The sequence below is a fragment of the Luteibacter sp. 22Crub2.1 genome, from assembly GCF_900167995.1.
Classification (GTDB): Bacteria; Pseudomonadota; Gammaproteobacteria; order Xanthomonadales; family Rhodanobacteraceae; genus Luteibacter; species Luteibacter mycovicinus.
On sequence record NZ_FUYT01000006.1, the window covers coordinates 171503 to 229173 of the forward strand.

Genomic DNA, 57671 nt, shown 5'->3' on the forward strand with positions numbered 1-57671 from the left:
CTGGCTTGCCGATGCCACGCACAAGCATGCCGACATCGGCGTTCCCGGCCGCGGGTATGGCTACCAGTGGTGGACCTATGACGACGGCGACTTCGCCGGCATCGGCATCTTCGGCCAGCTGCTCTACGTCGATCCGGCGCGCGAGCTGGTGATCGTCCAGCTGGCCGCGTGGCCCGTCGCCACCAATGACGCCCAGGCCACGGCCCGTGCGGCGTTCGTCAGAGCCGTCATCGCCGGTGCGGAGGACTGATCGGCCCGGGGGAGGGTAAACTGCGGCATCCCCAACGATCTGAAAGGCCCATCCCCATGGCCCTCGCCTGGAACGACCTCATCTGTACCCCGGACAAGGAAGCGATCGAAGCGCTCGCCGAATCCTGGGCCTGGCGCATCGGCGACGGCTACACGCCGCTGCTGTTCACGGCGCTCGGCGACATGTTCTACGAGGCCGACGAAGGCGGCATCTTCTGGCTCAATACGGGCACTGCGGAAGTGGAGCGCGTGGCCGAGAGCGTGCCCGGCTTCAATCAGCTGCTACGCGAAGAGATCGCCGACGACTGGCTCCTGCCGCCGTTGATCGAAGCGCTGCTTGAGGCGGGCAAGACGCGGGCGGAAGGGGAGTGCTACACCTACGTCACGCTGCCGATCTTCGCCGAAGGCGAGTACACCGTCGAGAATCTGAATCCGGTGCCGGCGATCGAGCATTTCGAACTGACGGGTTCGGTGCTGCAGCAGATGCAGGATCTGCCGGATGGGACGGATGTGAAGATCGACATTACTCACTGATCATCAGGAGTAGTTCGAGATCTCGATCAGATTCCGGTCGGGGTCGCGGATGTACACCGACTGGATCGGGCCCATGGCGCCGGTTCGCGCAACAGGGCCCTCCTCTATCAGAACGCCCGCCTGGGCTAGTTCCTCGACGATTTGCAGTAGGGGCGTGCTTGATATCAGGCAAAGATCGATCGCACCGGGCGTCGGCAGGGCGGCCTTTGGCTCGAACTCCTTACCCCGCTGGTGAAGGTTGAATTTCTGGATACCGAAAACGAGGGCCTTGCGGCCTTCGCCGAACGTCGCGAGATCGAACCCGAGAACGCTCGTATAGAAGTCGACAGTTGCTTCGATGTCGGCGACTGTGAGAACTAGATGGTCTAAATGTTCGATCTTCATGGTTTCAACGATGCCTCACTGAACGAAAGAATGCACCATCCAGCGTAAGTGGTGCCGCCACCAACTGTTCGCTTCGAGGACTGGGGGCGTGTATTGATAGTCACGCGCACTGTTGCAGTCATGGCGCCGTCAATGCTTTTTGTATGTCGACGGGGATTTCCCCTTCGCGACTTATGCGCATAGATACAACACCTTTCTTTATCGCTGCCGATTCGATGTCCTGTAGCAGATCCTCGTTTTGATTCTGTGGCAAAGAAATGAATTCAGTCGGCGCGTCATGGTCAAACAGCTTTTGGACAAAAGCCCTCTTGCCCTGAACGACAAGAACAAGGTCGTTTTCAAGGTCCTCGGAGATGACGACGGAGTAGGGTCCCGACTGACCTCTACCTGCGCGGTAGTAATAGGCGATGCTACACGCAGTGCCGCAAGGTGACTTTGCGACGTAGGTGTTCTCAGTGAATGAAAGCGAGCTAGGTGCAATCGCCAGCCGCATGATTACGTCCCGCTTCGAATCGGTGGCCAGCTCCACTGTGCAGTCGTGCGCATCGGAATTGCCGTCGACACAGCTTGTGAATAGCTTCCCCGGAGCGTCCTCGGCGTCAACGGTGACCCAGTTGACTACCGTTCGATCCGGTACCTTGCTATGCGCGATAGAAGGCAAAATCGTCGTCACTAATATCAGAAGGGTCTGGAATTTTTTAAGGGTCGGCAAAATCAGGTGCCTGTTGTCATTGCATACAGCCAAAGAGTGGATCGTCAGAGCAACCTATATCAGTGGTTTCCCGAAAATGACTGTCCTCGACATCCGAGGTGCAAGTCATTCTCATAGGTTTGCGTGATTCAGAAGGAAATTGAACAATCACCCCGCTTTCCGGTTCAGGGCTATCTTCGCTCCACTCATGAAAAACAGTGTATTCGTGGGCCTTTCTTGTGAACGACACGTCAAAGTAGTCCCGCTGATAGCGGGAGTATTGCTCGTATCTGAAGTTACTTGATCGCCCGACGGAATCGGTAAATTCCATCTCGGATTTGCCGTTCCGCCCGAACCGATACGTCAGTTTATCAACTGCTTCGTGCCTCCGGCATAATGAGACAAATTTCTCATTGCTCAGCTTGCATGAGAATGCGATCGATTCGTCACTCTTACAGAGTGATGCGCTATTGGACGCAGCCGTCAAAGGAAAACTCAGGACGCTACAAAGAACCATCACCCGTCCTTCGCGCCTTTTCTTCTTGATAATTTGAAGCCATCCTCTCATCGTAATGACTCTTCGCTTGATTTCTGCCGTTGTAAGCAAGTGCGAACTCCTTCCAGTCCTTTCTGCGTAGTGATTTTTGAAGTCTTTGATCGTTAAGGATGAATGCGACAAGCGACTTGAGCTGACTGAGCTCGTTCTCGGATTGCGCGCACACAAATTCGGTAACAGTTGCGAATCCACACGCACCGAAATTCTTCCCCAATATCTGGAATTTTCCCCATGACGCAGCCTTCAATGCGGCGTCAGGATGGAGCTCGTATGCCTTGAGCAACTTTGCATATTGCGATGAAAATGGACCGTAGGGAATGTCGTCGTTGCTGTATGGGTGAGGACTGCTGATGTCGCTTTGTGTGTCGTATGCTCCATTCGAGCAAGAATGGAAGATGTGCCTTTCAAAAAGAATTGAAGGAACGGGGTCGTCGCCGTCGGGATGAACGTCGCCCGGTACGAAGTAGGCGCCAACTTTCTTGGATTCCGTCTTTGCTATCGCGACCAGAGCTTCAGGCTCACATTGAAGGCTCTCAGCGGCGCTTTCATAGTTCGCATAAGTTAGGCGTGACGAATCGGGAATCCATAGGAACGGGATTTCGATGTGTCGCCCGGCCACGGTGATTGTGGGGTGTTGCCTAGTCTTGATGAAGAAGTTGTCCACCCACCCGAACGGATGGATGAAATACACATTCGGATCCAGCGGAAACCCATCCAGATGGGTCGCGACTTTCTTCCACCAGCCGCGTTTTCTCTGACGTTTCATTTCCGCCTGCCAGTCGCTGGTCGCGATCGAGGTGAGCTTCTCCCACCGTTCCATGTCATGACTCCACTGGCTATGCAGACGGACAATCAACCGGCTCAGCGGTCGCGCCAGCCAGTGCGTTTTCCGGGCATGCGCGATGTCATCCGCCGTGACCTTGCCATCGAGCGTGCCAGAGTGATCGATGGCTTGTTCGAGCTTGACCACCAGATCGCTGGCGCCCAGCGCGGTGGCGACAGGCTGAAAACTTTCCTCGTGCGAGGGATGGACCATGCCGTTGATGCAGACGATGCGCTGTAACGCTTCCATCGGCTCGAACATCGAGCCATTGGCGAGCTGAAAGCCGGGCCAGGCGTGCGGACTTTCCCAGCGGGTGCCGGCATGGTTCCGGTTGCAGACCCAGCCAACGAGCGGCTCATTGTTCTCGCCGCCCACCGCGACCCGCCACCAGATCGTCCCGTCGCTGTCGGCGAAGTGCTGATCCTCGCCCAGGGCATCCAGCTCGGCACGGGACATCGATGACGCGAAGCCGACGACCGCCTCCGCCGCGTCGACCTCGAACGGCGGGCTTGTCCAAATGGCGATGCAGGCGTTCGGGGTCGGCTTACGCAACGTCCAGTACACGGTCTCGCCGAGGGGTACGAAGATGTCACGCTGCTGGAAGCGGATGCGTCGGGAGGCTTTCAGCTGGTGATAGGCGGTGGCGTCGATGCGCTCGCCTTTGGCGGGATCGACGTAGTCCCCGGCCTGTTCGCCGGGCTGCAACGGCGACTTCGCCGACCGGGTCTCGGTGCGATAGGCGCGGCCGGAGACGAACCGTCCGCTGCATGGCTTGCCGGGTTCCGGGAGGATGCGCGCCCCCGGCATGAGGCTGCAGTCGGGCATACGGGCGAGCTTGCACAGCCGGGCGCCGCGCTCGATGACGAGGATCGGCTTTTCGCTGTCCGGTAAAGCCGCCGCCCGTCGGCGGGCTTCCGTAAGGTAGGCGGGGAAATCATCGCCAGCGAAGACCTCGATCGCGACGCGGGGCCGGTCGGGCTGGACCCCGCTGGGCGGCTGGGCCAGGTCCTTGCCCGGGTTTTCGCCAAGGAAGCCGAGCCGTTCTCCGGCCTTGACCCGGTAGGGCTCGTCCAGCACCACCACGCTGTCCATCGGACTGGGGCTTGGGCTGTGATCCAGTTCGTCGAGATAGACCCAGCCGGTGGCGACCTCCGGGCTGACCGGCAGGCCGGCGGCGTACGCCAGGGGCTCGCCGCGCTCGATCGAGGCGATCTGGGCCCAGCCGTGGGTTGCGTTGCCCTGCGCGGTGAGGATGCAACCGCGCGGCAGGAGGCCGATGATCGTCGCGCCGCTTTTGCCCTGCGCGCGCACCCGAAGTCCGGTGGCGAGGTCGGGCCCTGGCTCGGGGGCCAGGCCGGGATCCGGGACGGGCACGACGGCGCCGAACGACAACGCCATCGCCCGTTGCGCGAGCGCCTCGGCAAGCGGGTCGATCGGCACGATCTGTCGGTCTTTGGCGCGTGCGCCGACCCGGTATTTGCGCGGGCCTTGCCAGAAGGGCAGCGCGTCGATCAGGAAACCGTCTTTATCGCTCCGATAGCCCACCAGCGGGCGGTTATACGAATACAGGCTGTAGATGTGGATGCCGTCGGCTGACTCGTCCGGCGCTTTGGGCTGAGGTGCGGACGCGGCTGTCGATGTCTCGGCCGATGCGGGCGGCGGGACCGGTGGCAAGACCAGACGGTGGCGTACCAACACGAAGCCGAGCGAGTAGCGAAGCTTGGTGTCGTCCTCGTAGTGCAGGATGTGCCGCTTGCTGTCGAGCTGGTAGGCGACGACCTCGCCATCGGCCAGGCAATGGAAGCCGTCGTCGATGGCCAGGTCGGTGCATTCCTTGCCGAAGAAGATGCTGCCGTTGGGCATGCCGGAGGTGGCCAGGGGAAAGAAGCCGACCGGCATGGCGGAAAGTGCGTCGAAATGGCGTCGCATGTCGTTCGGGGCATTCTTGTCGAGCAACGCGAACGGGTAGCTCCAGCGCTCGGCGGCTGGCTGTGCGCTGGGCGTCTTTGACCCTTCAGCGGGTGTGCGTGGCGTATGAGCGAGCGGGGACATGCGATGCGCCTCCTGCGACATGGGAGACGGACCATAGCGTCCGGTGGTACGCCCTGGCTCTAGGACAATTCTGAAAAATGCGACTAATTTTGGGGGCTGAGGTAACCCCGTGTCGCGAGCAGGCTCGCTCCTACAACCGCGGCCAAGGTTTCAGTTCGAGGGTGTGCATGCCTCGGCATGCACAGCGCGCGCATGACGCGCAATGATGGCCTCAGTCCGGGGACTTCTCACCAGCGTTGACCATCCAGGGCACGCCGAACTTGTCGGTCAACATGCCGAAGCCGTCGCCCCAGAAGGCCGGCCCGAAGGGCATGTCCACGTTGGCGCCGTCAGACAGGGCGTCGAACACCTTCTGGCCCGTGGCGAAATCGGGAACGGATATCGCCACCGAACACCCGTGGATGCCGTGGTATGGATGCAGAGGATGGCAGTCCGATCCCATCAGCAACTGCTCACCCACCTGCAGACGCGTGTGCATGATTTTCTCGCCGACGGCGCGCATGGCTTCGGCCGCGCCCGGTTCGGGTCCCGCGCCACCTTCCGGCAGATCCTTGAATCGGCTGGTCATCAGGATCTTGCCGCCAAGCGCCTTTTCATAGAAAACGAAGGCTTCTTCGCAGTTCCCGTTGAAGTGCAGGTAGGGCTGGATCTTCATGGTCGTCGTCCTTCGCGGATAGCGGGAGGGTTCAGCGGCGGGCGTCGATCTCGGCGCGCAGGCGTTCATTCACTAGGAATCGCATTGTCGTTCTCCCGTGCCATCGATAGGCCTGAGGAAAAAACATCTGCCGCCATTTTGCGCCAGTGGCCGGGAACGCGAAAACCGCGATGGCAGCTATCGGCCCGGCACAAGGTCGCCGGGAATCAGGCGACCTGGGTGCGATGGGCAGACGTCGCCGGAAGTTCGGTTTCCAGGATCCAGCGCACGCCGTCGGGTTCGAAAAGCAGACTCGAACCACCGCCCTGCCGGCACCCGACACCTCGCTCGATGAAACGTGTGCCGAAGCCGCGCTCCAGCGGAGTGGACACGGTCGGGCCACCCTGTTCCTTCCATTCCAGCCGGAACCTGCCACAGGTGGGACCGCCGCAAGACCAGGTGATCGTGACGGTGCCGCTGTCATTGGACAGCGCGCCATACTTGACCGCATTGGTCAGCAACTCATGCAGCGCCATGGTCAGGCTGACCGCGGTCTCGGCGCTGAGAATCAGTGGCGGGCCCTCCCGGCGAATGCGTGCTCCGCCGCAGTCGAAGGGCAGGACGGTGGCCTCGACCACGTCGCTCAACGGCACATCCTCCCATGCCGTGGCGATCAGCCTGTCCTGTGCGGCGGCGAGCGCGCGCAGGCGGCCACCGAAACACGTCACCGCGGCATCCATCGGTCGCCCTTCGCGAAAGGTCTGCTCCGCCATCGCCTGGACGACCGCCAGCGTGTTCTTGAGGCGATGGCTGAGCTCGTTGATCAGCACCCGCTGGCTGCGCTGCGCCACCCGATGATCGGTGATGTCGGTGCAACTGCCCCAGTAGCCCGCAAACGCGCCACCCCGCTCGAACGGGGTGCCGGTTTCGACGATCCATCGATAGACGCCATCGTGTCGGCGCAGCCGGTACTCCAGCGAGTAGGGCTCTCGTGCGTCGAACGCGTGGAAAAACACCGACGAACACCGGTCGAGGTCATCCGGATGGATGCCGTCGGCCCAGCCTTCGCCGACTTCCTGGGCCAACGACCGGCCGGTGAAGGCCAGCCACGGTTTGTTGAACCAGTCGCCCTGGCGATCGGTGCCGGTACGCCAGATCATCACCGGCGCGAAGTCCGCCAGTTCGCGGAACTCCCGTTCGCCCGCGGCGACGGCGCGGTCGATGGGAAGGGTGGCGTGATCGCTCATGGTGTTCACCGTCTCTGTCCGCACGTCGCCCTGCTTCCCCCGGTGCGGATAATTCATGTCAGCCCGGCCGACATCCTTGCCCGTCGCGCCGCCCGCTAGTCGGTAAGCGGGCGCCCGCACCATAACGTAAGTTCCCCGACGGCGACACGACGACAACCCACGCCCGTGACATCAGTCACGGGGTGGCGCATGCGGCCGATTTTTCAGAATTTTCCTATTGCCAGCGCGCCCGAAAAAGCCCGAAGAGGGGCGCGGGTATGCCAGAATCCCGTCGCCGCCGTGACATCGATCGCGTGCAGCATGTCACTGGGGATCACGAACGACCGCTGGTTCGCCGCTTGTGCGGCGGACGGACGTGCTCGTCAACTTTTGAATGGATCGGAAGGGAAACATGGATCTGCTTCGTTTCATCCTGATGCTGCCCGTACGCCTGCTGCGCGGACTGGGTTGGTTGCTCGGTCGCGTGCTGCGGCCTGTCTTCGGCAACATGGCCTGGTCGGCACCCGCCTGGGTCCCCGCGACCGGCCGCGCCGCCCGCAGCCATCCCCTGAAGTTCACGGCCACGGTCGCCGGTGCGATCCTGATCGCCGCCGCCGGCTGGTTCGGCTGGCACTGGTGGGAAAACCGACCGAAGCCGGTCGAGCCCAACCGCATCACGTTTGAAGCCCCCGCGCCCGACATCAGCGACTACGAGCATGTCCCGGTGACGATCCATCCGCTCACGGTGACCTTCTCGGGGTCGGCAGCGAAGATCGAGTCGCTCGGCAAGCCGGTGACCGACGGCATCGCCATGGATCCGAAACTGCCCGGCCAGTGGAAGTGGGAGAGCGATCGCGTACTCACCTTCTTGCCGTCCGCGGACTGGCCGGTGGGCCGGAAGATCGAGGTCAGTTTCGACAAGGCGAAGGTGTTCGCGCCGCAGGCGGTGCTGGCCGACGACCACTTCACCGTGTCGACCGCCCCCTTCACCGCGCGCGTCGTCAATGGCGAGTTCTACCAGGACCCGCAGGATCCGACCAAGAAAAAGACCATCGTCCAGCTGGGCTTCAATTACCCGGTCGATGCGGCGCAGCTCGAGAAGCGCCTGAAGCTCGACCTGCGCAACGGGAACGAAAAGCGCGGCAGCGAGCTGAAGTTCTCCGTCACCTATGACGATCGTCGCCTCAACGCGTTCGTCCACTCGCAGCCCCTGCAGCTGCCGCGCGACGACGGTTCGGTCGGCCTCAGACTGGACGATGGCGCGGTGAGCAGCCGTGGCGGCGACGGCACGGAGAAGGCGCTGGAAACCGCGGTGCGCGTACCCGGCCTGTATAGCCTGAAGGTCGACGAGATCTCGGCCACGCTCGTGGACAACGCCCGCTTCGAGCCGGAGCAGGTCGTGGTCATGAACTTCGGCGGCCCGGTCAGCGATACCGAACTGGCGAAGCGGCTGCACGTCTGGGTGGTGCCCCGCAGCGATAAGGGCTACGGCGTTTCCACCATCGGCGAGAGCGACCTGCGCTCGTTCACGGCGATCAAGCCCGACGTGGTGCCGACCGAAAACGACTGGTCGGCCACGCAGAGCTTCAAATACCACGCCCAGCCGGGCCAGCAGATTTATGTCCGTGTGGACAAGGGCCTGACCTCGTTCGGCGGCTACATCATGGCGAAGTCGCGCGCCGAGCTGCTCACGGTGCCCGACTACCCGCGCCTGCTCCGCTTCATGGCCGACGGCTCACTGCTGTCGCTCAGCGGTGACAAGCGCATCTCCGTGGTCTCGCGCAATATCCCCGGCATGCGGGTGGAGATCGGCCGCGTGCTGCCGGACCAGCTGCAGCACCTGGTCTCGCTCAACGAGGGTAGCTACGCGAAGCCGGAAATGTACGGCTTCACCTCGGACCACATCGTCGACCGCTTCGTAAAGAAGGTTTCGTTCCCGGACGAAGGCCCGGGCAAGGCGCATTACGAAGGCTTCGATCTTGGCCAGTACCTCGCGTCCGGCAAGAAGGGCGTGTTCCTGCTCAAACTGTCCGGCTATGACGAGAACGCCGAGAAGGAAGCACGCGACCGGCGCGTCAAGGCAGCCCGCGAAGCCGCGGCCCGCGACGCGGGCGCCGATGCGGACGCCGCCGCGGCCGAAGCGGCGAAGGACGATGACGATAGCGGTCATGCACCTTACGACTGGCCGAAGGACGAGCGCCTGGTCGTCATCACCGACCTCGGCGTCATCGCCAAGAAGTCGATGGACGGAAGCCAGGACATCTTCGTGCAGTCCATCCGCAATGGCTCGCCGGTAAGTGGCGCCTCGGTCGCCGTGATCGCCAAAAACGGCAGCACGCTGTTCACACAGACCACGGGCGCCGACGGCCTGGCTCACTTCGCCAGCCTGAAGGGCTTCACCCAGGAAAAAGCGCCGGCGATGTACGTGGTACGCCAGGGCGAGGATCTGTCGTTCCTGCCCGTGACCTCGTACGACCGTACGCTGGACTTCTCGCGCTTCGACATCGGCGGTGAGCCCAACGCGCATAGCCAGGGCCAGCTCTCGGGCTACCTGTTCTCGGATCGCGGCATCTACCGTCCGGGCGACCTGTTCCATATCGGCATGATCGTGCGCGCCAACAGCTGGACGCGCAGCGTGGCGGGTATGCCCCTGATCGCCGAGGTGGTCGACCCGCGCGGCACCACCGTGCGCCAGCAGACCGTGTCCATGGACGCCGCCGGTTTCGCCGAGCTCGACCACACGACGTCCGAGACGTCGCCCACCGGCAACTGGACGGTGAACCTTTACATCGCCAAGGACGGCAAGCCGTACTCGCAGATCGGCAGCACGACCGTGCAGGTCAAGGAGTTTCAGCCGGACCGCATGAAGGTCGCGGCCAGATTGTCGACCGCCGTGACCGAAGGCTGGGTGAAGCCCGCGCAGCTGAAGGCACTGGTCGACGTGCAGAACCTGTTCGGGACCCCGGCGGCGGATCGCCGCGTCGAAGGGTCGCTGACGTTGCGCCCTGCGTACCCGTCATTCCCGAGCTACAAGGACTACCACTTCTACGACATCCGTCGTGCGAAGGAAGGCTTCGAAGAAAAGCTCGCCGATGCGAAGACCGACGACAAGGGTCATGCGGAGTTCGCGCTGGACCTGTCGAAGTATGCCGACGCGACCTACCAGCTCTACTTCCTCGCCAAGGCGTATGAAGCCGAGGGTGGCCGCAGCGTGGCCGCCGCGACCCAGGGTATGGTTTCGTCGAACGACTGGCTGGTTGGCTACAAGGCCGTCGACAACCTCGACTACGTGAGCCGCGACGCGAAGCGCACGGTCAACCTCGTCGCCATCGATCCGTCGGCGAAGCGCATCGACCTCAACGGCCTCAAGCAGGACATCGTCGAAACGCGCTTCGTTTCCGTGCTGACCAGGCAGGACTCCGGCGTCTTCAAGTACGAGTCGAAGGCACGCGAGACGGTGGTCTCCGAAACCCCGCTGACGATTCCCGCCGCCGGCCTCGACGTGGGGTTGCCCACGGACAAGCCGGGCAACTTCGCCCTGGTGGTGAAGGACGCGCAGGGCAAGGAGGTCAACCGTGTGGCCTGGTCGGTCGCCGGTGAGGGCAACGTGTCGCGCTCGCTCGAGCGCAACGCCGAGCTGCAGCTCACGCTGTCGAAGAAAGACTATGCGCCGGGTGAGGCGGTCGATATCGCGATCCGCGCACCGTACGCGGGTAGCGGCCTGATCACCATCGAACGCGACAAGGTCTATGCGCACGCCTGGTTCCATGCCGACACCACCAGCAGCGTCCAGCACATCACCGTGCCGGCGGATTTTGAAGGTAACGGCTACATCAACGTGCAGTACGTGCGCGATCCGTCGTCCGACGAGATCTTCATGAGCCCGTTGTCGTTCGGTGTCGTGCCGTTCTCGGTGAACATGGACGCGCGTCGCAACGTGCTCGCCGTGGAGTCGCCGTCGCTGGTGAAGCCCGGCGACACCGTGACCTTCCACGTCACCTCGACCACGCCGACGCGTGCGGTGGTCTTCGCGGTGGACGAGGGCATCCTGCAGGTCGCGCACTACAAGCTCGGCGATCCGCTGCAGTACTTCTTCCGCAAGCGCATGCTCGAAGTGTCGACCTCGCAGATCCTGGATCTGATCATCCCGGACTTCCAGAAGCTGATGACGATGGCGGCACCCGGCGGTGACGCGGACGGTGCCATCGGCCGCCAGCTCAACCCGTTCAAGCGCAAGCGTGACAAGCCGGTGGCCTACTGGTCCGGCATCGTCGATGTCGACGGCTCGAAGGACCTGACGTACAAGGTGCCCGACTACTTCAACGGCAAGCTGCGCGTCATGGCGGTGAGTGTGTCGCCGGAGAAGATCGGTACGTTCGAAGGCGCGACCACCGTGCGCGGCGATTTCGTGCTGTCGCCGAACGTGCCCACGACGCTTGCCCCGGGTGACGAAGCCGAAATCAGTGTCGGCGTCGCCAACAACCTGACCGGACTCGGCGGAAAAGAAATCCCGGTGGCGGTGAGCCTCAGGCTCGGTCCGCAACTGCAGCTGGTCGGGGACGCGTCCAGGACGCTGAACCTCGGCGAGATGCGCGAAGGCGTGGCGATCTTCCGCGTACGGGCGACGAACAAGCTCGGTTCGGGCAATCTCACCTTCACCGCGGGCGCGAACGGCAAGTCGGCGAAACAGTCGGTGGATCTTTCGGTCCGTCCCGCCTCGCCGATGCGCACCGACCTGGCTTTCGGCCGCGTCGATGCCCACGGCCGTGCGGACGTGACCTCGTTGCGCGACATGCATGACGAATACGCCAAGCGCGACGCGGCGTTCTCGTCGGTGCCGGTGGTGCTGGCGCGTGGCCTTGCCGCGTACCTCGTCGACTTCCCGCACTACTGCACGGAGCAGGTCATCAGCGCGGCGATGCCGGCGCTGATCCTCGGCAACCGTCCGGAGTTCGGCGACGTGAAGAAAGCTCGCATGCTCGGTGACGATACGCCTCCCGCCGATCCGGTGGCCGCGTTGTTCGACGTGCTGCGCGCGCGCCAGAACGGGCAGGGCGGTTTCGGCCTGTGGACGGCGACGCCGGATACGCACACCTTCGCCACCGACTACGCCGTGCATTACATGATCGAAGCGACCGATCACGGCGTGGCCGTGCCGCGCGACATGCTGGCCTCGGCCGATGAAGCGCTTCGCCAGATTGCCGCCGACGATAGTGGCGACACGCTGGTGCAGATGCGGCAGCGCGCCTATGCGATCTACCTGCTGACCCGTCAGGGTAACGTCACGACCAACGATCTGGCTTCGGTGCAGGGACGTCTGCAGGACGTTTTCCCGAAGGACTGGAAGAACGACCTCGCCGCCGCGTGGATCGCGGCGTCGTACCAGCTGTTGCATCAGGACAAGCTGGCGAACGACCTGATGGCGCAGCCGCGCAAGCTGCTCGGTCGCAAGCCGGCGGATGAGTCGTACGCGTACTTCGATTACTACGATGCGCCGATCCGCGATGCCACCGTGCTGTATCTGCTGGCGAAGCACTTCCCCGCACAGGCGAAGGCACTGCCGCCCGAGACCATCGACAACCTCGTGCGTCCGCTTGGGCAGGGCCACTACAACACCCTGTCCTCCGGCATGATCATCCTCGCGCTGGACGCATGGGCGACGGAGACCGGTGGCGATGTGAGCAAGCTGTCGATCGGTTCGGTCGCGGCCGATGGCACCGTTACGCCGATCGGCGCGCCGAAGGGCGTGCTGGTCGACGCGCACTGGGCGGCGGGTACGCAGCGGCTGCGTCTGGTCAACGATGCCGACGCCCCGGCGTGGTATGGCGTGGCGCAGACCGGTTTCGATCGCAAGCCGTCGGCCGAAACGCGCAAGGACGGTCTGGAAATCACCCGTACGTACACCGATACCAAGGGCAAGTCGATCGACAGCGTCGCCACGGGCGACGAGATCGACGTTCACGTGCGTATCCGCGCGACGAAGAGCGACGCCGTGGACGACATCGCTATCGTCGACCTGTTGCCAGGTGGTTTCGAACCGGTGCTGCAGACGGCGCCGGCTGCGGATGCCGATGCGCCCTCGTCGGACGAAGCCACGTCGGATAGCGATGCGAACGGCGGTGCCGACGAGCAAGCGAGCGACGACGGCGAAGGTGACGGCGAAGGCGACAACACCCCGGCATGGCATTCGCCGATCGGCAATCCGGAATCCACGTGGAAGCCCGACTACGCGGACGTTCGCGAGGACCGCGTGGTGGTCTATGGCATGGCCAGCACCGACGTGCAGGAGTTCGTCTACCGGATCAAGGCGACGAATGCGGGTAAGTTCGTCATTCCGCCCGTGTTCGCCGAGTCGCTGTATGACCGGGGTACGCAGGCGCGGGCGCCAGGTGGCGGGAGCATGACCGTGACGGCCAAGCCGTGATCTGTCGGGGGTAACGGGAACACCGGGTCGCCAGCCCTGCTGGCGATAACGGGCCCCGTCGCCCTCCCGTCGTTCCCACGTCCTGATGAACCCTCTCAAGCGCCTCGCCCGGATCCCATGGCACAACGCCCTCGTGGCGTTGCTGCTCATCGCGATCGTCCCCGTGGCGTGTCGCCTCTGGCCCCACGAGCCCCTGCGCGCCTGGCTCCCCTCGTCGACCGCCGTCTACGACGCCGACGGCCGGCTGCTCCGGCTCACCCTCGCCAGCGACGACCGTTACCGGCTCTGGGTTCCCTTGCAGGACATCTCGCCGCAACTCGTCGACGGCGTCCTGCTGCACGAAGACCGCTGGTTCCGCTGGCATCCGGGCGTCAGCGCCTGGGGCCTCGCACGCGGCGCATGGGTCACTTACGTACGTCACGGCAGCCCCCAGGGTGGTTCCACCATCACCATGCAGCTGGCGCGGCTGATCTGGCATCTGGATACGCGCAGCCCCGGCGGCAAACTGGTGCAGGCCGCGCGGGCGATGCAGCTGGAACTGCGGTACTCCAAACACGACATTCTCGAGGCATACCTCAATGCCGCGCCTTACGGCCGCAATGTAGAAGGCGTCGGCGCGGCCAGTCTCGCGTACTTCGGCAAGCCACCCGCACGACTCACCTTGCCCGAAGCGTTGACCCTCGCGGTCATTCCGCAGGAACCGTCGCGCGGTGTGCCCGGCACGGTCGGCGGGGCCACGGTGATCGACAGGGCGCTGAAGCAGTCGCGCGACCGGCTGTTCGCGCGCTGGGTGGCGAAATATCCGAAGGACGTCTCCGCGCGACCGCTCTTCGCCCTGCCGCTGAGCCTTCGCCCGCTGTCCCGGCTGCCGTTTGAAGCACCGCATTTTGTCGAGCAGGTACTCGCCGATCGCCGCCTCGATGGTGGCGACGACATGCGCGTGGTCACCACGCTGGATCTCGGCCTTCAGCATAGCCTCGAGCGTCAGGTTCGCCAGTACGTCGAGCACGGTGGCGATCGCGGTATAAAAAATGCCGCGGCGATTCTGATCGACACGCGCGACATGGGGATCAAGGCGATGGTCGGCTCCGCCGACTATTTCGATTCGTCCATCCAGGGCCAGGTCAACGGCACGCAGGCAAAACGCTCGCCCGGATCCACCCTGAAGCCTTTCATCTATGCACTGGGTTTCGATCAGGGCCTGCTGCATCCGGAAACGGTGCTACGCGACGTGCCGTCCGCGTTCGGCCCCTATACACCGGAGAACTTCGACGGTCGCTTTCTGGGCCCGGTGACCGCCACCCAGGCGCTGATCCGAAGCCGCAACATTCCCGCCGTGCAGATCGCCGCGAAGCTGGCCAGCCCCAACCTCTATCAGTTTCTGCACGATGCCGGCATCTCGCGCATGGCCAGCGAGAAACATTACGGCCTCGCTCTGGTCCTCGGTGGCGGTGAAGTCACCATGCAGGAACTGGGCGGTCTCTACGCCATGCTGGCCAACCGCGGCGAACTGCGGCCACTGCGCACGCTCGCCACCCAGCCACGTACGCAAGGCTCACGTGTGCTGAGCGAAGAGGCCAGCTTCATGGTCATGGACATGCTGCGACAGAACCCGCGTCCTGACGACGCGGTCGCCGCGCAACCCTCGCGTCTGCCCATCTACTGGAAGACCGGTACGTCGTGGAGCTTCCGCGACGCATGGACCGCGGGCAGCTTCGGGCCCTACGTGCTGGTCGTCTGGATCGGCAATTTCGACGGGGCGGGCAATCCGGCCTTCGTCGGTGTGGACGCCGCGGCACCGCTGTTCTTCCGCATCGCCGATGCCCTGCGCGCGGAACGGCCACGCCTCGCCGAGCCCGTCCGGCGCAACCCGCCAAACCTGCGCCGCGTGCCGATCTGCCTGGCCAGCGGCGACCTGCCCAACGCCTGGTGCCCACAGGTGGGCAGCACCTGGTTCATTCCCGGCAAGTCGCCGATCCGCGTGAGTACCGTGCACCGTCCGGTGGTCATCGACACGGCGACGGGACAGCCGGCGTGTCCGCCGTACGACCCGCAAAGCACGCACACCGAGGTGTATGAGTACTGGCCGTCGGATCTGGCTCGCGTCTTCGCCCAGGCGGGTCTGGCGCGGCGGACACCGCCCGCGCTGCCGGACTGCCAGGGCGGCGGCCAGCTGGTTGGCGATCCGCCCAGAATCACCTCGCCCCTGAAGGGCAGCACCTACCAGATCCGGGTCTCCCGCCTGGGTACGGAGCGCGTGGCGTTCACCGCGACGGCGGACGGCGCGTCGCGCATGCTGTACTGGTTCGTCGACGACGCCTACCTGGGCAGCGTCCCGAGCGGCCAGAGTCTGATGTGGGCCCCCGATCGCACCGGGCGATTCCTTGTCCGCGTGGTCGACGACCGGGGTCGTACGGACGCCCGCGAGCTGGGCATCGGCGCCGTGGAATAGGCGACCTCGGCGAATCGCTGCGCGTTTCCGGCAGCGGGCGTTCAGGGCACCCCCCGGATCGTCGATAACGACGGTCTGAAGCTCAACAGGGGAGAACCGTCATCATGGCCATCGGAATGTTTTCCGGCGTTCGCCGGATGTTCGTGAAAACGGATGCGTGCGCGCATGCCAAGCTGGAGGCGCTCGACCGGACTCAGGCGGTTATCGAGTTCGCCCTGGATGGCACGATTCTCAAGGCGAACCGCAACTTTCTGGACGCCATGGGGTACGCCCAGGCCACGGAGATCGTGGGTCGCCACCACCGCATCTTCGTGGACCCGGAAGACGCCGCCTCACAGGAATACGCCGCGTTCTGGAAGCGCCTCGGCGGCGGCGAGCCCGACATGGGCCTTTACCGACGTCGCGGCAAGGACGGTCGGGAGGTCTGGATCCAGGCGAGCTACAACCCGGTACTCAACGCCTTCGGCCGACCGGTAAAAGTCGTCAAGTTCGCCACCGATGTCACCGAGCAACGCCTGCGTGCCGCCGACATGGAAGGCCGGCTGGCAGCCATCGACAAGGCGCAGGCGGTGATCAGCTTCTCCCTGGACGGCATCATCCTCGAGGCGAACGATAATTTCCTCGCCACCATGGGCTACGAGCGTGCCGACGTCATCGGCAGGCACCACCGCATGTTCGTCGACGAGGCCGACCGAGAAGGTCGCGAGTACTGCGCTTTCTGGCAGAAGCTGGGGCGCGGCGAGTACGACTCGGGGTTATATCGCCGGGTCGACCGGCGCGGTTGCGAAGTGTGGATCCAGGGCAGCTACAACCCGATCTTCGACATGGCGGGCCGCCCGTTCAAGGTGGTCAAGTACGCCACCGACGTCACGGCGCAGACGCGTGCCGCGCGCACCCTGCACGCGTCGCTCTCCGAACTGGCCGACACCGTGCCGGCGATCGCGGAGCAAGCCCGGGTCACCAATACCCTGGCCAATGCGGCCAGCCGCTCGGCGCTCGACGGGGGAGCGATGGTCGACGCCGTGATCTCCACCATGTCCGCGATTCAGAGTGGCGCACGTGACATCTCCGACATCGTCGCGATGATCGATTCCATCGCCTTCCAGACCAACATTCTGGCGCTCAACGCATCCATCGAAGCGGCGCGCTCAGGGGTCCACGGCCGTGGCTTCGCGGTCGTGGCCAACGAAGTACGCATGCTGTCCCAGCAGAGCGCCGAGTCGGCCCGCGACATTCGTGCGCTCATCGACGGGACGCTCGAGCGCGTCCGCGAAGGCAGCGAGCGCAGCGGGGAGGCCGGTGCGGCGATGCGCGACATCCTCAGCAACGTCGGGACCTTGCTCGAGCGCGTCTCCGATGTGGCGGTGGCGACGACCCAGCAGGCGGGCGGTATCGACAACGTCCGTCGCGCGGTGGCCGAACTGGCGTGAACCAAGGCGCGGCCTGGTCAGCCCACGCCGCCGAAGGTCATCTCTCGTACGTCGGCGGTTACGACCCCTGGGTGTCGCCCGGGGGCTGATGCCAGCGCCTGCCGTGCTCGATCATGTGCAGGCGGATTTCATCTTCCGCGATGGCGGCCAGTGCACGAAGGCCGTTGGCTTCGAGCTCGCTGAGGCCACGGGGTACGTCGCCGAAGACACACAGGGTGCCCAGCACCTGGCCATCCGGCCCGTGCAGCGGATGACCGGCGTAAAAGCGGATATGCGGATCGCCCGTGACCAGCGGGTTGCGCTGGAAACGCTCGTCGCTACGGGCGTCCTCGATCACCAGGATGTCCTCGCCCAGGATCGCATGACTACAGATCGCCCAGCCGCGGGGCGTCTCTTCCGGGGCGAGACCCTGCCGGGACTTGAACCACTGGCGCCGCGAGGTAAGCAGGGCAATCGCGGCCGTGGGCGCACCGGTCATCTGGCAGGCCAGCCAGGTGATGCGGTCGAAGACCGGATCCTGCGCGGTGTCGAGCAACCCGCTGCGCGCGACCGAGCGCAGACGTCGTGCCTCGTCCGCGGGGACCGGATAATCGGGATGACGCGCCGGGCGGAGCTCTTCCGGCAGGGTCGACGGTGACTCTCCCGGAGGCGCCATGCGCTCTTCGAGCAGGGCCAGCACGGCGCTGCGCCGCATGCGCCGATGACCGCCGGGGGTCTTCCACGAGGTCAGTGCGCCCCCTTCGATCCACTTCTGAGCGGTGCTCACGGAAATGCCAAGCAGCTCCGCGGCGTCGCGCGTCGTGACGGTGGGATCATCGGGCGAATCGGGAGGAATGCGGTCGTTCAAGGCAGCCACGTACGTAGTTCATTCAACTGTTTGAAACTACCACAGGCGATGCCCCGACTCGCTTGGCGAAAACACCGCGTTTGAGTGGCGTTTTGTTGCGTGAGCAAAGACATACACGACATCGGCGTGAACTCTGGTATAGCGGCGGATCGATTTTCGCCCATGGAGCCAGCGCATGACCTCGTTCGCCACGTATCCCAGCCTCGTCGATCGTACCGTCGTCATTACCGGAGGTGCCAGCGGCATCGGTGCCTCGTTCGTCGAGCACTTTGCGACCCAGGGTGCGAAAACCGCCTTCCTCGACGTGGCGGCCGATGCTGGCGAAGCGCTCGCGGAGCGACTCGGCGGTGCGCGCCACCGGCCCCGTTTCCTGCGTTGCGACCTGTCGGACGTCGAGGCGCTCCGCCGAGCGATCGCCACGGTCCGCGCGGACCTCGGTCCGGTCGGCGCGCTGGTCAACAACGCGGCAAACGACGTGCGCCATGACATCGCGGACACCACGCCCGAGGAATTCGACCGCAATATGGCCACGAACCTGCGCCACCAGTACTTCGCCACGCAGGCGATCTTGCCGGATATGCGTAGTCTGGGCGGTGGCTCGGTGATCTGCCTCGGGTCGACCGGCTGGATGAAGAAGAACGCCGGCTACCCCATGTACGCGACCGCCAAGGCGGCCATCGAAGGTTTTGTCTATGGCATGGCCCGGGAACTTGGTCGCGACCGTATTCGGATCAACTGTCTGGTGCCCGGCTGGGTCATCACGGACAAGCAGCGCGAGATGTGGCTCGACGAGGAGGGGGAGGAGGAGATTCGCCGTGTGCAATGTCTGCCAGGCCACCTGATGCCCGAGGATCTGGCGCGGGCGGCACTTTTTCTTGCGGCCGACGACAGCCGCATGTGTACCGGACAGAACTTCATCGTGGACGGCGGATGGGTCTGAAGCGCGGCATAACGTCTCACCCGGAGGCGACGCGACGCATACAGGTCGAACACATGTCGAGGCATCCAATTCAGGTTTCACATACCTGAAGGAACGACCCCATGGACGCCCCCATTCAGCAAGAGGTGGCCGCCGCGCATCCCAAGGCGGCGATCGTCACGACCTGTATCCTCGCGGCGCTCGCCGGCCTCATGTTCGGCCTCGACATCGGCGTGATCTCCGGCGCCACGCAGTTCATCCAGGCGGAGTTCAAGGTCAGCGATCACATGATCGAGTGGATAGTCAGCTCCATGATGGCTGGCGCGGCGATCGGCGCGCTGGGTGCCGGCTGGATGTCGGCATCCCTGGGGCGCAAGCGCTCGCTGATCTTCGCGGGCATCGTTTTCATCGCCGGGTCGCTCTTCTGCGCCGTCGCATGGTCGCCCGCGATCCTGATCGTGGCTCGCCTGGTCCTGGGCGTCGCGATCGGTGTCGCCACCTTCACCGCGCCGCTCTATCTCGCGGAAGTGGCGCCGGAAAAGATTCGCGGCGCGATGATCTCCACCTACCAGCTGATGATCACCACGGGCATCCTGCTGGCCTTCCTTTCCGACACGGCCTTCAGCGCCAGCGGTAACTGGCGCTGGATGCTCGGCATCATCGCCGCGCCTGGCGTGCTCTTTCTCATCGGCCTGTTCTTCCTGCCGGACAGCCCGCGCTGGTTGCTGATGCGCGGTCGCCGTGAGGACGCGCAGATCGTCCTCGCGAAACTTCGCGGCGATGAGGCGGTGGTCAAAAAGGAAATCGCGGCGATCGACGAGCAGCTCAAGACGAAGCAGCACGGCTGGAGCATGTTCAAGGAGAACGCCAATTTCCGTCGCTCCGTCGGCCTGGGCGTGCTCCTGCAGGCGGTCCAGCAGTTCACCGGTATGAACGTGGTGATGTACTACGCGCCGCGCATCTTCAAGGACATGGGTTACGACACGCACGCGCAGATGTGGTTCACCGCGGCGGTCGGTCTGACCAATGTCCTCGCTACGCTGATCGCCTTCGCCTTCGTCGACCGGCTGGGCCGCAAGCCCATCCTGTATGCCGGCTTCACCATCATGGCCGTGGGCCTGGGCGTGGTGGGAACCATGATGGGTCTGGGCATCAACTCGCGCGGCGAGCAGTTCTTCACCGTGGGCATGCTTCTGGTCTTCATCGTCGGCTTCGCGATGTCCGCCGGCCCGCTGATCTGGACGCTGTGTTCGGAAGTCCAGCCCCTGAAGGGACGTGACTTCGGTATCGCCGCGTCGACGTTCACCAACTGGGTCACCAACATGATCGTCGGTGCCACGTTCCTGAGCCTGCTCAGCGGTATCGGCAACGCCCAGACCTTCTGGCTGTACGCGGCGCTCAATGCGCTCTTCATTTTCGTCACCTTCTTCCTGGTGCCGGAGACCAAGGGCGTCACCCTCGAGCAGATCGAACGCAACCTGATGAGCGGCAAGCCATTGCGCAAGATCGGTCAATAAACAACGTCATCCGGTAGGAGCGCGCCTTGCGCGCGAAAAGCCAACGAAGCGGTGAAGGTGTACCGCGTCTGCGCTTCGTTGGCTTTTCGCGCGCAGGGCGCGCTCCTACATGGCGTCGTGCGCCTAGCACGTCGTGAGATGTCGTGTCATGAGAATCGCGCCCATTCCCGACCGGCGGCGTACGATAGATCCGAAAAAAAACGGATTTTTGAGTTTTATTCCATATGCCATGTCGGAGATATCCGACAGACTTCTCAGAGCGCTCGCGTAGTCGAGCTCGGCTGCGTGATGCGCGGGGTGACCCCGTGTCTCCCCAGGCCGGCGGTCCCGCAGGGACCGCTTCTCAAGATCTGAAAAGGGTTAATTGGATGAACCTCAAAGCAATCACTTCCGCGCTGCTCATCGCGGGTCTCGCCGCTCCGTCGGCGTTCGCCTCGACGGGCACCATCACGTTCACCGGCTCCATCACGAACGTCACCTGCACGGTCGACGGCGGTGCGCCGGGCAATGGCCCGGACTTCACCGTCAACATCGGCGCGGTCAACGCGGCCGACTTCACCAACGTCGGCGATACCTCGGGCAACACGGGCTACCGCATCTACATCGGTAAAGCCGGCGAAACCACCTGCGCGGACGGAACTAAGGTGTGGGCGAGCTACGACACCGGCTCGACGGTGGATCCGGCCACGGGCGCGCTGAAGACCGTCGGCGCCGCGACGGGTGTGCAGATTCGTCTGTTCGACAAGAACGGTCAGCCGATCGACATCTGGAACGACAAGCAGGATAGCGTCAAGGAAGTCGTCGTCGGCAACCAGGCCCTGCTGGCCTATTCGGCTTCGTACCAGCGCACGGGAAACATCACGGCGGGTGACGCCAACAGCTCGGTGACCTACACCGTCCGCTTCGAGAACTAAGGAAGGAAGTCGACCGCCGGCCTGGCCGGCGGTCGCACTGTTTACGTGAAGGAACGACTCCGGATGCACGCAATGAAATGGAATCCCGGCCTGCCAGCGTGTGTGCTTGCCGCGCTGCTGCTGCTTGCCCCCGCGCCTGCCGGGGCGGGCGTGGTCATGAATGCGACACGCTATGTCTATCAGGCTGGCGAGAGGGAGATCGCCGTCAAACTGACCAACAAGGGTACGCTGCCCGTGCTTGCCCAGGCATGGATCGACGATGGTGACGCGCGCTCCACGCCCGAGCATGTCGACGTTCCGTTCAACCTGACTCCGCCGATCTCGCGCGTCGAGTCGGGCAAATCGCAAACCCTCCGTATCTCGTTCACCGAAGGGACGGTGCCGGGCGATCGTGAATCGCAGTTCTGGCTCAACGTCCTCGAAGTGCCACCCAAGGCCGAGAGCGCCGGCGACGCCAATACGATCCAGCTCGCTTTCCGTTACCGCCTCAAACTGTTTTATCGACCCAAGGGCCTGAAGGGCTCGGCCGCCGCGGCCGCGGAAGACCTGTCGTGGGGCTTGTCGCGCGACGGGGTGTTGTCGGTCACCAACCACAGTGACTATCACGTCAGCCTCAACGAGCTTCGCCTCGTTTCCGAGGGCGAGACCATCGAAGCCGAGCCCTTGTCGATCGCCCCGCACGCGTCGCTTTCGCCGCCGCTGCCGAAGCCGCTGAAAGCGCCTCGTGTCGACGTGCGTTACCAGAGCATCAACGACTATGGCGGCTTCGTGCCGCACAGCACGACGATCGACGCACGATGATCACCGCTGTCCGTCGCCCACGGCTGCCCCGGCGGCCGCTTGCTGTCGCCTTCGCGCTGGCCGGTTGCGCCTCGGCGGACGCGGCCGCCCTCGATCCGGGTGCGCCGCAGGCCGCGTTCAATCCCGACTTCATCCACTCCACCGGTGGTGCGATCGACCTGTCCCGCTTCGAGCGGGGCAATGTGACGCTGCCCGGCGTCTATCAGCCTCACATCCTGCTCAACGGCGAGCCGGTGCCTGGCACCTACGACATCGTCTTCCGTGAGATCGCGGGGAGCGAGAGCGCCAGGCCGTGCTTCGACCGGCCGACGCTTCTGCGTCTCGGGCTCGATACGGAAAAACTCGAAGCGCGCCGTGTCGGCGACATACCCGCACACGATGCGACCTGCGGAACGCTGGACACGATCGTGCCGGGCGCGACGGTCGACTTCGACGAATCCGAACAGATCCTGCGCGTGACCTTGCCGCAGGCCTTCCTCGCCTCACGGCCGCGTGGCTATGTCGCGCCCGAACTCTGGGACGCCGGCGAAAACGCCGCGATGCTCAACTACAACGCCAACACCTATCGGATACGCACGCAGGGGCGCCAGTCGACGGCCAGCTACGTCGGCGTGAATGCGGGCGTCAATCTCGGTGGCTGGCGTATCCGGCACAACGGCGGCCTGGCGGTATCCGCCGGCCGACGTCAATGGCGCAACACGCTGGTGCATGCGCAACACGACCTCACCGATCTGCGCGCCCAGCTCACCGTCGGCGAGACCTATACCGCGGGTGACATTCTCGACAGCGTGCGCATCCGCGGGCTTGGCATCGCCAGCGATCAACGCATGCTGCCCGCATCGCAGCGCGGCTATGCGCCGGTCATTCGCGGCGTGGCCGAGGGCAATGCGCAGGTCACCGTTCGCCAGAACGGCTACGTCATCCACAGCAGCACGGTGGCACCCGGTCCGTTCGAGATCGACGACCTCTATCCCACGGGCTACGGCAGCGACCTCGAAGTCACCGTGACCGAAGCGGATGGCCGCACGAAGACGTCGCTGGTGCCCTATACGGCCGTACCCCAGATGCTGCGCGAGGGCACATCGCGCTTTGCCTTCTGGGCGGGGCAGGTGGACGAGGCGTCCGTCCCGGAAACACCGTTCATCGCCCAGGCGACGATGCAGTACGGCGCGACCGTCAACAGCACGCTGTACGCGGGAGGTACGTTGTCGAACAGTTACGCCGCCGGCCTGATCGGCGCGGCGATGAATCTTCCCTTCGGCGCCGTGGCGCTGGATGTGACCGGCTCGCGCGCGGCGACCCGCTCCGGCCGCGTCCATCGCGGGCTGAGCACACGGCTGCGCTACAGCCGCACGCTGGCCGCGACGGGTACGAGCTTCGGTGTCGCCGCGTATCGATTCTCCACCCGCGACTATCTGGGCGTGACGGACGCGGCCCGCCTGCGCTCGCGTCTCCGACGTGGCATCACGGGCGACCCCGTGGGCGGCGAGCGCAGCCGCTTCGACGCCAACCTCGGCCAGACCGTCGGAACGGGGCGGCTCTCCCTCACCGGCTCCGTCGTCGACTACTGGGGGAGTCGGTCTCGGGGGCTCGATTACACCCTGGGCTATGCGGGCTCACTGCGTTCGGCTTTCTACAACGTGTCATTGCAACGCTCGCGTGTCGGCAGCGCGCTGGGCGGCGTTTTCGGCGGCCGCCCGCGCGGTGGCACGGACACCATGCTCTACGTGTCGTTCAACGTGCCGCTGGGTCGTGCGGCAGCGGCACCGAACCTCGGGCTGTCGTACAACCGGAGCAACGCAGGCGATGGCGCGCTGACGGCGAACATCAACGGCAGGATCGCCGGCGACGACGACCTGACCTATGCGCTGGCGGCGAGCCGTATCGAAACGCCCCGGCGGGCCGCGCGCAACACCGGTTCGGCCAACCTTGCCTATCGTGGCTACGCCGGTGTCTACCGCGCCGGCGTCAGTCGCTCCGGCGCTGGCTCGAGCCAGTATGCGCTGGGCGCGACGGGCGCCGTGCTGGCCCACCGCGACGGCATCACGTTCACCCAGGAACTGGGCGAAACCAATGCCATCGTTCACGCGCCGGGAGCCGTGGGCGCGCGCATCGAGAGCCACACCGGCGTGCGTCTCGATCGCCACGGCAACGCGGTGATCCGGGGGCTGCAGCCGTACCAGCTGAATCACGTCGCGATCGACCCGCGCGGGGCGTCGCACGACGTTCATCTGCGCAGCACGAGTGAGGCGGTGGCGCCACGCGCGGGAGCGATCGCGCGGCTGGACTACGAGACCGAGCAGGCGAAGGCGGTGCTCATCCACGCCACCCAACCCGGGGGCGACCCATTGCCCTTCGGTGCGTCCGTCTTCGACGAAGGCGGAAAGACGGTGGGCGTCGTGGGTCAGGGCAGCAAGATCTTCACGCGCGGTGCGCCGGCAGGAGCACGCCTGCGCGTCAGCTGGCCGGGCGGCAGCTGCCGTATCGCCTTGCCACCGTCGCTCGAAAGCCTGCCCTTGCACGGCCTGCATCGTGCGGTGAGATCGCCCTGCGAAGAGGAGGCAGAGATCGCAAGCCGCGATGACGCGTCCTGACGAAACGAACTGAGGTACGGGCAGGGAACGCGCCCGTGACAGAACCGCGTCGCGGTGCGACCACGAAGGTCGCCCCGACGCCACCAGCGACACCATCACCATGGAACAGGGACATGCCGGCGGTCACTCCGCCGTGTTGCGCGAACGGGCGCGCGAAAAACTGATGCGGGATCTCGGCGACTCCTTTCTCAGCGCGTTCGCCGACCCGAAGACCATTGAAATCATGCTCAACGCCGATCACCGCCTGTGGCAGGAGCGCCTCGGTGAGGGCATGCGTTGTATCGGCACGATGCGCCCCAGTCAGTCGGAGGCGATCATCAAGACCACGGCCGGGTATTACGGTAAGGAGATCACGCGCGCACAGCCGGTGCTGGAGTCCGAATTCCCGCTGGACGGTTCGCGCTTCGCCGCGCAATTGCCGCCCATCGTGGCGGCGCCGACCTTCGCACTGCGTAAGAAGGCGGTGTCGATCTTCAGTCTGGCGCAGTACGTTGCCGACGGCGCGATGTCAGCGGCGCACCGCGAGGTGCTGCTCGACGCCATCCGCCTGCACCGGAACATTCTCGTCATCGGCGGCACCGGTTCGGGCAAGACGACGCTGATCAACGCCATCATCCGCGAGATGGTCGAGCTCGATAAGCGCGAGCGCGTCTTCATCATCGAGGACACCGGCGAGATCCAGTGCGCCGCCGAGAACTTCGTGCAGTACCGCACCTCGTACGAAGTCGGCATGACCCAGTTGCTTCGCACCTCGTTACGCATGCGCCCGGATCGCATCCTGGTCGGCGAGGTGCGTGGGCCGGAGGCGCTCGATCTGCTGATGGCGTGGAACACCGGCCACGAAGGCGGCGCCGCCACGCTGCACGCCAACGATGCACGAGCCGGGCTGTCGCGGCTGGCGATGCTCATCAGCATGCATCGGGATGCACCACGCCCGATCGAGCCGCTAATCGGCGAATCGGTCCATTTGCTCGTTCACATCACGCGCACCCCGAGCGGCCGTCGCGTCCAGGAAATCGTTGCCGTGGATGGCTACGAGGATGGGCGATATGTGCTGCGTCATCTTTAAATCGAATATGGAGGAAACAATGTCGAATCAAGTCCGGTCGCCTATGCGCGACAAGTTGTACGCAATCGTCGCGATATCGCTCGCAATGTGTCTCTACGCGATACCTTGCTTTGCCGCTGGCGAAACGGATGTGCTTCCGTACGAGAAAGGTATGGAGGTCTTCTATGATTCGATGACCGGTCCGGTGCCGTTCGTGATCTCTCTGGTCGGCATCATCGGTTGCGGAGCCATGCTTATCTTCGGAGGCGAGATCAGTGGCTTCCTCCGGACGATGGTTTTCATCATTCTGGTAGTGGCGGTCATCGTCCAGGCGGGCTCGGTCGTCACGATGCTGGGCGGCAAGTGGGCAACCAAAGCGCAGGGCGTAGGGCGGGTTGGTCCGTACCAAAGAGGCGTCGACGTAGCCGTGGGAACTTACCTCCGCGAAACGGTGGCGTAATGGCGATCCGCACCGTCCCGATTCGTCGCGCAGGAAACCGTGACAACCTGGTGCTGGGAGGAGACCGCGAACTGGTCATGTTCAGCGGCCTTACCGCCGCTGCACTCATTTTTTCGGCGCAGGAGATGAAAGCGGGCGTCTTCGGTACGTTGTTGTGGTTCGGGGCCTTGTACGCCTTCCGCCTGATGGCCAAAGCCGACCCGAAGATGCGGAAGGTCTACCTGCGGCAACGCCGCTATCGGGAGTACTACCCCCCGCGTTCGACGCCGTTCCGTACGAACGGACCGGCCGAGGAGGCGCAGTACCGATGATGGTGTGGATCATCGCGGGGATGGCGATCGTGGTCGCCATCCTCGTCACCCTGCTGTTGCTGCGCATCCGGCGTCTGGATGCGGAGCCCAGGCTCAACCATTACCGCCCGCACGGGCAGGCCGTGTCGGACCTGCTGAACTACGCGGCCTTGGTCGACGATGGCGTCATCGTGTGCAAGAACGGTGCGCTGATGGCGGCGTGGGTCTTCACGGGCGACGACGCGGCCAGCAGCACCGACGAGCAGCGTGAAACGGTTTCCATGCGGGTCAACCAGGCACTGTCACGTCTGGGCAACGGCTGGATGTTGCACGTGGACGCCGTCCGGCGCCCCGCGCAGGACTATGCGGACGCCGGACGTTCGGCGTTCCCGGACCCGGTATCCGCAGCCATCGACGAAGAACGGCGGCGTCTGTTCCGCAGCCTGGGAACCACGTACGAGGGCTATCTGGTGATGACCCTCACCTGGTTCCCGCCGCAGGTGGCGCAGCGGAAGTTCGTCGAGATGATGTTCGACGACGACACCGAAGTGGCGGGAAAGGCGGAGCGTACCTATAGCCTCATCGCCGATTTCCAGCGGGAGTGCCGCAGCTTCGAGAGCCGACTGTCCGGCGTCTTCCGCATGGATCGGCTCAAGGGCAACCGGCATACCACCGAGGAAGGGCGCGAGGAAGTCCATGACGACTTCCTGCGCTGGCTGCAGTACTGCGTGACGGGTCTGGATCATCCGATCGCGCTGCCGGCCAATCCGGTCTACGTGGACGCGCTGGTCGGCGGTCAGGAAATCTGGGCGGGTGTGGCGCCGCGTATCGGCCGGCGGTTCGTGCAGGTGGTGGCGATCGAGGGATTTCCGCTGGAGTCCTATCCCGGGATCCTGGCGTCGCTGGCCGAACTGCCGAGTGCCTACCGCTGGTCCAACCGCTTCATATTCATGGACCCGCACGAAGCCCTTCGCGAAATGGAGAAGTTCCGCAAGAAGTGGCGGCAGAAGGTGCGTGGCTTCTTCGACCAGATCTTTCAGACCAGCACCGGCTCCGTGAACTACGACGCGCTGTCCATGATGCACGACGCCGAGGCGGCGATCGCGGAGATCAACAGCGGGCTCGTCGCGCAGGGCTACTACACCAGCGTGGTCGTCGTGTCCGACGACGACCGGTCCAGACTGGAGCGCTCGGTGCGCCAGGTCGAGAAGGCGATCAATGCGCGCGGTTTCGCGGCGCGGGTCGAGACCGTCAACACGATGGATGCCTTGCTCGGCAGCATGCCGGGACACGGCGTGGAGAACGTACGCCGGCCGCAGATCAATACGCTGAACCTCGCCGACCTGTTGCCGTCGTCCACGATCTGGACGGGGCAGGCGGAAGCCCCGTGCCCGATGTACCCACCCTCGTCGCCACCGCTGATGCAATGCGTGACGCAGGGGGCGACGCCGTTTCGCCTCAATCTGCATGTCAACGATCTGGGCCATACGTTTCTCTTCGGTCCGACGGGTTCCGGTAAGTCGACTCACCTCGGCCTTATCGCGGCACAGCTGCGCCGTTATCGCGGCATGTCGCTCTACTGCTTCGACAAGGGCCTGTCACTGTATCCCTTGGTCAGGGCATGCCGCGGGCTGCACTTCGATGTGGGTGGTGACGACGAGACGCTGGCCTTCTGTCCGCTGCAGTTCCTGACGACCAAGTCGGACCGGGCGTGGGCCATGGAATGGATCGACAGCATGCTGGCCTTGAACGGCGTTCAGACCACGCCGGCACAGAGAAACGAGATCGGCAACGCGCTCACCGCCATGCACCGCTCGGGTGCGACCACGCTGTCGGAGTTCGTGCTGATGATTCAGGACGAAGCCATTCGTGAAGCCCTGAGGATATATACGGCGGACGGCGCCATGGGGCACCTGCTCGATGCCGCCCAGGACGGCCTCCGCCTGTCCGATTTCGCGGTGTTCGAGATCGAGGACCTGCTCAACCTCGGCGACAAGTTCGTGCTGCCGGTGCTGCTTTATCTGTTCCGGCGCATCGAGACATCGCTGACCGGGCAGCCGGCGGCGATCATTCTCGACGAGGCATGGCTGATGCTTGGGCATCCGGTATTCAGGGCCAAGATCCGCGAGTGGCTCAAGGTGCTGCGCAAGTCCAACTGCATCGTGATCATGGCGACGCAGAGCCTGTCCGACGCCGCGAACTCCGGGATCCTCGACGTCATCGTCGAATCGACGGCGACCAGAATCTTCCTGCCCAATCCCTTCGCCCGCGACGATGACGCGACGGCACTCTACCGCCGCATGGGTCTGAACACCCGGCAGATCGAGATTCTCGCGACCGCCGTACAGAAGCGGCATTACTACTACATGTCGGACAAGGGGCGTCGTCTCTACGACCTCGCGCTCGGTCCGCTCGCGCTGGCCTTCATCGGCCACACCGACCGCGAATCGATCGCGACCATCCGCACGCTGGAAAGTCGTCACGGCGATGCCTGGGTGCACCCGTGGCTGGAGCTCAAAGGTCTGCGTCTCGAGGACTACGGAGTCATCTCATGAAACAGGGAAAAAGAGCGGGCAGCCTCCGCCCCACGACGGCCACGGGGCTTGCCCATCCGTATCTCAACGCGCGCCGTACCTGGAATTCCCACGTCGGCAGCCTGATCGCGTCGCGCACGCTGTGGCAGGCGGTGGCGCTGATCAGCCTGCTGATCGTCCTCGCCGCCGTCGGCGGGGTGGTCTATATCGGCAGCCAGTCGAAGTTCGTGCCGTACGTGATCGAAGTGAACAAGCTGGGCGAAGCGATGTCCGTGGCGCCGGCCGACAAGGCCGCGAAGATCGATCAGCGCGTGATTCGCGCCTCGGTCGCCGAATTCATCGTCAACGCGCGCACGGTGACGCCGGATATCGCGATGCAGCGCCGGGCCATTTTCAAGGTGTATGCGCTGATGAATGCCGGAAGCGCGTCGACGCGGAAAATGACGGCGTGGCTCAACGGCAATCCGGAAACCAACCCGTTCAAGCGAGCGGAAAAGCAGACCGTGAACGTCGAGATCGTCTCCGCGATCCCCCAGACCGCGACGACCTGGCAGGTGGACTGGATCGAAACGCAGCGCTCACGCAGGGGCGAGGTACAGGGCAAACCGTATCGCATGCGTGCGCTGCTCAACGTCGAGACGCGGCCGATCGCAAGCGACATCAACGAGGAGCAACTGCGCCTCAATCCGCTGGGTATTTATATCTCGGACTACTCCTGGTCCAAGCAGTTCTGACGGGCACGACATGAAAACAGCAGCTACCCTCGCCGCGCTGGCGTGGCTCGTACCGAGCCTTGCCATGGCCACCACCGAGACGGATCTCGCCAACCAGTTCTTTTCCGCGGACAACCCGAAGCTGACCGCGCAGGAGAAGGCCGGGCTCGACATCTCCCGAAAGTGGATCGCTAGCACGTCCGCCTCCGTCAAGCCGGTGGCGGGACCCGACGGGAGTGTCCGCTTCCTGTTCGGCCAGTCGCAGCCGAGCATCGTCTGCGCGGTCATGCAGGTCTGCGACGTCGAACTCGAGCCGGGCGAGCAGGTGAGTTCGGTGAACCTCGGCGACGCGGTGCGCTGGCTGGTCGAACCTGCGTTGTCGGGCGCGGGCGCGACCTCCGTCCAGCACCTCGTGATCAAACCGCTGGACGTCGGGCTGGAGACATCGCTCATGGTGACGACCGACCGGCGCACGTACCACCTGCGTCTGCGCTCGCACCGCACGGAATACATGCCACGTGTGGCGTTCTCCTATCCGGCTTCGGTGGACGCCAAGTGGGCGGCGATGAAGCGTCAGGCCGCGGCCACGCAGGCCGTGAAGCCGACGGTCGTGCAAAAGAAGGAATACCTGGGCGACCTGGACTTCGGCTACCGGATCAGTGGCAATGCGCCGTTCAAGCCGGCGCGTGTGTACAACGACGGCGTGAAGACGATCATCGAGATGCCTTCGACGTTCTCGCAAGGGGAGGCGCCCACGCTCCTTGTCGTGCGCGAGAGCGGCAGCCTGTTCCGGAAGGATGAAGAGGTGATGGTCAATTACCGCCTGCAGGACGGGCGTTACATCGTCGATACGCTGTTCAAGAAGGCGGTTCTGGTGGCGGGCGTCGGCATGGCGCAACGCAAGATCGTCATCGAGCGGCGTGGGTGAGCCAGCGGATGGAGACTCCCATGCCCGAACCCGGTGATGCGGACGGCGAGGCGTCGTCACCGCCGGCCGCGTCCGGTAAGCCTGCGGGCGTCCGGCGCGTGAATAACGTACCGCTGCTGATCATTGGCGGCGTCATGGTCGTGTTCGTCATTCTCGTCACTCTGGTCGCGGCCCAGCGCGGGCAGAAGAAGGAGGAGGATCCTCCGCCCGCGGCGGGTGCGCTTCCCGAGAACAGCCAGCTTCTCGAGCAGATGCTGGCGGGTGGAGCGACGGGCGGACTGGTGCCGGGCGCCGACGAGCAAACCGTGTCGTTTCCCGTCGCGCGGGTCGCGGACCCGGATGCACCGCCGGTGCCTGACCGGAGTGCCGGCAACGGTGTGCCCGACGACACGATGGCCAAAGAGCGCATGAAACTGTTCCAGAGCGCCATGCATGCACGTACCGGCCTGACCAAGCCCGCGTCGCCCGATGTCGCGCCGGTCAAGGAAAACGAAGCCGACAAAGCGCGTGAGGCGGAAGCGCAGGAAGCCCGCGAGCGGGACACGCGCATCCCGGTGCATGCGGAGGGCGACTACAGCGCGTTTGACGGGTCGAGCGCGCGTGCGGCCGGTGCGGATCGCTGGCTGCTCGATTCGGGCATGGAAGCGCCGCGTACGGCGTTCGAACTGCGTGCCGGATCGGTCATTCCGGCGACGATGATCTCGGGCATCAACTCCGAACTTCCGGGCCAGATCATTGCCCAGGTCAGCCAGGACGTGTTCGACACGCCCACCGGCCGCCATCGTCTGGTGCCGCAGGGGTCGCGCCTGGTCGGACGCTACAACCATAAGGTCATCGAGGGTCAGTCGCGGGTGCTGGTGGCCTGGCAGCGAATCGTGTTCCCGGACGGCAAGGCGTTGGATATCGGTGCGATGGAAGGTGTCGACTCGGCGGGATACGCCGGCTTCAGCGACAAGGTGGACCGCCACTACGCACGCATGTTCGCCTCCGCCATCCTGATGTCGGGCATCGCGACAGGGCTCACATCGTCGAGTATCAGGCCCGGGGATGACCCGTTCGGCTCCTCCAGCGCCGTGATGATGCGCGAGAGCCTGGCCCGCCAGGTGGGTGAGGTGGCTTCGAAGATGATCGACAAGAACATGAGTTACGCGCCGGAGCTGAAGATTCGGCCGGGCTACCGGTTCAACGTGATGGCGGTGAAGGACCTGACCTTCAGGCAGGCGTACAAACCGTTCGATTACTGAGCGTCAACCCAACCCAAAGGAGAGGAAGTCCAATGAGAGGACACAGAAAGCTTGCGATCGCCGTCGTCATGGTGGCGGCTGTGGGATGCACAGGTACCGCCTCGGCCGGCGTGCCAGTCATCGACGTGGCGAACCTTGTGATGAATGCCATGCAGAGCCTTCAGCTCAAGAAGATTCAGAAGACGTTGACGAGGAACGATAGCGGGACGATCAATTACTACACGAACAACATCGATAAATCGACGACGAAGATCGACAAATCGACACATAACATCGATAACTCGACCGCGATTACATCGAACAACTCGATCATCAACACCGAGATCGACGCGGATCTGGACTTCACCCTGATCATAAACAAGGGTGGAAACGGGGAGATCATTCCCGTACCCCGGCCGATACAGGAGCTTTTGAAGGAAATTCACGAGCACGGAAAAAGCGATGCTTACGCAGCCCATTTCGGCGATGCGGCCAGTTATTACGGTCGGTCGGGCGACAAAGAGGCGGTGGACGCCGGCTTCGAAGGATCGCGTGCACGCAAGGCGGCCAACAACGCGCTGGTGAAGAGCCTCGATCTGGAGCAGGACCGCATTGCGGACGACGCGCAAGCGCTCAAGGAACTTGCAGGCATGAATAAAGAAGTCAAAGGTCACGCCCGCCAGCTTCAGGTCGCCAACGCCATCGCCGGTTCACAGGCCAACCAGATGCTCGAGATCCGTTCGATGATGCTGGCCTCGGAATCCGCGCGCGCGGCCGAATCCCAGGCTGCCGCCGACAAGGAGGCTCGTGCCATCGCCACGGGCAAACACCTGCGCGAAGGCCTCGACAAGGCGGCGAGCGCGGCGAGCCGTCCGCTTCCCATGCTCTGACCACGACGCGGCGCCATGGCGCCGCTCACCCCTCGATCCTTCAGGTACACCATGTCGTCTCCGCGCCGCATTCCCGTCCTTCTGGGTGTTCTTCTCCTGTTCGCATCCGCCGTGGCCGCTGGCCAGGACATCGAGCCGGGCAAGCTGGTCACGTCCGCGGAGGGCGCGATCGCGAAGGCCTTCGACATAACGCAGGTCCTCGACGCCGCGAAGACGCTATTCTGGTCGCTCGCGGTGATGAGCCTGGTCTGGACCATGGGGATGCTGATTCTCCGGCAGGATCTCGGCGAAGTGCTGATCGAACTCATCCGCTTCATGATCGTGACCGGCACGTTCTACTGGTTGCTCATCAACGCGAGTGACGGGCAGGGTGACGGCGGATTTATCGCCGACATCGTCGATTCCTTCTTCGAGATGGAGAATGACCTGGGGCGAGTTACCTTCGGGCGCCATGCCGACGGCTTCGTCGCGCGTGGGCTGGCGACTTATTTCAGCACCCTCGACGCTACCCGGACCGGCAGCGACCCCGACCAGATTCTCGCAGGCGGTATCGCGGTGCTGATTCTCGTCCTGCTCACCATCGTCGGCGCGCAGTTCCTGGTGGCGCTGGTCATGGCATGGCTGCTTGGCTACGCGGGCATCTTCCTGCTCGGGTTCGGCGGGGCGCGGTGGACCTCGCAGCTTGCCGTGAGCTATTACAAACATGCACTGGCCGTCGGCATCACTGTCCTGGTGCTCGGCCTGCTCGGCGCAGGTGGTCATCGCGTCATCGACCGGATCTCGACGGTCAGCATGAATTCCGCGGATCCGCAGTTCTTTTTCCTCGGGATGATGCTTGCCGTATCGGTCCTGGTACTCGTGCTTGCCGTTCGCATCCCGCAGTTCTTCTACACGATGGTGACCGGGTCGCAGCTCGGTGTGCTCGCGGGTTCCGCGAGCGTGATCGGCAGCGCGATCGCCACCGGCGGCGGCGCGGCCATCGCGGCGGCGACCGGGCGCGTGCCCGGCGCCAGCCCGGCTGGCGGTATGGGCGCCGCATCGAGCGCTCGCACGGGGTCCGTGATGGATGCGGTGCACCGCTCGGCCGCGTCCGGCAGCAGTATGGGCGATCCTTTCCACGTCGCCCCGGGTTCCGATCCGTTCGGCGTGTCACGCGGTGCGGACGCGGTGCGTCGCGGTGGCAGCGTTTTCGGACCGGCCGGTGAAACACGTCCGGGCACGGATGTGGCGGAACGCCGCGAAGGAAACCCGTCGTGATCGATACGCTGCCCGACATCCCGCCGCAACGCCAGGAGATGGTGGCGTGCTCGCTCGCCGCTTCGCTGGCGTACGACGTTCCGACCAACCTGCTCCTCGCCGTTGCCGAGAAAGAGGCAGGCAAACCCGGACAATGGGTCCGCAACGAAAACGGCACCTACGATGTCGGCTCACTGCAGTTCAATACCGCCTACCTGCGCGAGCTGTCGCGCTTCGGCATTTCGGCGCGCGACGTCGCCGCACCCGGATGCTATCCCTACCTCCTGGCGGCCTGGCGTATCCGCGCACATCTTCGCAACGACGCGGGCGACCTTTGGACGCGCGCGGCGAACTACCACTCCCGGACCCCACGTCACAACGCACGTTATCGCGCGGACCTGATCCACCGCGCCAGTCGCTGGTCCGCCTGGCTGGACACGCATTTTCCAACCCACGACGCCGTCGTGAATTCCCCACCTTAAGGAACGAGGCCTGATGAACTACCGAACGATGCACCGCGCCCTGGGCGTGTTGCCGCTGCTTGTGCTCGCCGCGCCCGCGATGGCGGCGGAGAATGGCTGCTACTGGTCGGCCGATGGCAATTATCAGCTTGGGCAGACGGCGCAGATCACGGTGTGGAACGACATGCCGCCGGGGCAGCAGGTACGGGACGAAAAAGCGCATGGCGATGGCAACATCCTGGCCACATGCATGCGCGGGCAGGCGACCTTCGAGGGCGACTATACCGTGGCACGCGACGACGGCATGGTGACGCTCACGGTCGACGGGCAGCCGTCGGGCTTCGGCATCGAGGTGTATATCGAAGAGCGCGACGGGAGTGACCGTCGGTATTTCCCACACCGCTACCAGCGGACCTTCCGCCTCGGTGAGCCGGTTCGCAGCAACGATGCGGACATCGGGTATCGCGTCGTGCGCACGACAGGCCCGGTGCGCTTCGGTCGCGTCGATTCCCGGACCATCGCTCAGCAGTGGACGTATCAACCCGACGGTGCCAGAACCAGGGCCTTTCGCCACCTGAAGATCTACGAGCTCTACTTCGTGCGCCCCACCTGCAGCATCAGCGGCGACACGCTCAACCAGACCGTCGACGTGGGCCGCTATCACGTAGGCAACTTCGCGACCCCGGAGCGGGCCACACCCTGGGTGCCGTTCTATTTCAGGGTGGAGTCCTGCGCGGAGCCGGTCGGGATGATCGCCAGTTTTACCTTCGGTAAGGCGACGGACGCCGATCCTGTACTGGATGAGCTCTTCTCCCTGACCGGCCCGAAGAACGTCGGTCTCGAAATCGCCAGCGACGATACGAAGACGACGCTCCGGCCCGGTGTGCCGTTCCTGGTCAACGCCGTGGGCACCGGCCGCTCGTATCAGTTCAACGCGCGCCTGCGTGAAACCCAGCCGACGGTGCGCGGTGGCGAGTTCCGGCGTCCCCTGCTGGTGCAGGTCGAGTTCTTCTGAGGGCCGCGTGACGCCCCGGTCCCGCCGCTCCCGTTCGGCGTTAGAATCGGGGACCTCGCACGTACGAAATCGCCGATATGCGCAATCCGCTCCAGGAACAGCTTCTCAAGGCCGGCCTCGTCAAGAAGGACAAGGTCGCCAAGGTCGCCCGTGAACAGGCCAAGGCCCGTCAGGGCAAGGCTCCCGCGCCGGATGCGGCCGATCAGGTCGACGTCCGCCGCCTCCAGGCCGAGCGGGCCGAGCGCGACCGGGCTCTGGCCGCCGAACGCAATGCCGAGGCCCGGGCAAAGGAGATCCGCGCCCAGGTCCGGCAGATCATCGAGACCACCAGGGTCAAGCGCGAGGGCGACATCGCCTATCGCTTCAACGACGGCGACAAGATCGCCAGCATCTTCGTCAGCGAGTGGCTGCGCAACCAGCTGGCCTCGGGGGCGCTGGTCATCGCCCGTGCCGGCGACGGCTACGAGCTGATTCCCCGTCTGCCCGCGGACAAGATCCACGCCCGCGCGACCGACATGATCGTGCTCGACCACGGCCGCAAGGAAGGCGATCCGCTGCCGGCCAGCGACGATGACGACGACTACTACAAGCAGTTCGTCGTGCCGGACGACCTCATCTGGTAAGGCGGTCGGCGCATGACCGTTCTCGTTACCGGTAGTGCGGGACACCTCGGCGAAGCCCTGGTGCGACGCTTGCGAGCGGAGGGTCGCGAGGTACGCGGCCTCGACATCAAACGTTCGCCCTTCACCGACATCGTAGGCTCTATCGCCGATGAGACGTTCGTGCGTGACGCCATGTCGGGCGTGACCGCTGTGATCCACGGCGCGACCCTGCATAAACCGCACGTCGTCACGCATTCAAAACGACAGTTCGTCGATACCAACGTCGCGGGCACCCTCGCCTTGCTCGAAGCTGCCGTATTGCATGGTGTGAGCTCGTTTGTCTTCACCAGCACGACGAGTGCTTTCGGCGCAGCGTTGTCGCCGGCGCCCGGCGAGCCCGCCGCCTGGATCGATGAGGGCGTCGTGCCGGTACCGAAAAACATCTACGGCACGACGAAGATCGCCGCGGAGGACCTTTGCGAACTCGTCGCACGCAAGGATGGCCTGCCGGTACTCGTGCTCCGCACCTCGCGTTTTTTCCCGGAGGATGACGACAGCGCACAGGTGCGCGACGCGTTCGATACCGCGAACATGCAGGCGAACGAGTTGTTGTACCGGCGCGCCGATATCGAGGATGTCGTTGGCGCGCACGTGCTCGCTGTCGATCGCGCACCCGCGCTGCGCTTCGGTCGCTACATCGTTTCGGCGACCACGCCGTTTTCCCGGGACGACGTGGACGCGTTACGCCACGACGCGCCCTCGGTGGTGCGTCGCCTCTATCCTGACGTGGATGCGCTGTACGCCGCGCGTGACTGGCGCTTGCTGCCGTCGCTGGATCGCGTTTACGACAGCGCGCGGGCGACGCGTGATCTGGGTTGGACGCCGAAACGCGATTTCGCGTTCGTGCTGACGTGCCTGCGCGAGGGTGTCGACTTCCGCAGCGACATGGCACGGGCTATCGGGAAGAAGGGTTACCACGATGCGGCGTTCGGGGACGAACCGTATCCTGTGATCGGTTGAAGGCCGCGCCGTCTTGCAAGCCACCGGTGGGCGCTGACCCCTGGCAGCGATCCGCGCCTCGGCGCGGCAACCTCACCTCAGTCCCATGACTTTCCGCTCATGGCGCAACAACCATTCCTTGCGCCACAGCCCGCCGCCATACCCGGTCAGCGATCCATCGGCGCCGATCACCCGGTGACACGGAATCACGATCGCCAGCTGATTCGCTCCATTGGCACGCGCCACGGCACGCACCGCGGTGTGTCTTCCCGCTGAGGCGGCGATCTCCGAATAGCTTCGCGTCGTCCCCGGCGGGATCGCGATCAGTTCATCCCACACCGCTTTGGTAAACACCGAGCCATGCAGGGCCAGCGGCGTCTCGAACACCAGCCGCGTGCCCGCGAAATAGTCGCGCAGGTCGCGCTCGATCCGGTCGATCACCGGCGTGCGCCCGAATCCGATCGACGAGCGGGTGGACTCGCGCAACTTCTTCAGCTCGGTCGGCAGCGCCGTCCGGTCGAAGAATTCCAGCAGATGCAGGGCGTGCGAGTCGGCCACGGCCAGCATCGTGCCGATGGGCGACTCGATCCAGTCGGCCCTGAGCAGCTCACGCCCGCGAAGCGCCACCGGCACGTCGCCGAGCAGGCGTACGATCGCCTCCCGGAACCCGCTGCCAGACTCGTACCCGGCCGACTGCTGGGCCTCGATGACGGTGGCCCCGCCGGCCAGCTTGTCCACCCCTTGTCCGGCCCGGCGAAGACGGGCCATGTCCAAAAAGGTCAGGCCGAGGTGGCGCTTGAAGCTGCGCCGCACCGTCGAGGGGTCGTAGCCCAGTTCGGTGAGGTCGTCCTCGGACCAGATCTGCTCAGGATCGTCCTCGAGCCGCTTCAGCAGGGCCGAGACCATCGGTTCGCGCTGGCCTACGGGATCGAGGGGGCGACAACGCAGGCACGGCCGGAAGCCGGCTTCGAAACAGCCGGCGATCGAATCGTAGAAGCGGGTGTTCTCGAGCAGCGGTTTGCGGGCCGGGCAGGTCAGCCGGCAGAACACGCCGGTGCTGGTGACCCCGACGAAGACATGGCCGTCGTAAGCCGGGTCACGGTCGAGTAACGCTCTGTATAAGGTGTCGTGGTCGGGCAGGTCGAAAAGCATGCCGCATAGCGTAAGGCAAGCTGGCGGCGCCGGAGCACGCGAATCGGGCGGCTATTTCCGAAGGCCCCGACGGCCTTGTCGGTAACCGGGGAGCCGTGTGGCCGCTCCCCGGTCATCGCGTCAGGCCTTGTTGCGGTCGGTTTCCAGCGCGCGGTTGATGCGCAGGGCCAACAAGGTGCAGGCGGCGCCCGAGAGCAGATAGATGCTGACCGCGCCGAGGCCGAACCGCATCGACAGGCCCAGTGCCACCAGCGGGGCGAAGGCTGCGCCGAACAGCCAGGCGAAGTCGGAGGTCAGCGCCGCGCCGGTGTAGCGGAAACGCTTTGCGAAGTTCGCGGTGACGGTACCGGCCGCCTGGCCGTAGGAAAGGCCGAGCAGGGCGAAGCCGATCAGCAGGAAGGCATCCTGCGCCACCTTGCCGCCGCCCAGAAGCCACGGGGAGGCGATGGCGAACAGGCCGATCAGCACCGCCATGGTGCCCAGGGTGTTGCGACGCCCGAACTTGTCGGCCAGCACACCGGAGGCCACGGTAGCCAGGACCGCCACGAAGGCGCCGACGATCTGCACGATCAGGACGTTATTGATGTCCTGCGAGCGGTTCAGCGAGATCCAGGACAGCGGGAAGATCGTCACGATGTGGAACAGCGCGTAGCTGGCCAGGGCGGCGAAGGCGCCGATGAACAGGTTGTAGCCCTGAGCCCGGAACATCTCGATGATGCCGATTGGCTCCAGCTGGCCCTCTTCGAGCAACTGGGTGTACTCCTCGGTCACGACCAGACGCAGGCGGGCGAACAGGGCCACCACGTTGATGGCGAAGGCCACGAAGAACGGGTAGCGCCAGCCCCAGCCGAGGAAGTCTTCACGGGACAGCTGGGTATTGAGGAAGAGGAAAAGCGACCCGGCGATCAGGAAGCCCATCGGGGCGCCCAGCTGGCCCAGCATCGCGTACCAGCCCCGCTTTTCCTTGGGGGCGTTGAGCGAAAGCAGCGAGGGCAGGCCATCCCAGGAGCCGCCGAGCGCAATGCCCTGCAAGAAGCGCAGCAGCGACAGGATCACGATGACCTTGTAACCGCCGGTGGTATTGGCGGGCAGGAAGGCGATGCAGACCGTGGAGGTGCCCAGCAGGAAGAGGGCGGCGGTCAGCTTGGTGCCGCGGCTCCAGGTCCGCTGTATCGCCATGAACAGGGTGGTGCCGATCGGGCGGGCGATGAAGGCGAACGAGAAGATCGTAAAAGCCAGCAGGATCCCGTCCAGCGGACTGAGGAACGGGAAGAAGACCGACGGGAACACCAGCACGGACGCGATGCCGTATGTGAAGAAGTCGAAGTACTCCGAGGCGCGGCCGATGACGACACCGACGGCGATCTCGCCGGGGGCGACCGGGGCGTGGCTGGTCTGGTGCTGGCGGCGGACGTCCTGTTCGACGCCTGCAATCCCTTGATGCGCTTGCGAAATGGTCGTCATCGTACCCGGCCCGGCTGGAGAGTTGGCTACAGCATAGCGAAGCTTGAGGTCAATGGCTCGTAGACCATGGGACAATGTGTCCTATGGCCTTGCCCACCCGTTCAGCGTAAATTTTATGGTCCCCACGGTTGCCTCCATCATGCGAATGTCCTTGAAGATGTTGCGCGGATTGCTGATCCCCGCCCTTGCCCTGTTGCTTTCGGGCTGCGATGCCGTGCTGTTCAGCCCTTCGGGCGACATCGCGAGGCAGCAGCGCGACCTGATCATGATCTCCGTGGTGCTGATGCTCATCATCATCATCCCCGTGATCGTGATGACCTTCCTTTTCGCCTGGAAATACAGCGAGAAGAACAAGAATCACAAGGGCTACGACCCGGACTGGAACCACTCGACGGTCCTCGAGCTGCTGATCTGGTCGGCTCCCCTGCTGATCATCATCGCGCTGGGCGCCATCACCTGGACCAGCACGCACAAGCTCGATCCCTATCGTCCGCTCGACCAGATCGATGCCACCCGCCCCGTCGCCCCCGGCACCAAGCCGCTGGTGGTCGAGGTCGTGGCGCTGGACTGGAAGTGGCTGTTCCTCTACCCGGAACAGGGCATCGCCACGGTCAACGAGATGGCGGCCCCGGTCGATCGCCCCATCGAGTTCCACATCACGGCCTCGTCCGTCATGAACGCGTTCTTCGTCCCGTCGATGGCCGGCATGATCTATGCCATGCCCGGCATGGAGACGAAGCTGCACGCGGTGATGAACAAAACCGGCGATTTCGAAGGCATTTCGGCCAATTACAGCGGCGCCGGCTTCTCGGACATGCGCTTCACCTTCCATAGCCTGTCCGATGAGGGCTTCGACAGCTGGGTCGCCAAGGCAAAGGCCAGTGGCGACACGCTCAGCCGCGAGGATTACCTCAAGCTCGAGCAGCCCAGCGAGAAGGACCCGGTGCACTTCTACGGTACCGTGGCACCCAACCTCTACAACGCCATCCTCAACCGCTGCGTCGAGTCGAACCGCATGTGCCAGAGCGACATGATGGCGATCGACAAGCAGGGTGGGCAGGGTGTCGTGGGTACCTACAACGTGACCTCGCTCGACGCCGCGACCCGCGCCCGGGTAGGTCTGGCCGATGCCGGCCCGCGCTATGTCGGTGCCTACTGCCTCGGCGCCGGCGTGGCCGGCCAGCCGATGACCCCTGCCGGACGTCCGCTGTAACAGCGGCCGCCTGATTTCGATTCAAGCCTTAGCGAGTCCGGTAATGAACATGCCCGATCTAGCCAAACTGATCTTCGGACGCCTCACTCTCGATGCGATTCCGTACCACGAGCCCATCCTGATCGCCACCTTCGCGGGCGTCGCCCTCGGTGGCATCGTGGTGCTCGGTCTGATCACCAAGTACAAGCTGTGGGGCTATCTCTGGAAAGAGTGGTTCACCAGCATCGACCACAAGAAGATCGGCATCATGTACATGGTGCTCGGCATCATCATGCTGCTCCGCGGCTTCGCGGACGCGCTGATGATGCGTATGCAGCAGGCCATCGCCTTCGGCGACAACCCCGGTTTCCTGCCCCCTCATCACTACGACCAGATCTTCACCGCCCACGGCGTGATCATGATCTTCTTCGTGGCGATGCCCCTGGTCACGGGTCTGATGAACTACGTGGTGCCGCTGCAGATCGGCGCGCGCGACGTGGCTTTCCCGTTCCTCAACAACTTCAGCTTCTGGATGACGGTCGCTGGCGGCCTGCTGGTCATGGCCTCGCTGTTCGTCGGTGAGTTCGCGCGTACCGGCTGGCTGGCCTATCCGCCTCTGTCCGGCCTCGCGGCCAGTCCCGATGTCGGTGTCGACTACTACATATGGTCGCTGCAGGTGGCCGGTGTCGGCACTACGCTGTCCGGTATCAACCTGATCGCCACCATCGTCAAGATGCGCGCGCCGGGCATGACCATGATGAAGATGCCCGTCTTCACCTGGACCTCGCTGTGCACCAACGTGCTGATCGTCGCCGCCTTCCCGGTGCTGACGGCGGTGCTGGTGCTGCTCGCGCTCGACCGCTACGCCGGTACCAACTTCTTCACGACGGACTTCGGCGGCAACGCCATGATGTACGTCAACCTGATCTGGATCTGGGGTCATCCCGAGGTCTACATCCTGGTGCTGCCGGTGTTCGGCGTGTTCTCGGAAATCGTTTCGACGTTCAGCCGCAAGCGCCTGTTCGGTTACGCCTCGATGGTCTACGCCACCGTGGTCATCACCGTGCTGTCGTACCTGGTCTGGCTGCACCACTTCTTCACCATGGGTTCCGGCGCGAGCGTCAACTCGTTCTTCGGCATCACCACGATGATCATCTCGATCCCGACGGGTGCGAAGATCTTCAACTGGCTGTTCACGATGTACCGTGGCCGCATCCAGTTCGACGTGCCGATGCTCTGGACGATGGGCTTCATGGTCACCTTCGTGATCGGCGGCATGACCGGCGTCATGCTCGCCGTGCCCCCGGCCGACTTCCTGCTGCACAACTCGCTGTTCCTGATCGCGCATTTCCATAACGTGATCATCGGCGGCGTGGTGTTCGGTGTGTTCGCCGCCATCAACTACTGGTTCCCGAAGGCCTTCGGCTTCCGCCTCGACCCGTTCTGGGGCAAGTGCTCGTTCTGGTTCTGGCTGACCGGCTTCTACTTCGCGTTCATGCCGCTGTACGTGCTGGGTTTCATGGGCGTCACCCGCCGCATGAATCACTTCGAAGATCCGTCGCTTGCCATCTGGTTCCGTATCGCCGCCTTCGGCGCGGTGCTGGTCGCTCTGGGTATCGCCTCGTTCCTGATCCAGATCTTCGTCAGCATCCGCAACCGCGAGAAGCTGCGCGACGTCACCGGCGATCCGTGGCACGGCCGTACCCTGGAGTGGTCGACCTCGTCGCCGCCGCCGGACTACAACTTCGCGTTCACCCCGATCATCCATGACTCGGATGCCTGGTGGGACATGAAGGAGCGCGGTCACGAGCGTCGCCTCGGTGGCTACCTGCCGATCCACATGCCGAAGAACACGGCAGCGGGAGTCGTCATCGCGGGCTTCGCCTTCGTGGTCGGCTTCGCCATGATCTGGCACATGTTCCTCATCGCCGGCCTGGCCTTCGTCGGCCTGCTGGTGAGCGCCATCACGCACACCTTCAACTACAAGCGCGACTACTACATCCCCGCCGACGAAGTGGCTCGTACCGAAGCCATCCGCACGGAAGAGCTTGCCGCCCATGTCTGATAATCACGCTTCGCCCGCAGTCGTCGCGGATGGCCAGAAACTCGAGTTCTGGATGAAGGAAGATCACCACCCGGCCAACGGAACGTTGCTCGGGTTCTGGATCTACCTGATGAGCGATTGCCTCATCTTCGCCTGCCTGTTCGCCGTCTACGGCGTGCTGGGTCGCAGCTACGCCGGTGGCCCCTCGGGTGCCGACCTGTTCGAGCTGCCGCTGGTCGCCGTCAACACCACGATGCTGCTGCTGTCTTCCATCACTTACGGCTTCGCCGTGCTGGAGATGCAGAAGAATCGCAAGGGTACGATGATGGCGTGGCTGGTCGTGACCGGTCTGTTCGGTCTGGCCTTCCTCGGCATCGAAATGTGGGAGTTCGCCCACCTGATCCACGAAGGTGCCGGTCCGCAGCGCAGTGCGTTCCTGTCCTCGTTCTTCACCCTGGTCGGCACCCACGGCCTGCACGTGACCTTCGGCTGCATCTGGCTGGTCACGCTGCTGTTCCAGGTGGGTCGCTTCGGTCTGACCGCCGCCAACAAACGTCGCATCATGTGCCTCTCGATGTTCTGGCACTTCCTCGACGTGGTCTGGATCGGCGTCTTCACCTTCGTTTACCTGATGGGAGTGCTGCCGTGAGCGCGCACATCGAATCGCACGATCACCACCACGACGATCACCACGATCACGACGACGGTGCCAGCCACAGCACGCTGAAGGGCTACATGACGGGGTTCTTCCTCGCCGTGTTCCTCACCGCGATCCCGTTCTGGCTCGTGATGGGCAAGGTCATCCCGAACTCGCAGACGCTTGCGATCGTGGTGCTCTTCTTCGCCGCCATCCAGATCGTGGTCCACATGATCTACTTCCTGCACATGAACACGAAGTCGGAGGGTGGCTGGAACATGCTGGCCCTGATCTTCACTCTGGTGCTGGTGGTCATCACGCTCACGGGTTCCATCTGGGTCATGTTCCACATGAACGCCAACATGATGCCGGGTATGTCGCATGACATGACCGAGCAACAGGTCAAGAACCTGCCTTGAGCACCAACGTTCCAAACGAAGCCACGACGCCGCGCCCTCCGCGCGGCGTCTTCGTTCTGGCCTTGCTGGCGGTGCTCGGCACGGTGCTTTTCGTCGCTTTCGTCGCCCTGGGTACCTGGCAGGTGCATCGGCGCGCGTGGAAACACGACCTGATCGCCCGCGTCGATCAGCGCGTGCATGCGGAACCGGTCTCCGCGCCGGGGCGTGGGCAGTGGACCGTGGTCAGCGCCGCCAACGACGAGTACCGCCGGGTCAGGCTGACCGGCACGTTCCTGCAGGACAAGAGCGTGCGTGTGCGTGCCAGCACGGAGCTGGGCATGGGTTCGTGGCTGATGACCCCGCTGCGTACGCGTTCGGGCGACACGGTCATCGTCAACCGCGGTTTCGTGTCCACCACCTGGTGCGGCGGTAAGGCCACCTGTACCCCCGGCCCCGCCGGTGAAACCACGATCTCCGGCCTGCTGCGGATCAGCGAACCCAAGGGTGCGTTCCTGCAGGACAACGACCCCGCGGGCGATCGCTGGTATTCCCGTGACGTGGCGGCGATCGCCGCGGCCAAGGGTCTGGACGACACCGCGCCCTATTTCGTCGACGCGGACGCAGCTTCCTCGCCCGGTCGCGGCGAGGGTAACGAAGGTCCGGTCGGCGGGCTGACCGTCATCGCTTTCCCCGACAACCATCTGTCCTACGCGATCACGTGGTTCGGTCTGGCCCTGATGACCCTGCTGGGCGCCTGGATCGTCTGGAAGGACCAGCGCAGGAAGCGCCGCACACCCTGAGGGCGTTTCAATTTCGGCATCCCCGGACGTCTTGGGTAGATGCAGACGCCTTACCCCGAGTCGCAAGCGATGCACGACCTGACCCTGGCCTGGGCGACGCCCCGCCAGCGGCGAGGCACGCTGGCCCTGATGCTGGACCACGCGCGACGCCGTGCTTCCCTGCGACGCAAAGGCGCGGTTCCGGAACGGCGCCTCACCTATCTCCTTCGTTCGCTCGCGGCCTTTCGGCGGCAGACGGCATGGCTGGGCATGGTTGGGCGCTCGCGGGCGATGCGTGCGGCCGCTGAGCTCAATCCCCGCGTCTATGAGCGCTGGCAGCGCCATTACATCTCACGCGACTTCGATCTGGCGACGTGCGCCCGCCTCGTCGAAGCGCATTACCGGTTTGTCGCCCGCGAGTTCCCGGAGCGCCTGCGAGAGCGTCTGATCCGCGGTCACGACGTACGCCTGGCGACGCTGCCGCTCGGTGGCGGTGAGGTGGCGTATCTGCATGCGCGCGCGCCCGAGCACGAAGCCACGGGCGAACTCGGCCTGTTCCTGCTCAACGGCGACAAAGAGGTGATTTCCTCCTGTGCGATCACGTTCGGCGGAACGGATGGCCTGCTGGTCGGCGCCATGCGCGGGTCGTGGGCCTACCTCGGGCGCGGTGCGATCGCACGGTTCACCCGGGCCACGGGCGGCCTGCGTCCGCGCGACCTGCTGCTCGCGGTGGTTCGGGCGCTGGCGACGTATTTCGGCATCGACCGGGTGCGCGGCGTGTCCCGTGAGGCGCATCCGCTGGATCGTCGGGCGGGTGTCACGGCGGCGTCCTACGACCGCTTCTGGCGCCGGCATGGCGGCGTCCCGGGTATCGACGGGTGCTACGAGATTCCGCGCATCGGGGCGAGCAGCGGCCGCGATGAACGCGATACGTTCCGGCGTGAAGCCTGCGAGGTCGCCCTGCGCTCGTTCGCGAAGGCCTAGAAGTCGTACGAACCCGAGAGCAGCACGACGCGCCCCTGCCTTACAGGTACGAAGGTCTCGTCGAAATTCACTGCGTACAGCGTGCGGGCGAAGAGGTTCTTCACGCCCAGGGTCAGCCGCCAGTTCCTGCCATAACGCGACACGTTGGTCTCCACGCTGGCCTGGCCGGGAATGCCGAAGTACTGCCCGTCGCCGCTGGTCCGCCCGATGCTGCGGCTGCGGGCGAGGATGCCGGCGCCGACGCCCCAGGGTTTGGTGTCGCCGTCGCCGAAACGATAGCTCGCCCATGCGGCGGCCTGATGCCTTGGAGAACCGGTGGGGCGGGTGTCGTCGTTGTTGTGGATACGTGCTTCCGTCACGCTGGCCAGCACATCGAGACCCTCGGCGACACGACCGGAAAACTCCAGCTCCACGCCGCGGTTGGTCTGGCCCGGTCCGGGCGTGGCGAAGAACGGCGGTTCCGGCGATACCAGGTCGACGCTGTGATCGACATGGATGCGATAGACCGCTGCGGTCAGTCGCGCGCGATGGTCGAACAGGTCGAATTTGCCGCCGACTTCCACCTGGCGGGACGTGGCGACGGGCAACGGCTGGCCGTCCTTACCCAGCAGCGGGTCCGGCTGGAAACCCGTCGACGAGTCGGCGTACAGCGCTATCCCGGGCGTCAGCTTGTAAACGACGCCCAGCTTGGGAATCCAGCGCGCCTTGCGGATCGTGCGGGGAGACCCATCGGTCCAGTGCGTCTCCAGCTTATAGGTCGTTCGGCGCAGGGCGGCAAGGACGTTCCAGTCGTCGCCGATCGCGACCTGATCCTGCAGGTAGACGCCGGCATTCGTTTGCCACGAACCGCCCAGCGTCTGCACCGTGGTACTCACCGGCGCGATCAGCGCATTGTATTTGGCGGACATGGTCGCGCCAGTGCGCAGGTCGTACGCCAGCGGACGGGTCGTTACGTAGGCATCGCGATCGGTGACCTCGTCGGTGCCGCTTTCCGTTTCGGTTGTCGTGCCGCTGCCGCCGTCACCCGCGTGGGTGCGGGCGAGGTCGACGCCGACCAGAACCGTGTGCGTGACGTCGCCGTAGCGGAACGTGCGGGTGAGGTCGTTCTGCCAGGTCCAGTAGGTGCCGGTGTAGCGAAACGAGCGCGCGACGGCCGACAGGACGTTGCTCTGCGTACCGAAACCGCTCGATACATACGACCAGCTGTTGCCGTCGCTGCGCTGGCGGACGTACTGGCCCTGGCTGTGGAACGTCCAGTCCTCGAACTCGTGATCGAGCTCGAACACGGCGCGTCCGGTGCGGTAGGTCGAGGTGTCGCCCGGTGTGCCGGGGACGGAGCGATACGGCGACGCGGAGGCCAGCGAGGCGCCGAGCAGGACGGTGTGCTCCGGTCCGGGGACCCGGTTGTCCACGAATTCCAGCCCGCCCATGACACGTGTGCGTTCGCCTTGCCATGCGAGCGAGGGCGCGACGTAAGCGCCGTGACCGCCACCATCGCCTTCGTCGGTTTTCTCGCCGCGCTGCCCCGCCGCGACGAGGCGGTACGTCACTGAACCGTCCTTCGATGCGGTGCCCGCGAGATCGATACCGAGCCTGCCGCCGTCGTACCTGCCCAGTGAATACGTGATCGTGCGCACCGTCTCGGCCTGTGGCCGCTTCATCACGACGTTGACCGAGCCACCGAAATTATTGTTCTGCGACGCGTCGCCAAGAATGGCTTCGGGGCCGCGCAGTACTTCGACACGTTCGATGCCGATCAGCGGTGGCAGATCCTCGGTGCGAGCGATGCCGTTAGGCATGCCGTCCGTCATGCCATGGCCGGCATCGAAACCGCGGATGAGAAACAGCGGCGCGCCGCCATAACCGTCGACGTACTGCACACCGGCGACGTAGCGCGCGACATCGCCGATATCGACCGCCTGTTGTGACTCGATCACGTCGCGTGTCACCACCGAGATCGACTGCGGCACGTCGGTCAGGTGGGCATCGTTGCGCGTGACGCTTCGGGTGGTGTCCGCCTTGAAACCGCCGTCCTGCACCAGACCCTGCACGTCGACCGTCGCCAGCGGAACGACATCCGCCGGATCGAAGGGGGCGGCCGGATCGCCGGGCGCCGGCGTCGCGTTGCCGGGCTTCTGCCGCTGGCGCACGACGACCGTGCGGGCGTCATATGACTCCCGTTCGAGATCCGTGCCCTGCAGCAGTTCATCGAGGGCGGCGTTCGGCGTGAGAACGCCCTGCGCACCACCGGATCGCCAGCTTGCGATGGAGCCGGACGCGGTGAGCACCTGTACGTTGGCCTGTTTACCCCAGGCCAGCAGCGCCGTGGCCAGCGGCTGCGGCGCGATGGCGAACGCCACGGGAGCGGAACTGAAACCATCGGCCGGAACCTCGGCGGCGCAGGCGGCGCCGTGCGCGAGCACCAACGCCAGCGCGCCGGTGATTGCGCGCCGGCGCCCGCGAAGCGAGTACTGCAAGACCTGCGGCCCCAACGGTGGTGTTCAGCGCGGCCTGGCACCCCGCGTCATGGCGGTCTGACGGGTGAGTTCCAGCCGGTCGGTATAGGTGTCGACGCGCACCGGAAACACCCGGGGCAGGGCCGCCACCCAGCTGTCGATGGTATCGACCTGCACGGTGCCGGTAAACGTCAGCTTGCCCAGTGCCGGATCGGCGAGGCGGATGGGCCGGCTGCTGTAACGGTTGACGTTGTCGACCACGGACGACAGTGGTTCATTGACGAATTCGAGCCGATGGCCGCGCCACGCGGTAGCCGTGGCCGGATCCACGTCCAGAATGCGCATGGCGTGAGTCTCCGGATCGAATGAGACTTCGCGCCCGGCACCGAGTTCGATGGTGCCATCGTCGCCCTGAGCCCCCGTCGGCGATACCTGCACCCGGCCTTCGGTCACCGCCACGGTGACCCGGTCGCCGGTGCGGCGCACGTTGAACGCCGTGCCGAGGTCGCGAATACGCAGTGGGCCGGCATTGACCACGAACGGACGCTCGGCATGCGCCACCCGGAAGAAGGCCTCGCCCGCATCCAGATCGATCGCCCGCTCGTCGTGGCCATAGCGGGTGGTTACCGAGGTCGCGCCCCCCAGCTCGATGCTGGAGCCATCGGGCAGGTCGATGTCGCGATGGCCGGCACGTTCGCTGGCGTACTGGCGGGTGGATGCCTCATGGGACGGACGCAGGCCGATGAATGCGCCCGCCCCGAGCAGGGCCAGCGCCGCCACCGCAGCGGCTGCCAGCGCGATGAGCGGCCGCCTTGCACGATCCGGATGGAGCGGGGCCGGGGCGTAACGCTGCACGAAGCGTTCGCGCAGCGACGGGGCCATGGCGCCCGCCGCCTCGGCCAGCGCCGAGGCGCGCTCGAACGCTTCCGCATGGCGCGGATCGGCCTCGAGCCAGTCGCTCCAGTCCAGCAGCGCCTGTTCGGGCAGGTCGGGATCGCGCAGCTGGGCCCACCAGTCCGCGGCGGTGTGTTCGACAGGGCGATCGATGCTAACGGGGGTCAGGGTCATGAGGGGTTCTCCGCGCGGTCGCGGCGTTCGCGGCAATGCGCCAGGGCATTGCCGACGTGGTAGCGCACCATGCGCTCGCTGAGCTTCATGTCCTTCGCGATGGAGGCGAAGTCGCGTCCGTCGATCACGTGCATGACGAAGGCGCGGCTGGTCTTGGGTGGCAACTCGTCCAGGGCCTGGCGCAGGTCGCGCCATTGCTCATGGGCCGACGCGTGTTGTTCGGGAATCGGCGTGACATGCCAGTCGTCGGCATCGGGATCGACCGGAGCCGTGGCGCGTACGTTACGCATCCGCAGCTTGTCCACGGCCAGATTGGAGGCCGCACGGAACAGAAACGCACGCGGCGAATCGATCTTCGTCGCGTCGTCCAGCGCCAGCAGCTTCAGATAGACCTCCTGGGCCACTTCCTGGGCGTCGGCAAGCGAATTCAGCCGTGCCCGCAGGAAGGCGACAAGAGCCGGGTTGTGCTCGCGGAACAGGGCGACCACCTGGGCGGCGCGCTTGCCCCCCGGTGAGGCGCCTGCCTCGGAAGAGTCCATGGTGTGTCTGACCGCGTTCATGGGGCTGGGTATCAATGGTCGCACGGTGGGAAATCGGCGCCCGTACGGGCAGGGACGAACGCCGATTTCCGCACCGGCGAACACCCTAGACGTGCCAGCTCCGGAAAATTGAAATGGGCGCCTTCACATCTTCGTCGGCCGATACCGGTCAAGGCGTGGTGGACCGTGCCGATAAAGGGTCTATCCCCCCACGATGCAAGCGGACTGCGTCTTCACCCGGTCCCCTTCATGACGTCGTTCAACCGCTTTCGTATCGCCACCCGGCTTGCCGTCCTGGGCGCCATTCTCCTTGCCGCGACGGTCATCGTCGGCATCGGTGGCTGGCGCGGCCTTGCCCGTATGCACGAGGTCCAGGTGGCGTCGGCCCGCACGGCGCTGGCCTATTCCACCGCGGCGGATACCGCTCGCGTGGCCCAGGTCGACTTCAAGAAGCAGGTCCAGGAATGGAAGGACCTGTTGCTTCGCGGTGCCGATCCCGCCGCCTTCCAGAAGTACCGCGCGGCGTTCGGCACGCAGGCGGACGCCGTGAAGGCGGACCTGGAGCGGCTGCGTGCGCAGCTGGCCGGCGTGGGGTCGTCCGTGGCCGAAATCGACGCCATCGAAGCGACGCACGCCACCCTGCGCGAGAAATACCTTGCCGCGCTTGCCCAGTACGCGGCGTCCAATCCGGGAAGTGCGCACGTGGTCGATGGCCTGGTGAAGGGAATCGATCGCGCTCCGACGGCCGCGATCGATGACATCGTGGCCCGGGTGCAGAAGGAGTCAGCGACGACCTCGGCTCGTCTGGAGGACGAAAGCGCCGCGGCCTTCCGCGCCGCCCTGATTCTGCTCGGTGCGGTCGTGCTGGGCGCGGTCGCGCTCGGTGTGGTGATCACCGTGCTGCTCGCGCAGAGCATTACGCGGCCGATCGGTCGGGCCGTCTCCGTCGCGGAAGCCGTGGCCGAAGGCGATCTTTCGACTGACATCCTCGTCCACGGCCGTGACGAGACGGCGCAGTTGCTGGGCGCACTGGCCCGCATGAACCGACAGCTGCGCCAGGTCGTGACGACGATCCGCCAGGGGGCGGAAGAAATTTCGCAGTCGACCGGTGAGATTGCCGAAGGCAACCTGGACCTCTCGTCGCGCACGAGCGAGCAGGCCGCCGCGCTCGAAGAGACGGCCTCGTCCATGCAGGAATTCACGAGCAGCGTGAACGGCAATGCCGCGAACGCGCGCGAGGCGCGCGGCATCGCGGAAGCATCGTTGCTCGGCGCGCAGGAAGGCGAGGTCGCCATGCGCGACGCGGTCGACGCGATGGACCGCATCGCCGACGTGTCCGGCCGGATCGCCGACATCACCGCCGTCATCGACCGGATCGCCTCGCAGACCCACATCCTCGCACTCAACGCGGCCGTGGAAGCGGTACGTGCCGGTGAGGCGGGACGCGGTTTTCATATCGTCGCGGCGGAAGTACGCACGCTGGCGGGTCACTCGAAGCAGGCGGCCAACGAGATCCGCCTCCTGGTGGACGAATCGGTCGAGACGATCGCCGACGGCGCCCGCCGCATCGGCAGCGCAGGCAGCGCCATGACCGAACTCTCCAGCGGCGTCGAGCGCATGACTCATTCCGTGCGTGCCATCGCCACGGTCAGTGACGCCCAGGCAGCGGGCATCCTTCAGGTGAACGAGGCCGTGCGTCAGATCGACGAGGTCACCCAGAGCAATTCGGCCCTGGTGGAAGAGGCCGCGGCGGCCGCCGACGCCGTGAAGCAACGGGCGCGCGAACTGGTCGACAGCGTGGCCTTCTTTCAGCTCGACGCCGCCTGATAAGGCGTCTGTAAGCGTCTGTCACAAGAGGTCGGCTAGGATGGCGCGACCTCAGCCGCCGTCCCATGTCCGCACTTGAACGACGAACGATCCTCCCGACGTGAATTTTACGGGTTCATGCTCATCGCCCTGGCGGTGCTGGCGGCGGGAATAGGACTGCGCGACCCGTGGCCGCCTGACGAACCCCGCTTTGCTCTCGTGGCGCGGCAAATGCTCGAATCCGGCCAGTGGCTGTTTCCTCATCGTGGGATGGAGCTCTACTCGGACAAGCCGCCGATGCTCATGTGGACCGAGGCGGCGTGGATGTGGCTCACCGGTGGCTGGCGTGGCGCCTTCCTGCTGACCTCGCTGTTATCGGGCCTGGGCACGCTGGCGCTGGTCTGGCACGCCGGGCGCCGTCTCTGGGACGCTCGCACCGGTCTGTACGCGGCGATCGTCGTGCTGTCGACGATGCAGTTCATCGACGTGATCCGGCATGCGCAGATCGATCCGCTCTCGCTGTTCTGGATCACGCTGGGCAACGTCGGCATCCTGATCCATTGCCTGCGTGGTCCGAGCTGGCGCATGTACTGGCTCGGGTGCTTCGCGGCGGGGCTCGGGGTGATCACCAAGGGCGTCGGTATCGTCGCGCTGCTGATGTTGATTCCTTACGGCGTCATGCGTTTCCGGCAATGGCCGGGCGTCACGCGCACGCAGGGCGACGGCTGGCGCTGGGCCGGCGGTGCGCTGGCTTTCCTGATCGCCGTGTCGCTCTGGCTCGCGCCGATGCTGATCGCCGCGTACGGGCTGCGCACCCCGGAATACCTGGCCTACGTGCAGGACATCCTGTTCCGCCAGACGGCGGAACGGTACGCCAACTCCTGGCAGCACGCGGAGTATCCGTGGTTCTTCCTTGGGGTCATTCTGCAGGAATGGGTGCCGGTATGGCTGCTGATTCCCCTCATGCTGCCGCGCTGGCGCGAGGCGTTGCGCCTGCGCGAGCCGCGCGTCTGGATGCCGCTGGTGTCGTTCCTGCTCATCCTGGTGTTCTTTTCGATTCCCCGGGGCAAGCGGGCGATCTACATCCTGCCGGCCTTGCCGATGCTGGCGCTGGCGATCGCGCCTTACCTCGGCGAGTTGCTGAAGGCACGCTGGTTGCAGCGGTTCTGTCTGGCACTCACTGCAATCTGCGGCGCCGTGTTTGGCGGCGTCGGACTGTGGGCGCTGCTGAAGCAGCCCAGAGCGGCGCAGAAGATGGCCGCCCGCTACGAGCTGACCGATGGCGGCCATACGTTGTGGCTCGCGCTGGTGGTGATCGGTGTGCTGTTCCTCGTCTGCGCGGCGCTCTGGCGGACGCGACGCGGTGTCATTGCGTTGCTGGTGGGCATGGCGGCGGGCTGGATCGTCTGGCCGGTGATGACCTACCCGGCGTTGAATGCCAATGAATCGGCGCGACAGGTGATGATGCGCGCCGATCAGCTGATCGGCGCCGACGGACAGCTTGGCATGGTGTTGTGGCGCGAGGAAAACCTGTTGCAGGCCGTGCGGCCGGTGAAGGAATTCGGCTTCAGCAGGAGCGGTCCGGAGCAACTGGCCGATGGGCGTGCCTGGCAGAGGGAAGATCCGTCGCATCGCTGGCTCCTGGTGACCGGGCAGGCGCTGGACGACTGCGTGGTGAAGGAGCGGGTCGTGTTCGTCGGGCTGGCCAACGGGCTACGGTATTCCTTGCTGCCTTCGGCGGCTTCGAAAGCGGCATGCGTGCCGTCAGGGCTCGTGACCGATCGCTAGAAGCTTTCGCCAGCAGGGCTGGCTCCTACAGGGCTACGGCACCCACCAAATGCCGCGCTCTGGTAGGAGCCAGCCCTGCTGGCGATGCAATCTTGCCAGGCCTCAAAGCGCCGGCGCCTCGGCCTTCGTCCGCCTGAGCATCCGCTCGTACTTCTTGTTGGTCCGCGATGCGTTGTGCGCCCGATTCATCGAGCAGTGCGGAATGATGTTCTTCTCGCCGAAGCCATCGATCATCACCAGCCTCGGCCCACCGCGGGAATCCTCGCCGTACACCACGTTCCAGGCATGCAGGTCGGCGGCGATCACGTTATGGCTGAGCAGCCGCGCATGGAAACTTTCCAGCTCCTTCTGCGTTACGGCGGTGAACCCCTCGGCCTTGACCCAGTCGTGGAGGGTAGGCGCCAGACCACCGTCGGGCCGGCACACCTTCTCCACGATCTGCCCCAGCCCGATGTCCGTCATCTCCAGGCCGACGACCCGGGCGATGGGCACGTCGTCATAGCCGCCGGTATAGATGCTGCTGACGTATTCGCGAAACTCGCGCACGAAGTCCTTGTACGGCCCGCTGCGGGCCATGCGGCGATACCACGGGGCGGCGTTCCAGCGCGCTTCGATCGATTCGCTGGCGATGACCTTGATCAGCAGGTCGGGCTCGTCGGGATGCTGGTACACCTCGCGGACATGCCCGGTGGCGATCGGCTTGGCTTCGGCCAGTCTGAACATCGTGGATCCTCATGCGGCGGCATGAAAGCCGGCTGTAAGTCGTTCGTGGGGCGCACAGTGTAGAGTCATGCGCCTGTAACTGGCGTTTTTCCACGCGTGGCGGCCCGCCACGCCCCGGTCCGGACTTCCATCGTGCGCAAGCTTACCTGGCGTTTCATCGTCGCCGTCCTCGTCTTCCTGACGCTTTCGCGCGTCGGCCTGTCCGTCTGGCAGTGGACCCGCGTCCACGATGCGGGCGGCCTCTGGCCGATCCTGCTCGGTGGCTGGCGCATCGACCTCTCGCTGCTGGCCATGGTGGTTGCGCTTCCCGCGCTGTTCTCGCCGTGGCTGGGCCACCGCCGCTGGCCCACCCGGATCGCGGCATGGTGGTTGCGCTTCTGGTGGCTGCTCTACGTGCTGCTCGAAGTATCGACGCCGCAGTTCATCGCCGAATACGACACGCGTCCGAACCGTCTCTACTTCGAATACCTGACCAGCCCCCGAGAAGTCGCCTCCATGCTGTGGCAGGGCTACAAGCTCTCGGTCGGCGCGGGCCTCATCGTCTTCGCGCTGATCGCCTGGCTGGGTTTCCGTCTGCTGCCGACCCGCCAGCCGGATCGTGCGCCGCTAAGCGGCTGGTTGCGCCCGGTGGTTACGGTGCTGGCCTTCGCCGTGCTGTTCCTGGCCGGCCGCGGCACGTTGCAGCATCGTCCGCTGAATGCCTCGCAGGTCGCCTTCACCAACGACGCGATGGTCAACACGCTGCCGCTGAACTCGCTCTACAACGTGCTCAACGCCGCGCTGGCGCTGGGTAACGAGCGGTCGGCCTCCGCCGTCTACGGCAAGATGCCGGAAGACGAAATGAACCGCACCGTGCGCCAGACCGCCGGTTTCGACGGCGCGCCGATCGACCCGCAATACCCGAGCCTGCATCGGCAGGAGCCGACGCGTCAGGGTGACAAACCGCTCAACCTCGTGATCATCCTCGAGGAGAGCCTGGGTGCGCAGTTCGTCGGCAGCCTCGGCGGCGCCGGTTACACCCCTGAGCTGGACAAGCTCTCCAATGAAGGCTGGTGGCTCGAGCGCACGTACGCCACGGGCACGCGCAGCGCGCGTGGCCTCGAGGCGACGACCACGGGTTTCCTGCCGACCCCTGCCGAGGCCGTCCTGAAGCTTCCGCGCAGCCAGCGCGACTTCTTCACCCTGGGTGCGCTGCTCGACACGTTCGGTTACCACACGCGCTTCCTCTACGGCGGCGAAGCTCACTTCGACAACATGCGCTCGTTCTTCTATGGCAACGGCTTCAATGAAGTCGTCGACCGTGCGACGTTCAAGACCAGTCCGCAGTTCGTGGGTTCGTGGGGCGCGTCGGACGAGGACATGTTCAACGAACTGCATCGGCGTCTGCTCGACGACGGTGACAAGTCCACGTTGACCGTCGCATTCTCCGTGTCCAATCACACGCCGTGGGAGTACCCGGCCGGCCGTATCAAGGCCGAAGGCGATCCGGCAAGCAACGCCAACGCGGTGCGCTACGCGGACTGGTCGATCGGTCGTTTCTTCGAGCGTGCGAAGCAGTCGCCGTACTGGAATCACACGGTGTTCCTGATCGTTGCCGATCACGACGCACGCGTGTTCGGCGCGAGCCTGGTGCCGGTGCGTCACTTCCACATTCCGGCACTGATCCTCGGCGCGGGCGTGCCGGTGAAGAAGGACGATCACATCGTCAGCCAGGTCGACCTCGCGCCGACGCTGCTCTCGCTGATCGGCATTCGCAGCGAGCATCCGATGCTCGGCGCGGACCTGACCCAGCGCTATCCGGACCGCGCGATCATGCAGTACGGCGACAACTACGGTTATCTCAAGGGCGACCAGCTGATCGTTCTGCGCCCGAATCAGGCGCCGACGCAGTACCACTACCTGCTCGATCACGAGTATTCCGCCAATGGCGAAAAGCTCGACCCCGTCGCGGTGGATCCGTCACTGGAAAAGACCGCGCTGGCGCATGCGTTGTGGCCGAGCTGGGCGTACAGCAAGCAGCGCTACCGCCTGCCGCCGAAAGCCGATACCGGGAAATAACCGGCTAAGCGGCTTATAAGCCATGCGGGGGCCGCCGATGCGGCGATAGCCAGTACGTCACGTGCTGGTTATTGCCGCCGACGCAGCGCCTCAGGACGATTGGCCGGCATACGGACCTGTTGACGGGACAGGCGCGTTTTTGCTGTACTACATGCACTAGTACACATGGTGCACTCCGATGGCTCGTACCCAGGCCCTTCCCATCCAGATCGCCACCGGCGATCCCCGTCCGATCGGCAAGCAGATCGTCGACGCCGTGCGCTTACGCATCGCCACGGGAGAGCTGCAGCCGGGGGCGCAGTTGCCCAGCGTGCGCGGTCTGGCCCAGCAGCTGACGGTCAACCCGAACACGGTGGCCAAAGCCTATGCCGAACTGACGGCGGAAGGCTGGCTGGAGTCGCGACAAGGCGTCGGCCTCTACGTCGCGCCACCTCGCCAGCGGCTGAGCGAGGACGAGCGCGACCGGCGCATGGACGAAGCGATCCAGACCTTCGTGCATGAAGTGGCGGCGCTGGACTATCCGCCTGAGCGCGCCATGGGCCGCCTGGACAAGGCGCTGGCCGTGCTGACCCGGAAGTCGGCCTGATGTATTTCCGGGGGAGCGACATGCATCGCGCGAACGACTACGTCGTCGAAACACGGGCGCTGAGCAAGCGTTACGGTGGCAAGGTCGCCATCGACCAGCTCGATCTCGCCATCGCGCCGGGCAATATACACGCCATCGTCGGTGCGAACGGCGCTGGCAAGTCCACGCTGTTCCGCATCCTGCTCGGCTTCCTGCCGGCCACCTCGGGCGATGCGTGGATCCTCGGTCGCGACTGTCGCGACCTGCGCCCGGAAGACCGGCAGCGGATCGGCTTCGTCAACGAGGAGCACACCCTGCCCGGATGGATGACCGTAGCTGCCGTCACCGCGATGCAGCGGCGCCAGTACGCGGCCTGGAGCCAGCCGGCGTTCGACGAGGTCATCGGCCATTATCACGTACGCCCCACGCAGAAGGTCTCGCAGCTGTCGCGCGGCGAGCGGGCCGGATTCAACCTCGCGCTGAGCCTGGCCCAGCGTCCGGCGTTGCTCGTGCTCGACGAGCCCACCCTGGGTCTCGACGTGGTGGCCAAGCGCGCGTTCCTGGAAACGCTG

The 57671-nt window shown here is 64.9% G+C and carries 45 protein-coding genes and 1 pseudogene (2 of these 46 running past the window's edge); 34 read left to right on the forward strand and 12 right to left on the reverse strand.

Annotation, left to right across the window (positions count from 1 at the left end):
- Both B5X73_RS07980 and B5X73_RS07985 read left to right on the forward strand, forming a co-directional pair.
- Positions 1-250 carry the 3' portion of a serine hydrolase domain-containing protein gene (locus B5X73_RS07980; RefSeq protein WP_079521242.1) on the forward strand. 941 nt of this gene lie to the left of the window's left edge, so the window shows 250 of its 1191 coding nt (coding positions 942-1191); its start codon lies off the left edge, out of view; it ends in the stop codon at positions 248-250.
- A gap of 56 nt (positions 251-306) precedes the next feature.
- Positions 307-783 (forward strand): T6SS immunity protein Tdi1 domain-containing protein, encoded by a 477-nt coding sequence (locus B5X73_RS07985; RefSeq protein WP_079521243.1) that lies wholly within the window; start codon positions 307-309, stop codon positions 781-783.
- 3 nt (positions 784-786) lie between these two features.
- Here B5X73_RS07985 and B5X73_RS07990 read toward each other — a convergent pair whose 3' ends face one another.
- The 5 genes from B5X73_RS07990 to B5X73_RS08010 form a co-directional block, all read right to left on the reverse strand.
- Positions 787-1167, reverse strand: a complete 381-nt coding sequence (locus B5X73_RS07990; protein WP_079521244.1) for a VOC family protein — start codon at positions 1165-1167, stop codon at positions 787-789.
- Positions 1168-1285: 118 nt separating this feature from the next.
- On the reverse strand, positions 1286-1879 hold the full coding sequence (locus B5X73_RS07995) for a hypothetical protein (protein ID WP_079521245.1): 594 nt from the start codon (positions 1877-1879) through the stop codon (positions 1286-1288).
- 482 nt (positions 1880-2361) lie between these two features.
- The gene (locus B5X73_RS08000) at positions 2362-5289 is read right to left on the reverse strand and encodes an N-acetylmuramidase family protein (RefSeq protein ID WP_176167776.1); all 2928 of its coding nucleotides are present in this window, start codon (positions 5287-5289) and stop codon (positions 2362-2364) included.
- A gap of 211 nt (positions 5290-5500) precedes the next feature.
- A complete protein-coding gene (locus tag B5X73_RS08005) occupies positions 5501-5944 on the reverse strand; it encodes a VOC family protein (RefSeq protein WP_079521247.1) in 444 nt (147 codons plus the stop codon).
- Positions 5945-6150: 206 nt separating this feature from the next.
- The gene (locus B5X73_RS08010) at positions 6151-7170 is read right to left on the reverse strand and encodes a sensor histidine kinase (protein WP_176167777.1); all 1020 of its coding nucleotides are present in this window, start codon (positions 7168-7170) and stop codon (positions 6151-6153) included.
- A 391-nt stretch (positions 7171-7561) separates the two neighbouring features.
- On the opposite strand from B5X73_RS08010, the gene B5X73_RS08015 reads away from it, so the two are divergent.
- The 3 genes from B5X73_RS08015 to B5X73_RS08025 all read left to right on the forward strand — a co-directional run bounded on the left by B5X73_RS08015 (position 7562) and on the right by B5X73_RS08025 (position 17455).
- Entirely contained in the window at positions 7562-13573 is a 6012-nt protein-coding gene (locus B5X73_RS08015; RefSeq protein ID WP_079521249.1) for an alpha-2-macroglobulin family protein, read from the forward strand.
- Between the two features lie 85 nt (positions 13574-13658).
- Positions 13659-16025, forward strand: a complete 2367-nt coding sequence (gene pbpC, locus B5X73_RS08020) for a penicillin-binding protein 1C (protein ID WP_079521250.1) — start codon at positions 13659-13661, stop codon at positions 16023-16025.
- A gap of 104 nt (positions 16026-16129) precedes the next feature.
- Positions 16130-17455, forward strand: coding sequence for a methyl-accepting chemotaxis protein (locus B5X73_RS08025; protein ID WP_217699751.1), 1326 nt, complete (start codon positions 16130-16132; stop codon positions 17453-17455).
- A 58-nt stretch (positions 17456-17513) separates the two neighbouring features.
- Here the strand turns inward: B5X73_RS08025 and B5X73_RS08030 are convergent, their stop codons facing one another.
- The gene (locus tag B5X73_RS08030) at positions 17514-18311 is read right to left on the reverse strand and encodes a GAF domain-containing protein (protein WP_217699752.1); all 798 of its coding nucleotides are present in this window, start codon (positions 18309-18311) and stop codon (positions 17514-17516) included.
- Positions 18312-18477: 166 nt separating this feature from the next.
- Between B5X73_RS08030 and B5X73_RS08035 the strand changes: the two genes are divergently transcribed.
- The 18 genes and pseudogenes from B5X73_RS08035 to B5X73_RS08120 all read left to right on the forward strand — a co-directional run bounded on the left by B5X73_RS08035 (position 18478) and on the right by B5X73_RS08120 (position 37467).
- Complete coding sequence (locus B5X73_RS08035) at positions 18478-19242, forward strand: SDR family NAD(P)-dependent oxidoreductase (protein WP_079521251.1); 765 nt, start codon at positions 18478-18480, stop codon at positions 19240-19242.
- A 101-nt stretch (positions 19243-19343) separates the two neighbouring features.
- Positions 19344-20738, forward strand: coding sequence for a sugar porter family MFS transporter (locus B5X73_RS08040; protein ID WP_079521252.1), 1395 nt, complete (start codon positions 19344-19346; stop codon positions 20736-20738).
- A 368-nt stretch (positions 20739-21106) separates the two neighbouring features.
- Positions 21107-21652: a fimbrial protein gene (locus tag B5X73_RS08045; protein WP_176167778.1), complete on the forward strand. Its 546-nt coding sequence runs from the start codon at positions 21107-21109 to the stop codon at positions 21650-21652.
- Positions 21653-21724: 72 nt separating this feature from the next.
- On the forward strand, positions 21725-22453 hold the full coding sequence (locus B5X73_RS08050) for a fimbrial biogenesis chaperone (RefSeq protein ID WP_079521254.1): 729 nt from the start codon (positions 21725-21727) through the stop codon (positions 22451-22453).
- Positions 22450-25047 (forward strand): fimbria/pilus outer membrane usher protein, encoded by a 2598-nt coding sequence (locus tag B5X73_RS08055; RefSeq protein ID WP_079521255.1) that lies wholly within the window; start codon positions 22450-22452, stop codon positions 25045-25047. The genes B5X73_RS08050 and B5X73_RS08055 overlap by 4 nt, the downstream gene beginning before the upstream one ends.
- 100 nt (positions 25048-25147) lie before the next feature.
- Positions 25148-26116 (forward strand): P-type conjugative transfer ATPase TrbB, encoded by a 969-nt coding sequence (trbB, locus tag B5X73_RS08060; RefSeq protein WP_043696558.1) that lies wholly within the window; start codon positions 25148-25150, stop codon positions 26114-26116.
- Between the two features lie 19 nt (positions 26117-26135).
- A complete protein-coding gene (locus B5X73_RS08065) occupies positions 26136-26555 on the forward strand; it encodes a TrbC/VirB2 family protein (protein WP_176167779.1) in 420 nt (139 codons plus the stop codon).
- Entirely contained in the window at positions 26555-26866 is a 312-nt protein-coding gene (locus tag B5X73_RS08070; protein ID WP_043696555.1) for a conjugal transfer protein TrbD, read from the forward strand. Before B5X73_RS08065 ends, B5X73_RS08070 begins: the two co-directional genes overlap by 1 nt.
- Complete coding sequence (locus tag B5X73_RS08075; RefSeq protein ID WP_079521257.1) at positions 26863-29400, forward strand: VirB4 family type IV secretion/conjugal transfer ATPase; 2538 nt, start codon at positions 26863-26865, stop codon at positions 29398-29400. The genes B5X73_RS08070 and B5X73_RS08075 overlap by 4 nt, the downstream gene beginning before the upstream one ends.
- Complete coding sequence (locus B5X73_RS08080) at positions 29397-30113, forward strand: VirB8/TrbF family protein (RefSeq protein WP_079521258.1); 717 nt, start codon at positions 29397-29399, stop codon at positions 30111-30113. Before B5X73_RS08075 ends, B5X73_RS08080 begins: the two co-directional genes overlap by 4 nt.
- 10 nt (positions 30114-30123) lie before the next feature.
- On the forward strand, positions 30124-31020 hold the full coding sequence (gene trbG / locus B5X73_RS08085; protein WP_079521259.1) for a P-type conjugative transfer protein TrbG: 897 nt from the start codon (positions 30124-30126) through the stop codon (positions 31018-31020).
- 20 nt (positions 31021-31040) lie between these two features.
- Complete coding sequence (locus tag B5X73_RS08090; protein ID WP_254857255.1) at positions 31041-32264, forward strand: TrbI/VirB10 family protein; 1224 nt, start codon at positions 31041-31043, stop codon at positions 32262-32264.
- Positions 32265-32374: 110 nt separating this feature from the next.
- Positions 32375-33133 (forward strand): TrbJ/VirB5 family protein, encoded by a 759-nt coding sequence (locus B5X73_RS08095; RefSeq protein WP_139382702.1) that lies wholly within the window; start codon positions 32375-32377, stop codon positions 33131-33133.
- 51 nt (positions 33134-33184) lie between these two features.
- Complete coding sequence (gene trbL / locus B5X73_RS08100) at positions 33185-34390, forward strand: P-type conjugative transfer protein TrbL (protein ID WP_176167780.1); 1206 nt, start codon at positions 33185-33187, stop codon at positions 34388-34390.
- An 8-nt stretch (positions 34391-34398) separates the two neighbouring features.
- Positions 34399-34830: pseudogene (locus tag B5X73_RS08105) on the forward strand (hypothetical protein); the annotation flags it as partial.
- A gap of 34 nt (positions 34831-34864) precedes the next feature.
- Positions 34865-35845 carry a fimbrial protein gene (locus B5X73_RS08110; RefSeq protein ID WP_043696539.1) on the forward strand — a complete coding sequence of 327 codons (981 nt, stop codon included), beginning with the start codon at positions 34865-34867 and terminating at the stop codon, positions 35843-35845.
- Positions 35846-35922: 77 nt separating this feature from the next.
- Positions 35923-36468: a DUF2058 domain-containing protein gene (locus B5X73_RS08115; protein ID WP_079521263.1), complete on the forward strand. Its 546-nt coding sequence runs from the start codon at positions 35923-35925 to the stop codon at positions 36466-36468.
- Between the two features lie 12 nt (positions 36469-36480).
- Positions 36481-37467 (forward strand): NAD-dependent epimerase/dehydratase family protein, encoded by a 987-nt coding sequence (locus tag B5X73_RS08120; RefSeq protein ID WP_079521264.1) that lies wholly within the window; start codon positions 36481-36483, stop codon positions 37465-37467.
- A gap of 72 nt (positions 37468-37539) precedes the next feature.
- Here the strand turns inward: B5X73_RS08120 and B5X73_RS08125 are convergent, their stop codons facing one another.
- The gene (locus tag B5X73_RS08125; protein WP_079521265.1) at positions 37540-38598 is read right to left on the reverse strand and encodes a bifunctional transcriptional activator/DNA repair enzyme AdaA; all 1059 of its coding nucleotides are present in this window, start codon (positions 38596-38598) and stop codon (positions 37540-37542) included.
- 120 nt (positions 38599-38718) lie between these two features.
- Entirely contained in the window at positions 38719-40062 is a 1344-nt protein-coding gene (locus tag B5X73_RS08130; protein WP_079521266.1) for an MFS transporter, read from the reverse strand.
- Between the two features lie 139 nt (positions 40063-40201).
- Here B5X73_RS08130 and cyoA point away from each other — a divergent pair, with 139 nt between their 5' ends.
- The 6 genes from cyoA to B5X73_RS08160 all read left to right on the forward strand — a co-directional run bounded on the left by cyoA (position 40202) and on the right by B5X73_RS08160 (position 46096).
- Entirely contained in the window at positions 40202-41275 is a 1074-nt protein-coding gene (gene cyoA, locus B5X73_RS08135) for a ubiquinol oxidase subunit II (protein WP_197056510.1), read from the forward strand.
- Between the two features lie 70 nt (positions 41276-41345).
- Positions 41346-43319, forward strand: coding sequence for a cytochrome o ubiquinol oxidase subunit I (cyoB, locus tag B5X73_RS08140; protein WP_197056653.1), 1974 nt, complete (start codon positions 41346-41348; stop codon positions 43317-43319).
- A 52-nt stretch (positions 43320-43371) separates the two neighbouring features.
- The gene (gene cyoC, locus B5X73_RS08145; protein ID WP_214442890.1) at positions 43372-43947 is read left to right on the forward strand and encodes a cytochrome o ubiquinol oxidase subunit III; all 576 of its coding nucleotides are present in this window, start codon (positions 43372-43374) and stop codon (positions 43945-43947) included.
- Positions 43944-44354, forward strand: a complete 411-nt coding sequence (cyoD, locus tag B5X73_RS08150; protein WP_036109351.1) for a cytochrome o ubiquinol oxidase subunit IV — start codon at positions 43944-43946, stop codon at positions 44352-44354. The genes cyoC and cyoD overlap by 4 nt, the downstream gene beginning before the upstream one ends.
- On the forward strand, positions 44351-45133 hold the full coding sequence (locus B5X73_RS08155; protein ID WP_079521268.1) for an SURF1 family protein: 783 nt from the start codon (positions 44351-44353) through the stop codon (positions 45131-45133). Before cyoD ends, B5X73_RS08155 begins: the two co-directional genes overlap by 4 nt.
- Before the next feature lie 39 nt (positions 45134-45172).
- Positions 45173-46096: a DUF535 family protein gene (locus B5X73_RS08160; RefSeq protein ID WP_079521269.1), complete on the forward strand. Its 924-nt coding sequence runs from the start codon at positions 45173-45175 to the stop codon at positions 46094-46096.
- Here the strand turns inward: B5X73_RS08160 and B5X73_RS08165 are convergent.
- From B5X73_RS08165 to B5X73_RS08175, 3 genes are read right to left on the reverse strand one after another with little or no spacing between them, the layout of a single operon-like run.
- Positions 46093-48573, reverse strand: a complete 2481-nt coding sequence (locus B5X73_RS08165) for a TonB-dependent siderophore receptor (protein WP_254857256.1) — start codon at positions 48571-48573, stop codon at positions 46093-46095. The genes B5X73_RS08160 and B5X73_RS08165 overlap by 4 nt on opposite strands.
- A 24-nt stretch (positions 48574-48597) precedes the next feature.
- Positions 48598-49620, reverse strand: a complete 1023-nt coding sequence (locus B5X73_RS08170; protein WP_079521270.1) for a FecR family protein — start codon at positions 49618-49620, stop codon at positions 48598-48600.
- Positions 49617-50159 (reverse strand): RNA polymerase sigma factor, encoded by a 543-nt coding sequence (locus tag B5X73_RS08175; RefSeq protein ID WP_139382703.1) that lies wholly within the window; start codon positions 50157-50159, stop codon positions 49617-49619. Before B5X73_RS08175 ends, B5X73_RS08170 begins: the two co-directional genes overlap by 4 nt.
- A 249-nt stretch (positions 50160-50408) precedes the next feature.
- Between B5X73_RS08175 and B5X73_RS08180 the strand changes: the two genes are divergently transcribed.
- Together B5X73_RS08180 and B5X73_RS08185 are read left to right on the forward strand one after the other, a co-directional pair.
- Complete coding sequence (locus B5X73_RS08180) at positions 50409-51986, forward strand: methyl-accepting chemotaxis protein (protein WP_079521272.1); 1578 nt, start codon at positions 50409-50411, stop codon at positions 51984-51986.
- 117 nt (positions 51987-52103) lie between these two features.
- Entirely contained in the window at positions 52104-53753 is a 1650-nt protein-coding gene (locus tag B5X73_RS08185) for an ArnT family glycosyltransferase (protein WP_079521273.1), read from the forward strand.
- A 102-nt stretch (positions 53754-53855) separates the two neighbouring features.
- On the opposite strand, the gene B5X73_RS08190 is transcribed toward B5X73_RS08185, so the two are convergent.
- Positions 53856-54476: a YrbL family protein gene (locus B5X73_RS08190; RefSeq protein WP_079521274.1), complete on the reverse strand. Its 621-nt coding sequence runs from the start codon at positions 54474-54476 to the stop codon at positions 53856-53858.
- Positions 54477-54608: 132 nt separating this feature from the next.
- On the opposite strand from B5X73_RS08190, the gene B5X73_RS08195 reads away from it, so the two are divergent.
- The 3 genes from B5X73_RS08195 to B5X73_RS08205 all read left to right on the forward strand — a co-directional run.
- Positions 54609-56534, forward strand: coding sequence for an LTA synthase family protein (locus B5X73_RS08195; protein WP_079521275.1), 1926 nt, complete (start codon positions 54609-54611; stop codon positions 56532-56534).
- A 178-nt stretch (positions 56535-56712) separates the two neighbouring features.
- A complete protein-coding gene (locus B5X73_RS08200; RefSeq protein ID WP_079521276.1) occupies positions 56713-57120 on the forward strand; it encodes a GntR family transcriptional regulator in 408 nt (135 codons plus the stop codon).
- A 20-nt stretch (positions 57121-57140) separates the two neighbouring features.
- Positions 57141-57671, forward strand: partial view of an ABC transporter ATP-binding protein gene (locus tag B5X73_RS08205; RefSeq protein ID WP_079521329.1) — the 5' portion only. 384 nt of this gene lie beyond the right edge of the window; the window shows 531 of its 915 coding nt (coding positions 1-531); its start codon is at positions 57141-57143; its stop codon lies beyond the right edge, outside the window.

Coding starts and splice junctions, on each gene's coding strand:
- B5X73_RS07985 (WP_079521243.1), top strand. CDS start 307: ATGGCCCTCGCCTGGAACGACCTCATCTGTACCCCGGACAAGGAAGCG.
- B5X73_RS07990 (WP_079521244.1), bottom strand. CDS start 1,167: ATGAAGATCGAACATTTAGACCATCTAGTTCTCACAGTCGCCGACATC.
- B5X73_RS08000 (WP_176167776.1), bottom strand. CDS start 5,289: ATGTCCCCGCTCGCTCATACGCCACGCACACCCGCTGAAGGGTCAAAG.
- B5X73_RS08005 (WP_079521247.1), bottom strand. CDS start 5,944: ATGAAGATCCAGCCCTACCTGCACTTCAACGGGAACTGCGAAGAAGCC.
- B5X73_RS08010 (WP_176167777.1), bottom strand. CDS start 7,170: ATGAGCGATCACGCCACCCTTCCCATCGACCGCGCCGTCGCCGCGGGC.
- B5X73_RS08015 (WP_079521249.1), top strand. CDS start 7,562: ATGGATCTGCTTCGTTTCATCCTGATGCTGCCCGTACGCCTGCTGCGC.
- pbpC (WP_079521250.1), top strand. CDS start 13,659: ATGAACCCTCTCAAGCGCCTCGCCCGGATCCCATGGCACAACGCCCTC.
- B5X73_RS08025 (WP_217699751.1), top strand. CDS start 16,130: ATGGCCATCGGAATGTTTTCCGGCGTTCGCCGGATGTTCGTGAAAACG.
- B5X73_RS08035 (WP_079521251.1), top strand. CDS start 18,478: ATGACCTCGTTCGCCACGTATCCCAGCCTCGTCGATCGTACCGTCGTC.
- B5X73_RS08040 (WP_079521252.1), top strand. CDS start 19,344: ATGGACGCCCCCATTCAGCAAGAGGTGGCCGCCGCGCATCCCAAGGCG.
- B5X73_RS08045 (WP_176167778.1), top strand. CDS start 21,107: ATGAACCTCAAAGCAATCACTTCCGCGCTGCTCATCGCGGGTCTCGCC.
- B5X73_RS08050 (WP_079521254.1), top strand. CDS start 21,725: ATGAAATGGAATCCCGGCCTGCCAGCGTGTGTGCTTGCCGCGCTGCTG.
- B5X73_RS08055 (WP_079521255.1), top strand. CDS start 22,450: ATGATCACCGCTGTCCGTCGCCCACGGCTGCCCCGGCGGCCGCTTGCT.
- trbB (WP_043696558.1), top strand. CDS start 25,148: ATGGAACAGGGACATGCCGGCGGTCACTCCGCCGTGTTGCGCGAACGG.
- B5X73_RS08065 (WP_176167779.1), top strand. CDS start 26,136: ATGTCGAATCAAGTCCGGTCGCCTATGCGCGACAAGTTGTACGCAATC.
- B5X73_RS08070 (WP_043696555.1), top strand. CDS start 26,555: ATGGCGATCCGCACCGTCCCGATTCGTCGCGCAGGAAACCGTGACAAC.
- B5X73_RS08075 (WP_079521257.1), top strand. CDS start 26,863: ATGATGGTGTGGATCATCGCGGGGATGGCGATCGTGGTCGCCATCCTC.
- B5X73_RS08080 (WP_079521258.1), top strand. CDS start 29,397: ATGAAACAGGGAAAAAGAGCGGGCAGCCTCCGCCCCACGACGGCCACG.
- trbG (WP_079521259.1), top strand. CDS start 30,124: ATGAAAACAGCAGCTACCCTCGCCGCGCTGGCGTGGCTCGTACCGAGC.
- B5X73_RS08090 (WP_254857255.1), top strand. CDS start 31,041: ATGCCCGAACCCGGTGATGCGGACGGCGAGGCGTCGTCACCGCCGGCC.
- trbL (WP_176167780.1), top strand. CDS start 33,185: ATGTCGTCTCCGCGCCGCATTCCCGTCCTTCTGGGTGTTCTTCTCCTG.
- B5X73_RS08110 (WP_043696539.1), top strand. CDS start 34,865: ATGAACTACCGAACGATGCACCGCGCCCTGGGCGTGTTGCCGCTGCTT.
- B5X73_RS08115 (WP_079521263.1), top strand. CDS start 35,923: ATGCGCAATCCGCTCCAGGAACAGCTTCTCAAGGCCGGCCTCGTCAAG.
- B5X73_RS08120 (WP_079521264.1), top strand. CDS start 36,481: ATGACCGTTCTCGTTACCGGTAGTGCGGGACACCTCGGCGAAGCCCTG.
- B5X73_RS08125 (WP_079521265.1), bottom strand. CDS start 38,598: ATGCTTTTCGACCTGCCCGACCACGACACCTTATACAGAGCGTTACTC.
- B5X73_RS08130 (WP_079521266.1), bottom strand. CDS start 40,062: ATGACGACCATTTCGCAAGCGCATCAAGGGATTGCAGGCGTCGAACAG.
- cyoA (WP_197056510.1), top strand. CDS start 40,202: ATGCGAATGTCCTTGAAGATGTTGCGCGGATTGCTGATCCCCGCCCTT.
- cyoC (WP_214442890.1), top strand. CDS start 43,372: ATGAAGGAAGATCACCACCCGGCCAACGGAACGTTGCTCGGGTTCTGG.
- B5X73_RS08160 (WP_079521269.1), top strand. CDS start 45,173: ATGCAGACGCCTTACCCCGAGTCGCAAGCGATGCACGACCTGACCCTG.
- B5X73_RS08170 (WP_079521270.1), bottom strand. CDS start 49,620: ATGACCCTGACCCCCGTTAGCATCGATCGCCCTGTCGAACACACCGCC.
- B5X73_RS08175 (WP_139382703.1), bottom strand. CDS start 50,159: ATGGACTCTTCCGAGGCAGGCGCCTCACCGGGGGGCAAGCGCGCCGCC.
- B5X73_RS08180 (WP_079521272.1), top strand. CDS start 50,409: ATGACGTCGTTCAACCGCTTTCGTATCGCCACCCGGCTTGCCGTCCTG.
- B5X73_RS08185 (WP_079521273.1), top strand. CDS start 52,104: ATGCTCATCGCCCTGGCGGTGCTGGCGGCGGGAATAGGACTGCGCGAC.
- B5X73_RS08190 (WP_079521274.1), bottom strand. CDS start 54,476: ATGTTCAGACTGGCCGAAGCCAAGCCGATCGCCACCGGGCATGTCCGC.
- B5X73_RS08200 (WP_079521276.1), top strand. CDS start 56,713: ATGGCTCGTACCCAGGCCCTTCCCATCCAGATCGCCACCGGCGATCCC.